General features: G+C 62.8%; 51 protein-coding genes, 1 tRNA gene and 1 riboswitch (2 of these 53 running past the window's edge). Of the genes, 11 read left to right on the top strand and 41 right to left on the bottom strand.

What is annotated here, in order from left to right; all coding sequences use genetic code 11:
- The 19 genes from ACQKI2_RS04750 to ACQKI2_RS04660 all read right to left on the bottom strand — a co-directional run.
- On the bottom strand, nt 1–83 hold the beginning of the coding sequence (locus tag ACQKI2_RS04750) for a sodium-translocating pyrophosphatase (protein ID WP_427378559.1). The gene continues 2,095 nt to the left of window position 1, outside the view; 83 of the gene's 2,178 nt are visible here — the first part of the coding sequence; the start codon lies at nt 81–83; the stop codon falls past the left edge of the window.
- A gap of 125 nt (nt 84–208) precedes the next feature.
- A complete protein-coding gene (gene thiL, locus ACQKI2_RS04745) occupies nt 209–1,162 on the bottom strand; it encodes a thiamine-phosphate kinase (RefSeq protein ID WP_427378558.1) in 954 nt (317 codons plus the stop codon).
- 9 nt (nt 1,163–1,171) lie between these two features.
- Entirely contained in the window at nt 1,172–2,128 is a 957-nt protein-coding gene (locus ACQKI2_RS04740; protein WP_427378557.1) for an acetyl-CoA carboxylase carboxyltransferase subunit alpha, read from the bottom strand.
- A gap of 44 nt (nt 2,129–2,172) precedes the next feature.
- The gene (locus tag ACQKI2_RS04735; protein WP_427378556.1) at nt 2,173–3,105 is read right to left on the bottom strand and encodes a type II secretion system F family protein; all 933 of its coding nucleotides are present in this window, start codon (nt 3,103–3,105) and stop codon (nt 2,173–2,175) included.
- Nucleotides 3,106–3,116: 11 nt separating this feature from the next.
- Complete coding sequence (locus ACQKI2_RS04730) at nt 3,117–4,100, bottom strand: type II secretion system F family protein (RefSeq protein ID WP_427378555.1); 984 nt, start codon at nt 4,098–4,100, stop codon at nt 3,117–3,119.
- A gap of 13 nt (nt 4,101–4,113) precedes the next feature.
- The gene (locus ACQKI2_RS04725; RefSeq protein WP_427378554.1) at nt 4,114–5,490 is read right to left on the bottom strand and encodes a CpaF family protein; all 1,377 of its coding nucleotides are present in this window, start codon (nt 5,488–5,490) and stop codon (nt 4,114–4,116) included.
- Nucleotides 5,487–6,704, bottom strand: coding sequence for an AAA family ATPase (locus tag ACQKI2_RS04720; protein ID WP_427378553.1), 1,218 nt, complete (start codon nt 6,702–6,704; stop codon nt 5,487–5,489). Before ACQKI2_RS04720 ends, ACQKI2_RS04725 begins: the two co-directional genes overlap by 4 nt.
- Nucleotides 6,701–6,964, bottom strand: coding sequence for a hypothetical protein (locus tag ACQKI2_RS04715; RefSeq protein WP_427378552.1), 264 nt, complete (start codon nt 6,962–6,964; stop codon nt 6,701–6,703). Before ACQKI2_RS04715 ends, ACQKI2_RS04720 begins: the two co-directional genes overlap by 4 nt.
- The gene (locus tag ACQKI2_RS04710; RefSeq protein WP_427378551.1) at nt 6,961–8,265 is read right to left on the bottom strand and encodes a type II and III secretion system protein family protein; all 1,305 of its coding nucleotides are present in this window, start codon (nt 8,263–8,265) and stop codon (nt 6,961–6,963) included. The genes ACQKI2_RS04715 and ACQKI2_RS04710 overlap by 4 nt, the downstream gene beginning before the upstream one ends.
- Nucleotides 8,265–9,149: a Flp pilus assembly protein CpaB gene (gene cpaB, locus ACQKI2_RS04705; RefSeq protein ID WP_427378550.1), complete on the bottom strand. Its 885-nt coding sequence runs from the start codon at nt 9,147–9,149 to the stop codon at nt 8,265–8,267. The genes ACQKI2_RS04710 and cpaB overlap by 1 nt, the downstream gene beginning before the upstream one ends.
- 189 nt (nt 9,150–9,338) lie before the next feature.
- On the bottom strand, nt 9,339–10,334 hold the full coding sequence (locus ACQKI2_RS04700) for a threonine ammonia-lyase (protein WP_427378549.1): 996 nt from the start codon (nt 10,332–10,334) through the stop codon (nt 9,339–9,341).
- A gap of 66 nt (nt 10,335–10,400) precedes the next feature.
- A complete protein-coding gene (locus ACQKI2_RS04695) occupies nt 10,401–11,561 on the bottom strand; it encodes a DUF4236 domain-containing protein (protein WP_427378548.1) in 1,161 nt (386 codons plus the stop codon).
- Between the two features lie 180 nt (nt 11,562–11,741).
- Nucleotides 11,742–12,614 carry a UTP--glucose-1-phosphate uridylyltransferase GalU gene (gene galU, locus ACQKI2_RS04690; protein ID WP_427378547.1) on the bottom strand — a complete coding sequence of 291 codons (873 nt, stop codon included), beginning with the start codon at nt 12,612–12,614 and terminating at the stop codon, nt 11,742–11,744.
- A gap of 96 nt (nt 12,615–12,710) precedes the next feature.
- Nucleotides 12,711–12,953 carry a hypothetical protein gene (locus tag ACQKI2_RS04685; RefSeq protein ID WP_427378546.1) on the bottom strand — a complete coding sequence of 81 codons (243 nt, stop codon included), beginning with the start codon at nt 12,951–12,953 and terminating at the stop codon, nt 12,711–12,713.
- 118 nt (nt 12,954–13,071) lie between these two features.
- Nucleotides 13,072–13,821, bottom strand: a complete 750-nt coding sequence (locus ACQKI2_RS04680; protein WP_427378545.1) for an ABC transporter ATP-binding protein — start codon at nt 13,819–13,821, stop codon at nt 13,072–13,074.
- On the bottom strand, nt 13,818–14,801 hold the full coding sequence (locus ACQKI2_RS04675; RefSeq protein ID WP_427378544.1) for a FecCD family ABC transporter permease: 984 nt from the start codon (nt 14,799–14,801) through the stop codon (nt 13,818–13,820). The genes ACQKI2_RS04680 and ACQKI2_RS04675 overlap by 4 nt, the downstream gene beginning before the upstream one ends.
- Complete coding sequence (locus ACQKI2_RS04670; RefSeq protein ID WP_427378543.1) at nt 14,798–15,595, bottom strand: ABC transporter substrate-binding protein; 798 nt, start codon at nt 15,593–15,595, stop codon at nt 14,798–14,800. Before ACQKI2_RS04670 ends, ACQKI2_RS04675 begins: the two co-directional genes overlap by 4 nt.
- Nucleotides 15,592–17,442, bottom strand: coding sequence for a TonB-dependent receptor plug domain-containing protein (locus ACQKI2_RS04665; RefSeq protein ID WP_427378542.1), 1,851 nt, complete (start codon nt 17,440–17,442; stop codon nt 15,592–15,594). The genes ACQKI2_RS04670 and ACQKI2_RS04665 overlap by 4 nt, the downstream gene beginning before the upstream one ends.
- Nucleotides 17,443–17,560: 118 nt before the next feature.
- Nucleotides 17,561–17,748: riboswitch (cobalamin riboswitch) on the bottom strand.
- A gap of 213 nt (nt 17,749–17,961) precedes the next feature.
- On the bottom strand, nt 17,962–18,729 hold the full coding sequence (locus ACQKI2_RS04660) for an SDR family NAD(P)-dependent oxidoreductase (RefSeq protein WP_427378541.1): 768 nt from the start codon (nt 18,727–18,729) through the stop codon (nt 17,962–17,964).
- 59 nt (nt 18,730–18,788) lie between these two features.
- On the opposite strand from ACQKI2_RS04660, the gene ACQKI2_RS04655 reads away from it, so the two are divergent.
- From ACQKI2_RS04655 to ACQKI2_RS04645, 3 genes are read left to right on the top strand one after another with little or no spacing between them, the layout of a single operon-like run.
- The gene (locus ACQKI2_RS04655) at nt 18,789–19,916 is read left to right on the top strand and encodes a Re/Si-specific NAD(P)(+) transhydrogenase subunit alpha (RefSeq protein WP_427378540.1); all 1,128 of its coding nucleotides are present in this window, start codon (nt 18,789–18,791) and stop codon (nt 19,914–19,916) included.
- Complete coding sequence (locus tag ACQKI2_RS04650; RefSeq protein WP_370454411.1) at nt 19,913–20,284, top strand: proton-translocating transhydrogenase family protein; 372 nt, start codon at nt 19,913–19,915, stop codon at nt 20,282–20,284. The genes ACQKI2_RS04655 and ACQKI2_RS04650 overlap by 4 nt, the downstream gene beginning before the upstream one ends.
- A 3-nt stretch (nt 20,285–20,287) precedes the next feature.
- Nucleotides 20,288–21,706 carry an NAD(P)(+) transhydrogenase (Re/Si-specific) subunit beta gene (locus ACQKI2_RS04645; protein ID WP_427378539.1) on the top strand — a complete coding sequence of 473 codons (1,419 nt, stop codon included), beginning with the start codon at nt 20,288–20,290 and terminating at the stop codon, nt 21,704–21,706.
- 278 nt (nt 21,707–21,984) lie between these two features.
- Here the strand turns inward: ACQKI2_RS04645 and ACQKI2_RS04640 are convergent, their stop codons facing one another.
- A complete protein-coding gene (locus ACQKI2_RS04640; RefSeq protein ID WP_427378538.1) occupies nt 21,985–22,824 on the bottom strand; it encodes an LD-carboxypeptidase in 840 nt (279 codons plus the stop codon).
- Between the two features lie 744 nt (nt 22,825–23,568).
- Between ACQKI2_RS04640 and ACQKI2_RS04635 the strand changes: the two genes are divergently transcribed.
- Entirely contained in the window at nt 23,569–24,978 is a 1,410-nt protein-coding gene (locus ACQKI2_RS04635) for a Mur ligase family protein (protein ID WP_427378537.1), read from the top strand.
- Nucleotides 24,979–25,058: 80 nt separating this feature from the next.
- On the opposite strand, the gene ACQKI2_RS04630 is transcribed toward ACQKI2_RS04635, so the two are convergent.
- Nucleotides 25,059–25,823, bottom strand: a complete 765-nt coding sequence (locus ACQKI2_RS04630) for a helix-turn-helix transcriptional regulator (RefSeq protein ID WP_427378536.1) — start codon at nt 25,821–25,823, stop codon at nt 25,059–25,061.
- 95 nt (nt 25,824–25,918) lie between these two features.
- Here ACQKI2_RS04630 and ACQKI2_RS04625 point away from each other — a divergent pair, with 95 nt between their 5' ends.
- From ACQKI2_RS04625 to ACQKI2_RS04615, 3 genes are all read left to right on the top strand, one after another.
- On the top strand, nt 25,919–27,094 hold the full coding sequence (locus ACQKI2_RS04625) for an acyl-CoA dehydrogenase family protein (RefSeq protein WP_427378535.1): 1,176 nt from the start codon (nt 25,919–25,921) through the stop codon (nt 27,092–27,094).
- 292 nt (nt 27,095–27,386) lie between these two features.
- Nucleotides 27,387–29,459 carry a catalase gene (locus ACQKI2_RS04620; protein ID WP_427378534.1) on the top strand — a complete coding sequence of 691 codons (2,073 nt, stop codon included), beginning with the start codon at nt 27,387–27,389 and terminating at the stop codon, nt 29,457–29,459.
- Between the two features lie 27 nt (nt 29,460–29,486).
- On the top strand, nt 29,487–30,719 hold the full coding sequence (locus tag ACQKI2_RS04615; RefSeq protein WP_427378661.1) for an NAD(P)/FAD-dependent oxidoreductase: 1,233 nt from the start codon (nt 29,487–29,489) through the stop codon (nt 30,717–30,719).
- A gap of 70 nt (nt 30,720–30,789) precedes the next feature.
- On the opposite strand, the gene ACQKI2_RS04610 is transcribed toward ACQKI2_RS04615, so the two are convergent.
- A tRNA-Lys gene (locus ACQKI2_RS04610) sits at nt 30,790–30,865 on the bottom strand.
- Between the two features lie 114 nt (nt 30,866–30,979).
- Between ACQKI2_RS04610 and ACQKI2_RS04605 the strand changes: the two genes are divergently transcribed.
- The gene (locus ACQKI2_RS04605) at nt 30,980–31,591 is read left to right on the top strand and encodes a hypothetical protein (RefSeq protein WP_427378533.1); all 612 of its coding nucleotides are present in this window, start codon (nt 30,980–30,982) and stop codon (nt 31,589–31,591) included.
- A 10-nt stretch (nt 31,592–31,601) separates the two neighbouring features.
- Here the strand turns inward: ACQKI2_RS04605 and tgt are convergent, their stop codons facing one another.
- The 4 genes from tgt to ACQKI2_RS04585 form a co-directional block, all read right to left on the bottom strand.
- A complete protein-coding gene (tgt, locus tag ACQKI2_RS04600) occupies nt 31,602–32,741 on the bottom strand; it encodes a tRNA guanosine(34) transglycosylase Tgt (RefSeq protein ID WP_427378532.1) in 1,140 nt (379 codons plus the stop codon).
- A 284-nt stretch (nt 32,742–33,025) separates the two neighbouring features.
- Nucleotides 33,026–34,168 (bottom strand): serine hydrolase domain-containing protein, encoded by a 1,143-nt coding sequence (locus ACQKI2_RS04595; RefSeq protein ID WP_427378531.1) that lies wholly within the window; start codon nt 34,166–34,168, stop codon nt 33,026–33,028.
- A gap of 104 nt (nt 34,169–34,272) precedes the next feature.
- On the bottom strand, nt 34,273–35,160 hold the full coding sequence (locus ACQKI2_RS04590; protein ID WP_427378530.1) for a division plane positioning ATPase MipZ: 888 nt from the start codon (nt 35,158–35,160) through the stop codon (nt 34,273–34,275).
- A gap of 60 nt (nt 35,161–35,220) precedes the next feature.
- On the bottom strand, nt 35,221–35,697 hold the full coding sequence (locus ACQKI2_RS04585; RefSeq protein WP_427378529.1) for a hypothetical protein: 477 nt from the start codon (nt 35,695–35,697) through the stop codon (nt 35,221–35,223).
- Nucleotides 35,698–35,764: 67 nt separating this feature from the next.
- Here ACQKI2_RS04585 and panC point away from each other — a divergent pair, with 67 nt between their 5' ends.
- Nucleotides 35,765–36,646, top strand: coding sequence for a pantoate--beta-alanine ligase (panC, locus tag ACQKI2_RS04580; RefSeq protein ID WP_427378528.1), 882 nt, complete (start codon nt 35,765–35,767; stop codon nt 36,644–36,646).
- Here the strand turns inward: panC and hisC are convergent.
- From hisC to ACQKI2_RS04510, 14 genes are all read right to left on the bottom strand, one after another.
- Nucleotides 36,630–37,733: a histidinol-phosphate transaminase gene (gene hisC / locus ACQKI2_RS04575; protein ID WP_427378527.1), complete on the bottom strand. Its 1,104-nt coding sequence runs from the start codon at nt 37,731–37,733 to the stop codon at nt 36,630–36,632. The two genes, panC and hisC, sit on opposite strands and share 17 nt — an antisense overlap.
- A gap of 45 nt (nt 37,734–37,778) precedes the next feature.
- Nucleotides 37,779–38,831 (bottom strand): LacI family DNA-binding transcriptional regulator, encoded by a 1,053-nt coding sequence (locus ACQKI2_RS04570; RefSeq protein ID WP_427378526.1) that lies wholly within the window; start codon nt 38,829–38,831, stop codon nt 37,779–37,781.
- 62 nt (nt 38,832–38,893) lie between these two features.
- The gene (locus ACQKI2_RS04565; RefSeq protein ID WP_427378525.1) at nt 38,894–39,877 is read right to left on the bottom strand and encodes a LysR family transcriptional regulator; all 984 of its coding nucleotides are present in this window, start codon (nt 39,875–39,877) and stop codon (nt 38,894–38,896) included.
- Nucleotides 39,878–40,085: 208 nt separating this feature from the next.
- Nucleotides 40,086–42,920 (bottom strand): phosphoenolpyruvate carboxylase, encoded by a 2,835-nt coding sequence (locus ACQKI2_RS04560; RefSeq protein ID WP_427378524.1) that lies wholly within the window; start codon nt 42,918–42,920, stop codon nt 40,086–40,088.
- A 16-nt stretch (nt 42,921–42,936) separates the two neighbouring features.
- Nucleotides 42,937–43,923 carry an alpha/beta hydrolase gene (locus ACQKI2_RS04555; protein WP_427378523.1) on the bottom strand — a complete coding sequence of 329 codons (987 nt, stop codon included), beginning with the start codon at nt 43,921–43,923 and terminating at the stop codon, nt 42,937–42,939.
- A gap of 2 nt (nt 43,924–43,925) precedes the next feature.
- The gene (locus ACQKI2_RS04550; protein ID WP_427378522.1) at nt 43,926–44,360 is read right to left on the bottom strand and encodes a cupin domain-containing protein; all 435 of its coding nucleotides are present in this window, start codon (nt 44,358–44,360) and stop codon (nt 43,926–43,928) included.
- A gap of 12 nt (nt 44,361–44,372) precedes the next feature.
- Nucleotides 44,373–45,653: a TRAP transporter large permease gene (locus tag ACQKI2_RS04545; RefSeq protein ID WP_427378521.1), complete on the bottom strand. Its 1,281-nt coding sequence runs from the start codon at nt 45,651–45,653 to the stop codon at nt 44,373–44,375.
- Nucleotides 45,653–46,162, bottom strand: coding sequence for a TRAP transporter small permease (locus tag ACQKI2_RS04540; RefSeq protein ID WP_427378520.1), 510 nt, complete (start codon nt 46,160–46,162; stop codon nt 45,653–45,655). Before ACQKI2_RS04540 ends, ACQKI2_RS04545 begins: the two co-directional genes overlap by 1 nt.
- Nucleotides 46,159–47,196, bottom strand: coding sequence for a TRAP transporter substrate-binding protein (locus tag ACQKI2_RS04535; RefSeq protein ID WP_427378519.1), 1,038 nt, complete (start codon nt 47,194–47,196; stop codon nt 46,159–46,161). The genes ACQKI2_RS04540 and ACQKI2_RS04535 overlap by 4 nt, the downstream gene beginning before the upstream one ends.
- Before the next feature lie 112 nt (nt 47,197–47,308).
- Nucleotides 47,309–48,307, bottom strand: a complete 999-nt coding sequence (locus ACQKI2_RS04530) for a sugar kinase (protein WP_427378518.1) — start codon at nt 48,305–48,307, stop codon at nt 47,309–47,311.
- 24 nt (nt 48,308–48,331) lie between these two features.
- Nucleotides 48,332–49,081, bottom strand: a complete 750-nt coding sequence (kduD, locus tag ACQKI2_RS04525) for a 2-dehydro-3-deoxy-D-gluconate 5-dehydrogenase KduD (protein ID WP_427378660.1) — start codon at nt 49,079–49,081, stop codon at nt 48,332–48,334.
- A gap of 61 nt (nt 49,082–49,142) precedes the next feature.
- Entirely contained in the window at nt 49,143–49,784 is a 642-nt protein-coding gene (locus ACQKI2_RS04520) for an RpiB/LacA/LacB family sugar-phosphate isomerase (protein ID WP_427378517.1), read from the bottom strand.
- Nucleotides 49,785–49,885: 101 nt separating this feature from the next.
- Complete coding sequence (locus ACQKI2_RS04515; protein WP_427378516.1) at nt 49,886–50,983, bottom strand: LacI family DNA-binding transcriptional regulator; 1,098 nt, start codon at nt 50,981–50,983, stop codon at nt 49,886–49,888.
- Between the two features lie 80 nt (nt 50,984–51,063).
- Nucleotides 51,064–52,455, bottom strand: coding sequence for a pectate lyase family protein (locus ACQKI2_RS04510; protein ID WP_427378515.1), 1,392 nt, complete (start codon nt 52,453–52,455; stop codon nt 51,064–51,066).
- A 227-nt stretch (nt 52,456–52,682) separates the two neighbouring features.
- Here ACQKI2_RS04510 and ACQKI2_RS04505 point away from each other — a divergent pair, with 227 nt between their 5' ends.
- Complete coding sequence (locus tag ACQKI2_RS04505; RefSeq protein WP_427378514.1) at nt 52,683–53,519, top strand: 2-keto-4-pentenoate hydratase; 837 nt, start codon at nt 52,683–52,685, stop codon at nt 53,517–53,519.
- Nucleotides 53,520–53,686: 167 nt separating this feature from the next.
- Nucleotides 53,687–56,455, top strand: a complete 2,769-nt coding sequence (locus tag ACQKI2_RS04500; protein ID WP_427378513.1) for a TonB-dependent receptor — start codon at nt 53,687–53,689, stop codon at nt 56,453–56,455.
- Nucleotides 56,456–56,606: 151 nt separating this feature from the next.
- Here ACQKI2_RS04500 and ACQKI2_RS04495 read toward each other — a convergent pair whose 3' ends face one another.
- Nucleotides 56,607–57,332, bottom strand: partial view of a carboxylesterase/lipase family protein gene (locus ACQKI2_RS04495; protein WP_427378512.1) — the 3' portion only. Its footprint extends 840 nt past the window's final position; the window shows 726 of its 1,566 coding nt (coding positions 841–1,566); its start codon lies beyond the right edge, outside the window — the gene reads right to left on this strand; it ends in the stop codon at nt 56,607–56,609.

The raw sequence follows: 57,332 nt of genomic DNA, 5'->3' as shown, positions 1-57,332 counted from the left end.
GCTTTCATGATCGACTGGATCTGAACCCAGCCATACAGAACCGATAATATACCCGCACCAAGCGCGAGCGCGTACCATGTCATTAGGGTTTCCTCCTTGCGTTCCCCGAGAGTGAAACTCAGCCGGGTTATACCCCGGTCCGGTTTCCTTTTTCTTCTTAGACTGTCTTGCCTGCCAGCCGCGCCCGGCGCGCGCAAGATGCATCGCGTCAGGAGCGAGCGGGAGGCTGTCCGACTCGGCCATGCTCGAAGGCGAGGGTTTCCGGTAAGTTAACAGTTTTTCCACAGACCGTAGCGGTCAGCCCCGCCCCTTCGGACAAGCGCCCGATCCGGGTCACCTTGAAACCAGAATTTTCAATGAAACCAGAGGATTGAGGGCTTGCCGTGAACAGCAGCTGATAGTCATCGCCCCAGGACGCAAGGTCCAACATTTCCACAAGGCTTGTCGCCCCGCCCGCAAAAGGCACGCGCTCAAGCTCGATTTGCGCCGCCAGCCCGCTCGCCGCCGCCAGGGCCGCCAGATCGCCCAGCAGCCCGTCAGACACGTCCATCGCCGCGCTGGCATGGCTGGCGATGAGATTTCCTGCTTCCAGCGGTGGCAGGTCGGGGGCTTGCAGCGCGCTTAGCCAGCGCGCTTCACCCAGCCCTTCCGTCTTCCAGAGATAGCCGCGCCGCGCCGCGCCGATCTCACCGGTCACCCAGACCTCATCCCCCGGCCTGCCGCCACCCCGCCGCACCGGCGCAGGTCCCAGGCACTCGCCCGTCAGGGTCAGCGACAGGAACAGGCCGCCCGGTGTCATAACGGTGTCGCCCCCGGCCAGAAGGATGCCCCATCTGTCCAGTTCCGTTCCCAAACTGTCCGAAAATGTCCGGATCTGCCGGGCATCGCGCCCCGCCTGGGGCCATCCCAGGGTCAGCAGCGCCTCCCGCGGCCGCGCGCCAGAGCCCAGAATATCCGACACATTCACCCGCACCAGCTTGCACGCCACGGTCTCGATCGGGTCATCAGCAAAAAAGTGCACCCCCTCCACCATCGCATCGACGGTGGCGATCAAGGGCCCATAACTCTTTGAAAGTTCAGCAGTATCGTCAGTCAGTCCCGCCGCGCCCGGCGCCTTTGCCAGCGGCGCGAAATAACGGCGGATCCAGTCCTTCTCGGCCATCAGCGGCCCTTACAGGCCCTCGCGGCCGATGGCGTAAAACCGCTCCCGACGCTGCGCCCTCAGCTCTGCCGGCGTCATGCCCTCCAGCTCCTGAAGCGCGGCATCAATCGCCTTTGCTGCAGCCGCCATGGCACGTTGCGGGTCACGGTGCGCCCCGCCGACCGGCTCCTTGACGATGCCATCGACGATCCGGTGCTTCAGCAGCTCCGGCGCCGTGATCCCCATGGCCTCAGCCGCATCCTTCGCCTTGGTCGCATCGCGGTAGAGGATTGAGGCGCAGCCTTCCGGCGAGATCACTGAATAGATGGCATATTCCATCATCAGAACGCGGTTTGCCGCCGCGATGCCGATGGCCCCGCCCGACATGCCCTCGCCAATGATCAGCGTCACAAATGGCACGCCCAGCGACAGGCCGCGCTGGGTTCCCCGCGCAATCGCCTCGGCCTGGCCGCGCTCTTCCCCGCCCTTGCCGGGATAAGCTCCGGCCGTATCCGGGAACGACAACACCGGCAGATTGAACTTCTCCGCCAGATCCATGAGGCGCACCGCCTTCCGGTACCCTTCAGGGTGCGCCATGCCGAAATTATGCTTCAGGCGCTTCTCTGTGGTGCGGCCCTTTTCATGGCCCATCAGCATGACGGAGCGGCCCTTGAAGCGGGCGATGCCACCGATGATGGCTTCGTCATTGCCATACACCCGGTCACCCGCCAGTTCCTCGAAATCCTCGAAGACCGTGTTGATGAAATCGGAGAGGTGCGGCCGGTCCGGATGCCGCGCCACCTGCGTGATGCGCCAGGCGTTCAGCTCCGAATAGATCTGTTTCAGCTGCCTGACCGACTTGGTCTTCAGCTTCGCCAGCTCATCGCTGATGGAAGGGCCATCCTTGCGGGCGGCCAGCGCCTCCAGCTCCGCGATTTTCGCGTCAAGCTCCGCAATCGGTTTTTCGAATTCAAGATAGGTTGCCATGGCCGCCTAACTAGCAACCCCATTCCGCTTCGCCTAGCGGCTTTTCAGCCAAGCGTCTTGGTTAGCATCACCACCGCCGGCAGGATCAGCACCCCGAGAAGAACCGGAAAAACGAATAAAATCAAAGGTAAAGTCATTTTGGCGGGCAGTGCCATCGCCTTTTCCTCCGCCATCAGAATCCGCCGCTGGCGCATATCTGCCGAGAAAACCCGCAGGGTTTGCCCCAGCGACGTGCCCATTTCCTCGGCCTGACGCAGCATTGTGGCCAGCGATCCGGCCTCTTCGATTCCCATCCGGTCGGCAAAGGCGCGCCACGCCATCTTCCGCGATTTGCCCGCCCGCAGCTCTAGAGAAAGGGTCCGCATATGCCCCGCAATGATGGGATGGCGCAGTTCAAGCTCCTCCCCCACCCGCTGCACCGAGGCATCCAGGCTGAGCCCCGCCTCCACACAGGCCACCATCAGGTCCATCATGTCCGGAAAGCCGCCCGAGCAGGCCTGCTTGCGCTGCGAAATGCGCATGTCGAGAAACTTGCCCGGCGCCGCCAGCCCCGCCAGCACCAGCGTGATCGAGGCAAGGATCGGGGCATATTTCGGAAAATCCTGCAGATAAGGCAGGGCGAAGAACAGCCCCACCTGCGGGATCACCACACACACGAAACGCGCAAAGAAATACCGCGGCACGGCCTTCGGCGCGGTGAAGCCTGCGAGGTTCAGCTTCGCGCGCGCCGCGCTGACTTCCGCGCCATCCGTAGGCGCCGCATTGTCCGCAATGCCCATCACCGCCTTGCCCAGCCGGTTCTCGCCCCGCTTGGCTTCAACGGGGGCGGCTCCCGGCCGCTGGGTCAGCCGCCGCTCAATATCACCGGCATCCTGCCGGCTGCGCACAAAGGAGATCAGCCCCGGCAACGCCAACAACAATGCCAGCAATCCCAGAACCATGGGAACCACCGGACCAGACGTGAGCAGCGCAGACATCCTCCGTCTCCCTACATCTTGAAATTGATCATGCGGTTCATCACCAGATTGCCGATGCCCATCCAAACCAGCAGCCCCGCAAAGCTGTACTGGATCATCGGCTCATGGATGACGCTGCCATAGAATTCCGGACGCAGCATATGAATTGCCGCCATCACGATGAACGGCGCAGAAGTGAGGATCATTGCCGAAACACGCCCTTCGGACGATGCCGCGCGCACCTTGAGACGCATGGTCTGCCGTTCACGGATGGTGTTTGTGTTCGATTTCAGCAGCTCTGTCAGATTGCCACCGGTCTTCTCCTGCAGGCGAACCGTCGCAGCAAACAACTCCACATCCGGATCACCCGCCCGCTCGGCCATGCGCTGCACAGCATTGGTCAGCGACATGCCGTAAGACACCTCATCAGCCGTCATGCCAAATTCGGTACCAATCGGGTCTGGCATCTCGCGTGCCACCAGGCTCACGGCGGTGGCGACCGGATGGCCCGCCTCCAGACTGCGGCAGACAATCTGCAGCGCGTCAGGCAATTGCGTCGCCAGCTTCTTCGCCCGCGCGCCGGCAATATGCCGTATCACCACAATCGGCGCGCCAATCAGGAAAGCCAGGAAAACGGGAATGGCCGCCACCAGCCCGCCAAGATAGATGAACGCCGCCACGCCGGCCACCACCGCGCCCGCCAGCGACATGCCCGCCCAGCGGGCCGGCTGGAATTTCAGGCCGGAGCGCACGATCAGCCGGTTCAGCCAATGCAGCGACATGGTGAGATTGCCGTCACGGTCCAGCCCCCGGCTCTTGCGCAGCTCCACCATCGCTTCATTGTGCGTAGCGAAACACTCCTTGAACTGAAGGCGGCGGTTCACAATCTGCTGTGTACGCACATCCGAAATGAGGCTCAGAACGGATTGCGCCGCCAGCACCAGCGCGCCCACTGCCATGATCACCGGGATCACCAGCCGCGTGTCGAGATTTGCAATATCCGGCAGGGAAAACACGGGCGGCGCCCCTTCAGAACTTGCTTGAGGGATCAAACAGGCCCGTAGGCATGAATACGCCCTTGCGCTCCATCTCATCCATGAATTTGGGACGCAGGCCCGTTGCAGTGAAATGACCGAGCACCTTGCCTTCGGGCGAGGTGCCGGTGCGCTCGAATTTGAAGATTTCCTGCAACTGCACAACAGAACCTTCCATACCGGTAATCTCGGCAATCGAGATTACCTTGCGCGAGCCATCCGAAAGCCGTGTTGCCTGAACAATGAAGTTCACCGCCGAGGCTATCTGTCCACGGATGGCCTCTTCGGAAATCTTCATGCCGCCCATCATCACCATCTGTTCCAGTCGGGTGATCGCGTCGCGCGGATTGTTGGCGTGGATTGTCGCCATGGAGCCTTCATGGCCGGTATTCATCGCCTGCAGCATGTCGAACGCCTCTTCCGAGCGCACCTCGCCGAGGATCACCCGGTCCGGCCGCATGCGCAAGGCGTTCTTCACCAGCTCCCGCTGGCGGATCTCGCCTTTGCCCTCAATGTTGGGCGGGCGCGTTTCCATCCGTGCCACATGCGGTTGCTGAAGCTGCAGCTCGGCAGCGTCCTCAATGGTAATCAGGCGCTCGTCCGGGCTGATGGCAGAAGACAGCGCATTCAGCAGCGTTGTCTTGCCAGAGCCTGTGCCGCCGGAAATGACCGTAGACGCCCGGCACTTCACAGCGCCCAGAATGAACTCCGCCACGGGCTTTGGAATTGCGCCAAACTCTACCAGCTTATCCATCGTCAGGGGAGACTTTGAAAACTTCCGGATAGAGACGAGCGGCCCATCAATCGCAATCGGCGCCACAGCGGCGTTCACCCGGCTTCCGTCCAGCAGGCGCGCATCCACCAGCGGCTGGCTCTCGTCCACGCGCCGGCCTACGGCCGCCACAATCCGCTGAACGATCCGCAGCAGGTGATCATTGTCCGCAAACCGCACCGGGGCCAGCTGCAGTTTGCCCCGCCGCTCCACATATACCTGATTGCAGCCATTGATCAGGATATCCGCAATGGAATCGTCCTTGAGCAGAGGTTCGATCGGGCCAAGCCCTGTCATTTCGTCCATCACGGCATCGGCGAAAGACGCCTCCTCCGCCGCAGACAGCGCCATCTCTTCCTTCCGGATGATCTCGCTGATGATACCGCGCACGCGGCGGCGCATCGTCTCGTCGTCCAGCTTGTCAAGCGCGGAAAGATCAAGCTCGTCGATCAGCTTCGCATGCACGCGCAGCTTTGCATCCAGAAGGTCAAACGCGGCCTGCTCCGGCTTGCCGCGCTGCGCGGGCGACGCCGGGGCAACGGCCACCGGCGCTGCATCCGGCGGCTTGGGCGCCGCGCTGGTAAATCCAAACCGGCTCATCGCTTCGCCCTCTTGGCTTTATGGTTTGCCGCCAGCGTGGCCAGCGCCTCCTCCGGCGCCAGCTTGCGCACCAGCCCCGCCACATCGGCCACCAGCGGGCTTTTCGGCTTCACGTCGGCAATCGGCTTGCCGAGGTTCACGGCGGTGCGCGCTGCGTCCCAGTCAGATGTAATGGTCACATCAATCGTGCGCTCAATGGACTTTTCGGCCTTTTCCACCGGAAACCCTGCCCGGAAGTTCTTCTTCGGGAACATGCGGTTCAGCACAAGCCGCGCCTTGCTGCCATCCTTGCGCAAGACGTCAATATCCCGGCACATATCCGCCGCCGCATGCAGGCTCGGCACTGTCAGCTCACTGACCACAATCGCCTGATCCACTGCCGCCAGAACTGGCTTCGTCCAGGGCATCATATGACGCGGCATGTCGAGCAGCACATATTCAAACGTGCCGCACGCCACATCCAGTAGCCGCAGGATCGCCGCCTCGGTTGCCAGCGCGTCAGCATCGGGATCACGCGGCGAAGCGATGATCGACACGCCATCCTCATGCTGCCAGCACCAGGCCGCCATCAGCCGGGCATCCAGCCGCTCGGGCGCCGCAGACAGCGCCTTGAGGTCCAGCTTCGGTACTGCCTCAAGGAAGGAGGCCGTCATGCCATCGGCCAGATTGAGATCAACCAGGCACACCTTTCCGGGCCCGACAATCCGCGCCAACGCAAAGGCGCTTTCAATCGCCAGCGTGGAAACGCCCGCCCCACCCACGGCGCCGCGAAATGCCCAGCAGACAGATGTCTGGGGCGGGGCCTTTTCCCCCTCGGCCGCCCGCGTCTCGCAGAGTCGCTCGAAAGCGCCCGCTATATCGCCTGCGCGCGCAGAAGAGGGCAGAATATCGGAAGCCTCGATCTTCATCAGGGCCCGCACCATATGTGCCGGCAGCTGATCAGACACCACGATCACCGCGCTGCCCGGCCGCTCCACCGCCAGCAGCAGCAATAGCTGGTCCCAGCCTGGCATGCCTTGCTCAATCAGGATCAGCCCGCCGCCGTGCCGCAACACCGTCTCCGGCGGCGTCAGCCTGGAAACGTCAAAAAGATCCGTACACATCGGCGCCAGCGAGGCCGCGACGTCCCCGCGCGCCAGAACTGCCAGCGGCGGCAAGGGCGCGCGCCCGCCCTCTGCCCCCGGCAACTGCGCCGCTATCGCTCCGTGGCTCACTCCCCGCCCCCCGTGCCGCCTGCATCGGCGAGCTTCTTCGTCTTGCCCTCATTCAGCGCCTGCACGGCCTTGGCCGCACGCACGCCGGAACTCGTCTCCACGGGGCGCGAGTTGGGCAGGTTCACATCCCGCACAGCTTGCGCTGCAATGTTCGCCCGCGTCGCCTCGCCCAGCACATACTGATCCTGCCGGTCATGCGAAGCACACCCCGAAAGCACCATCATTGCGGCAACAAGTGAAAGTCTGATAGGTCTGCTCATGATCCGTCCCCTGAAACTATGGAAAGTCCGCCTGCCGTCTTCCCCAGCAGGAAGAACTCCGCCTCCGTCGGCTCGGCCACAGCGTCCAGCGGCGAAGCCACCGCCTCGGGATGCGAGAAGGGCTGAACAAGGCGCGGCGTCACGATGATGACAAGCTCGGTCTCGTTGCGCTGATACCGCTTGGAGGAAAACAGCGCCCCCAACACCGGCACATTGCCCACCCATGGCGTCTGGCGCACATCGTTGCTGTAATTGTTCTGAAGCAGGCCCGCGATGGCAAAGGCCTGCCCGTCATGCAGCTCCACCGTCGTATCCGCCCGGCGCACGGATACGCCCGGAATATCAATGTTGGAGGCGCGGATACCATTGCCCCGGTCCAGCGCCGATACTTCCGGCCGTACCCGGAGGTTCACCAGCCCGTCGCCCAGTACGGTTGGCGTGAAATCAAGGCTCACACCGAACTTCTTGAACTCGACGGTCACTTCATTGTCGCGGCTCGCCACCGGGATCGGAAACTCGCCCCCCGCCAGAAAGCTCGCCGTATCGCCCGACAGCGCCACCAGATTCGGCTCCGCCAGTGTGCGGATAATGCCTTTCTCTTCCAATGCCCGCAGGCGGATATCGATATTCTCCCCGCCCACATTGGTGAACACCGCCAGCGTTTTCTCCAGCAGGCCGGAAACCGTTCCACCCTCGGTGCCAACCACCACATCATTGGCATTGATCGTGTTGCCAAAGCCGATTTCGCGCACGGCATTCCGGCTCGCCTCCAGGAAGCGCACCTCCAGCATCACCTGCTGGCTCTGCCCCACAGACAGCCCGTTCGCCACCCCGCCGGGCACATGCCGCTCGGCCACCTGCAGCGCCATTTCCGCCGCAGCCGCCGTCGTCACCTTGCCGTCAAGATACACCCCGTCATGCACCGCATACACATCAATGATCTCCCCCGGCAGAAGACGGCGCAGATCTCCGCGCAGCTCGTCCAGACCGAGCTTCACTTCCACCTCGATCAGTTCTGCAATCGCGCCCGCCTCATCATAGATCAGAACCGTCGTTCCGCCCGGCCGCTTGCCGCGCACGAAGAAGGAGCGGTTGGAAGTCGGCATCGCCTCGGCAATTTCCGGATCGGCAACCACGATGGTCGCAAAGGAGGCATCTGCCTCCACCACCGCCGATTTTCCCCGGCGCAGCTCCAGCCGGTCAGCCCCTGCGGCAGCCGACCGCTGCGTCCAGGCCAGCACAGGCTGCGCGCAGAGCGCCGCCAGAACCCCGGCCATCAGTATACGTTTCATGCCGCGCATCAGCCTGCCTCTCCCGCCGCCGCAGCAGGAACTGCTGGCGGCGCCACAGGCGTCGTCACCTGCGTATCCTCCGATCCGTTGATCACGCGCACGGTGGCCGTCACAGGCGCGCGCGACGTCCGCGCCGGGCGTGTCTGCGGCGTCTTCGCCGCCTTCGGCGCCTCGATCACCTCGGCGAGTTCTTCCTCCCGCCCGATCAGCGCAAGGCCCAGCGCCGCGCGCCGGCTCGCCGCGCCCAGCAGCAGCGCGTCCTGCGGCGTCACCTCCAGCGTCACGGTATTGGAAGGCCGCGCGCCCTCAAGGCCGGATTCAAACGTCTGATCCACCGCCAGAACCTTCACGCCCTTGAGCACAGGCTGCGCCAGCACATTGGCCGAGCGCCGCGCATCTTCCGGCGCCGCGCGCGCGTCCTTCTCCTCAACAAACTCGTTCACATCCACCCGGTCGCCCGGCAGCACAAATCCTGCCACGCCGGTATCATTGGAAACCACCACGGAAACGGCCCGCATCCCCGGCTGGATATTCGCCGCCAATGTCAGCACACTGCCGGTTGTGTCGATCTTCTCGGCCAGCAGCGGTTCGCCCGCCACCATCAGCCCGCGGGAATACGCTTTCTCGCCTAGTTCGGAAACGGCGCGCAGCGCGCCCGGTGGAACAGCGTTCTCGGGCCAGTCTCGCAGCTCCACCATCGCAGGGTCAATCAGCTTGCCCGGCTCGATCGCTGTCTTCGCCACGGCAATCTGCGTCATCTGAATTGCGGGCGCCGCCGTCACAGCGGCATTCGCCTCCGGCCCGCCGCCGCCCATGAATTCGCGCCCGAAGAAAATAGCGCCCGCGCCCAGCGCCAGAGACAAGCCGAGGCTTATCAGGGGTATCGCTTTCATTCTGAAGCCCTCTATCGGCGCAGCTTCTGCTGCGTGCCCGGCTACAGGTTTAAGCAATGCGTTATAAGGTCTCCTGAAAGAGACGCGGTTAATCTCATCCGGGTGCGGAAGGTGAATTTAACCATACTGGCGGCCGATTTACAGATTATTATCCGTAGGCGGACGTGGTTAACATGCGTAAACCATGCTTCAGCCGGCCGAGCTGAGGATGGCGGCATATTGCGCCACGTCCACATTCCCGCCCGAAAGGATGATGCCGATCCGCTTGCCCTTCATAGTCTCGGGCAAGCCCCGCAACGCCGCCGCCAGCGCGGCTGACCCGCCCGGTTCGGCCACGACGCGCAGATAACGGAATGCCATCCGCATCGCCTCGCGCACTTCCGCATCGGTAACCCGCAGGCCCCCGGCCAACTGCCTTTGGCCCAGCGCAAACGTCAGATAGCCCGGCTTTGGCGTAAGGATGGCGTCACAGATCGAGCGCGTGCCCGGCGCATTGGCAAGGATTTGCCCCGCTTCAAGAGACCGCGCCCAGTCGTCATGCGCCTCGGGCTCCGCCGCCCATATCTTCGTTGCCGGTGACAGCTGCCCGAAGGCCAGCGCCACGCCATTGATCAGCCCGCCCCCGCCCGCCGGCGAAATCAGATGGTCCAGCGGCTTGTCCATCGCCGCTGCCTGGCGCGCGAACTCAAGCCCCGCCGTGCCCTGCCCGGCGATGATGTCAAAATCATCATAGCTCGGAACAATCACGGCGCCGCGTTCGGCCGCCAGCCGCGCGCAGATTTCCTCGCGGTCTTCGGTGTTGCGATCATAGAGGTAAACCTCGCCGCCATCGGCGATCACGCCGTCTACCTTCACCTGCGGCGCATCGGCCGGCATCACGATCAGCGCCGGCATCCCCAGAAGGCGCGCGGCCCGTGCCACGCCCTGCGCATGGTTGCCGGAGGAAAACGCCACAACGCCCGCCGCCTTTCCTTCAGGGGGCACCTGCGCCAACCGGTTCATCGCCCCGCGGATCTTGAAACTCCCGGTCACCTGCAGGCACTCAGCCTTCACCAGCAGCTCCGCCCCAGCCAGATCATCCAGCGCCGGATGCGAAAGCACCGGCGTCTCGCGCACCACGCCGCGCTGGCGCTCAGCGGCGGCAAGAACATCTACGAAAGCGGGGAGTTTCAGCGTGTCGGTCATGGCGCTGTCCTAGCGGGGACTGCGGGCAGCGTAAAGCGGCTAAGAAATCCTTGTGTGGTCTACCTCTTATGTTGCCCACGCACCTATCGTTGGCGCCGGCAATGCGGCAGGCGTCGCCAATGCACTCATGACACGCACCCGGCTGCGCAGATTGAAAAGCGCGGTATTCAGAGGCGTCACGTCTGCCTGTCGGGATTTGGAAACAACCCTGCGGAAAGAAGAACCAAGCGTAATATCCAGCTCCTGATAAGCACACACAGGAATTCGTCTATTGTTCTTGAAACGCCGATCAGGCCCGCCGTTCTTGTTCACAAAACGCCAAGTATGCGACACAACAACCGCATCAGGAGGTACGCTCTCCTGCTCAACAAATTGAACGATTGCCTCCTTGAGGCAGAATTCGGAGTAGGAGAATGCTGCAAGATTCCCTGCTGATACGCAAACAACTAGATCAGGCAGAAAATATATCCGATCATCACCGCTGCTGAGACAAGGAATAGAAATATTGCTGGAAATCTTGTTGTCGATTCCAAAGCTAGCTGCACGCCTACGGATTAAATTTGTAGCACCAGCATTTCTCTTCCAATCCGTAGTCGAACTGCGGTTTTCATATACCCACAAACGACTGGCATTCATAAACGCCTCAACCTGGTCTACGAATTCGGAGAAGCATCTCTCTGCCTCCCCATCGAGATTATAGACAAGTATCTCTTTGCTGCGCAAAAAAGGGAGCGCCAATAGACTTGTCGCAAAGAGCACCAGAAAGAACGCACTCGCCGCCGGACTGTGAAGTAATCCCAGCAGAGCTGCTGCACCAAGGCAGGCTGGCAACCATCCGTAACCCGTTTGCGGCCTGAAGTGCCGCAACACGTCCTCAACGTTGGCTAGCCCAGATGAAACCTCCAAAGGCAGATCCAGCGCTTCTGTGAAGTAAACGCTGGAATCTAGATCGTCATCATGAGGACATGAACGATCAGTCTGGTGACTAACATTTGAAGCACCACGGTTGCCATTTTGCCTTTTTGCCCAAGCAAACTGCTGTCGATAATAGACGCCACCACGTCCCATATGGACGTAGGTGCCTCGACCATTCATGCCGAACCGAAACCCCTTGACCCCCGCTGATAACCCAAACCCACCGCTGGAGAGATTGAGTCTTACACCGCCACCAAGATTTACAGATTTACGCAGATAGAAGCCCATATGACACCAAGGATAACCACCCATGGTTTATACGATGTCTTCCAGTTTATTTTTTAAATTGAAACTTTAAAATTTAATGCAGCGCGTCAATTTACCAGCGCACCATCAAATGCCGGTAATTGACATAACAGGTCTTGCTAGCGTGTTTGTTTTCCAATGCGGACGTTAGCCGAAACCAATGCAGACGAGACGCTCTCGAACAGCCTAAAGCCCCTGCGCCGTCTTCTTCACCAGCGCCCTGGCAAACTCTGCCGTGTCCGGATTATCCAGCGCATGGGCCAGAACGGCGTCGAAATAGCCGGTCTTGTTGCCGCAATCATGCACGCTGCCTTCAAACTCGTAGGCGTAGAAATCCTGGATCTCCATCAGCTTGGCCATGGAATCGGTCAGCTGGATCTCCCCGCCTGCGCCCGCGCCCTGCTTTTCCAGAAGGCCAAAGATTTCCGGCTGGAGAATGTAGCGGCCCGTGATGGCAAGGTTGGAAGGCGCGCTCTCGCGCGGCGGCTTCTCCACCATGCCGGACATCTTGATGAGACGCCCCTCGCGCGAAACCGGCGCAATCACGCCATAGGAAGACACCCGCTCTTGCGGAACCGGGTCTACCGCGATCACATTGCCGCCCACCTTGTCATAGGCGTCGATCATCTGTTTGAGGCTGGAAGGTTTCCCCTTCACGATCACATCGGGCAGCAGCACGGCAAACGGCTCGTTGCCGATCACATCGCGCGCGCACCACACGGCATGGCCAAGCCCCAGCGGCGCCTGCTGGCGCACAAAGCTCGCCGAGCCCGCCGGGAGGCGCGAAGCCTCCACCTGTTTCAGAATGTCGGTCTTGTTCTTCGCGGTCAGTTGGCTTTCCAGTTCATAGGCATGGTCGAAATAGTCCTCGATCGCGCCCTTGCTGCGGCCGGTCACGAACACGATGTGCTCGATCCCCGCTTCCAGCGCCTCGTCCACCACATACTGGATCACCGGCCGGTCAACGACCGGGAGCAACTCCTTGGGGATGGCTTTCGTGGCCGGCAGCACCCGCGTGCCGAGCCCGGCAACGGGAAGAACAGCTTTTCTGACGCGCATGCGCGTAAAACTCCTTTAAACCCGGGAGTGACCTAGCGTCCCATCCTGCCTGTGTCCAGCAAATCGCCCGTGAAGCGAGTGTTAGGTAAAAATCGCTCAGGCCCAGCCCTGGATGACCTGCGCTGCCAGCCATGTCGAAAGCGCAACCACAAGTAACATGGTGAGAATGCGCGTCAGCCGGCTCTCGTTCTGCGGGGTAAAGGCAGCCTCGATACGGGAATGCAGAACGTGAACGGGGGAATGGTGGTCCGTGCGCGCCGGCGCCTCTGCCGTCTCGCTGGCCGGATTGGCCGCGGGCGTTTCCGGTTCCTGATCATGGGGTTTCTTGGCGGCGTTCATGGGGTCACCCTTGGGATCTGTTTGTCCCAGTTTGTCCGGATTTGTCCCAAAACTGGCCTAACATCGCCCTAACGCGGCAGTGAAAATTCCTGATAAAGCTCTGAAATGGCCGGTAATATCAGAGATTTGCGCGTTCCAGCCGCCCGCCCGCGTTTTTCCGCACGCCAAAAACACCCGCCAGCGTCTGCGCTGAAAGCGCCGCCTCCGGCGCGCCATCGGCCACCAGCCTACCGGCCTGCATCACCAGAATGCGCGGGCAAAACCGCGCCGCCAGCTCCAGATCGTGCAGCACGATCAGCAGCGTCCGCCCCGCCTTCGCCTCCGCCGTCAATGCCTGCATCAGGTCCAGCTGATGCGCCACATCCAGCGCCGCACACGGCTCGTCCAGCAACAGTACCGGCGCCGGCGATGCCAGCAGCCGCGCCAGATGCACCCGCGCCTGCTCCCCGCCAGAAAGTGCCTGAAATGACCGTCCGGAAAGATGGGCTGCGTCAGCCTTCTTCAACGCCTCGCGCACGGCTGCCTGGTCGGCCGGCCCCATGCGGTCGAACGGGGCCGGCGCCTGCGCAAACCGACCCAACGCCACCACATCCTCCACCCCCAGGTTCCAGGCCACCGGCCGGGTCTGGGGCAGCCAGGCTAGATGCGTTGCCCGCTCCCGCACGCTCAGCCTATCCGCCGGGGCGCCGCTTATGCGAACCTCACCCTGGCAAGGCACCACACCCGCCAGCGCCTTCAACACCGAACTCTTGCCCGCCCCGTTGGGCCCCACCAGCGCGGCCATCTCGCCATCGTTCAGCCAGAAGGAAACGTCCCGCGCTACATCCCGGCCGTTCAGGGCCACGCTCAGATGCTCCGCCGAAATCATGACGACGCCCTCCCCAGCCGCGCCGCGATCCAGATGAACACCGGCCCGCCCACCAGCGCCGCCGCCACGCCCAGCTTCAGCTCCTGCTGGAAGGGCAGCACACGGATCGCAATATCCGCCACCATCAGGATGATGCCCGCCAGCAGCGCCGACGGGATCAGCAGCCGTTGCGGGTCATGCCGCACGAAAGGCCGGATCACATGCGGCGCCACGATACCGACAAAGCCGATCGTGCCCGCCGTCGCCACGCTCGCGCCCGCCAGCAAGGATGTCCCGCTGATCACCAGCAGGCGGATGCGCCGGGGGTCTGCGCCCAGGCTGGTTGCCGTCTCGTCGCCAAAGCTCAGCGCCCGCAGCCCCGGCCCCGCCAGAAACACCAGCGCCGCACCGGCCACCCATCCCGGCGCGCCCAGCAAAATGTCTGCCCATGAGCGGTTGGCCACCGAGCCCATCATCCAGTTCACCAGGTCTGCCAGGCTGTAAGGGTTCGGCGCCATGTTGAGCGCCAGAGACATCAGCGCCCCGGCAAAACTGGAAAGCCCGATGCCGATCAGCAGCAGCGTCACGCTGCCGGCCCCGCGCATCGCCGCAAACACCAGCAGCAGCGTGGCCACACCTGCGCCCAGAATGGCCGCTACCGGCACAGCAAAGCTGTTCACCGCCGCAAAGCCGAAGAAGATCGCAACCACCGCGCCCAGGGCAGAGAAGGCAGACACGCCCAGCACGCCCGGCTCGGCGAGCGGGTTCTGCAACAGCCCCTGCAACCCTGCCCCCGCCAGCCCCAGCGCTGCGCCTACCGCAAACGCCGCGACCGCGCGCGGCAGGCGTAGCTCCCAGACAATCGCCTGCACACGCGCGTCGCCCTGCCAGACAAGCGCCGCCAGTGCGTCGCCCACCGGCACGGCTGCCGTGCCCACAAGTGCAGAAAGCGCAAACAGCGCGACCGCCACCAGCCCCAGTGCCAGCGTCAAGCGGCTCATCGCGCCGCCTCCAGCGCGGCGGCAATATCGGCCGCCTCATCCGCCACGAACCAGGCGCCGCAGGACACGCGGGACTCGTCCATATCGATCACCTGCGCCTTCGCCATCAGCCGCCGCATCACCGGATGGCGCGAGACAGACCAGCGGTCTGTCGCATCATCATCAAACCCGAAAAACGCCGCCAGCATCAACCCCGGCGGCTCCATCACCAGACTTTCCAGCGGCAGACTTGTCCAGCCCGTTCCGGCATTGGCGTTCTCAAGGCCCGCATGGGTCATGATCGACGCGATCATCGTATCCTTACCTGCGCTCACCCCGCCCGGTGTCACATAAAGCGCCGCCCGCCCGCTCGGCGCAGCCGGCTTCGGCGCTGCCGCCAGAATGGCCTCCGCCCGCGGCCCCTGCCCGATGGCGGCGGCTACCTCACGCAGCAGGTCGCCCGTGCCTTCAACGTCATTTGCATAGCCGATCTGGACCGTGCGGATGCCGAACCGCTGGTAAAGCGCGAGCGCCCGCGCGTCCCCGCCCCAGCTGCGCACGACAACATCCGGGGCGAGCGCGACGACATCTTCCGCCGCCGCGCGCACCTTGGGAATGCCTGCCGCCTTGTCTCTCAGATGGCTGAACTGTCGTTCGCTATCCTTTGAGAGCGCCAGGATCTGCTCCCGGTCTGCCAGCGCCAGCACGAACTGATCGGCGCAATAGTCCAGCGACACAATCGTAGGGCGCGCCGGCTCTGCCGAAGCAAAGCCGGTCAGCCCCATCAGGAGCAAGGCGGCAAGCCTCAGTCTCACTTCAGTTTCAGCCCGACGAACACTCCGGCACCGGGGCCATTGTAGCCGTAGATGTCGGTGGCGGTTTCATCGAAGATGTTCTCGCCGCGCAGGGTCACGGCGATACGCTCCGTCAACGGATATTCCGCCGTGACGGACGCCAGCGTGTAGGCACCCAGCGTAACCGGGCGGGCCGGGAACGGTCCGAAATCCGTGTCGCCCTGATCGCCCACATAGTCGAGCGCCGCGCCCAGGCGCAGACCATCCGGCCTCACCGTCCAGTCAATCGCCAGCGAGGCGGTGGCATCCGGAATGCGGATTTCATCCACGCCGTTATTGTCCTGCGAGTCGAAGAAGGTCGCCTGGCCGGAGACCGCCAGATTTGCCAGCGCCTGCCAGCGCGCCGCCAGTTCAACGCCGCTGCGCTCGCTGTCTGTGGCGCGGTTCGCCGCCGTGGAGGTAAAATCCGGATTGAAGGCGGTATAGATCTCGTTCTCCAGATCGGCATTGAAATAGGTTGCCGAATAGCTGAAGGCGCCAACCGTCTGTTCCCAGCCGATTTCCCAGCTAGTGGACTCTTCCGGCTTCAGATCAGGATTGCCCACGAAGCTGCCAGGGAAGAAACCAAACAGTTCCGTGAACGTTGGGTTTTTCACGCCCGTGCCAACAGAGCCGCGAATGCGCCCGCCCACCTGATCGAACGCATACCCCGCGCCCAGACGCCAGGTGGTCGCATCATCAAACCGGCCCTTATTGTCGTCATGACGCGCCGATGCGGAGAAGTCGAAAGCGCCGGCCGCAATGCGATATTCACCGGCAAAACCAACGGACTCAAACGCCTCAGACGCATCGGTCCCGCCACCATACTGAACGTCGCGGCGATCATAAGTTTCACGCTCATAGTCCACCAGACCGGTCAGCGTGTGGATACCGCTGGTATAGCTCGGCGACCAGGCAAGTTTCGTGCGCTTGCCCTTGGCATCATCCGTCTTTGCCCCGCCGCTGAAATTGTCCCGCTCCACCTGGTTGAAGCTGGCGCGGATCACGTGATCCAGGGGCCCATAAGCGCCCGTCAGCGCGCCGCCGACCAGCCACTGATCTGCCTCGGTGCGATTGTCCGTGTCGTTGAGAAGCCCGTCATAATCCGTATCCGAATCGAATTCAGACTCCGTCTGCCGCGCCAGGCCAACCAGAGACAGCGCCCAGTCCGCCCCCAGATCAAGCTTGCTGGTCAGCAGGCCGGAGAACGCTTCAGATCCATCCTTGCCGCCGCCCGCGCCAGAGGTGTCCACGCCATCGGTCGTAAAGCCGGTAACCGCTGCACCAAAATTTGGCCCGCCAAACCCCGCAGCGCCGCGCACAGTGCCAAAGCTGCCCGCTTCGGCAGAAGCGTTAAACCCTGCTTCCCGCGCCGCCGAAAGCGACACCACGCCGCCAATCGCATCTGATCCGTGGATCGAGGACGCCGCCCCGCGCAGCACTTCGATGCGGCCAACCGGCAGCGCCGTCAGCAGGCCGAAATCTGTCTCACCATTCACCGGATCGGAAATCTCGATGCCTTCAAACAGGACGAGCGTATGGTTAGCCTCGGCCCCGCGCATCCGCACCTGCGTCAAGCCGCCAACGCTTCCCGCGCGGGAAACGGCCACCCCCGGAACAGCGCGCAGCTGGTCTACGGGGTTGGGTGACAGGCGAACGGCCAGATCGTCCGCCGTCAGTACGGATACGGAAGATGTCACGCTGTCGAGTTCAACCGGGCGCAGGCCGGAAATTTCGATGGGATCGAGCACGCGGGCTTCTTCGGCCTGCGCGAGAGAAGCATTGAGAACAAGCGCAGACGCGCCCATGAGGGTAAGTCTGAGGAACATGGGTCCACAGGTCCTTCTTTGGCCGGAGGATGTGCGTTGCCTCCCCGCGGCGGGTTCATGACATGTCGCATGAACGGAAGGGTGCCTTCCGCGGCCCTACGCCTGTTCCCGGACGGCGAGCCAACGACGGCAACAGGCAGGTCTCCTGACTTTGCGGATCATCGCCGGGGTGAGCTGCCTTCCCGGTTTCCCAGTGGCGTATGGCTCTCACGGCTCCCCGCTCACAGTTACGGGCATAGCGCCGGATTCCCACCGGCTTCCCTTTTCACCCGGACTTTACCGGGCACCTGTCGCGTGAAGGCGCTGTAATGCGGATTTTGCGGCGCGGCAAGCAGGGGCATGGATATAGCCGTTCTCCACTCCCTCACCTTTCGTCACGCTCGATGGCCTTCAGGCCATCTGAGCGCCCATCTCCAAACCTCGCCGATAAAGCCAATGGCAAGTTCAGGTGATGGGCACTCAGATGCGCTGCGCGCATCGAGTGTGACGAAGATCCGGATTTGGCCGGAAGCCGTCCTGTTAAAGACTGTTCAACAGGTGGCCGCCATCCACAACGAGCGTCGAGCCGGTCATGAAGCTGCCCGCGTCCGACGCCAGCAGAAGCAGCGGCCCGGCCAGTTCGTTGATGTCGCCGATGCGGCGCATGGCGATCCGGCGGATCATCTGCATGCCCTGCTCGCTGTCGAGGAATTCGTCATTGATCTCGGTCTTGAAATAGCCCGGCGCGATGGCATTCACGCGCACCCCATAACGGGCCATTTCCAGCGCCATCTGGCGGGTCATGTGGTCAACCCCGGCCTTGGAGACGCAATAGGCCGTCGTCATCGCCTGCGGATGGAGGCCGGTGATCGAGGCGATGTTGATGATCGAACCCTTGGCCTTGGCCGCCACCATGGCATTGGCGCCATGCTTGGCCACGCGCCACACGCCGGTGAGATTGGTGTCGATCACCGCGTTCCAGTCTTCCTCACTCATGTCGCGGAACCAGCCTTCGCGCGACATGCCGGAATTGTTGACGATGATGTCGGCGGGCCGGCCAAGCGCTTCCTTGATCGAGTCGAAGGCGGCCACGATGCTGCCGTCATCGGTCACGTCCATCGCCACCGGAAGCGCGTTCCCGCCCTTGCGGTTGATCGCGGCGGCGACCTCTTCCAGACGGTCCATCCGGCGTGCCGCAAGGACAACGGTTGCCCCGGCATCGGACAGAACATGCGCAAAATGGCGCCCCAGACCGCTTGACGCTCCGGTAACCAAAGCCACGCGATTAGCCAGACTAAACATACTCATGCCCTAAACCCTCAAAATAACTATTGCACGGCGCAAAGTTTAACCTAATCCAGAGCGCCATGAAGATATCAGTGCTCAAAGAACGGCGACCCGGCGAGACCCGCGTGGCGGCAACTCCGGAGACAGTCAAGAAGCTAATTGGCCTGGGCCACACGGTCACGGTCGAGGGAGGAGCGGGAACCGTTGCCGGTTTCCTGGACGCAGCCTTTACCGAAGCAGGCGCCAGCATTGCTGGCTCGGCGGCTGAGGCGGCGAAGGGCGCAGACATTGTATTCAAGGTCCGCCGCCCGGAGCCTGGCGAGATCGGGGCTCTGCCCGATGGCGCCGCGCTGATCGCGCTGATGGAGCCCTTCGCCTATCCGGCCGAGGAACTCGCTGCGCTGAACGCAAAGAAAATCGCGGCGCTCTCGATGGAGTTCACGCCCCGAATCACGCGCGCCCAGTCGATGGATGCGCTATCGTCCCAGTCAAACCTGGCCGGCTACCGCGCCGTCATCGAAGGGGCGCAGATCTATGGCCGCGCCATGCCGATGATGATGACGGCAGCCGGCACGGTTGCCCCGGCCAAGGTGTTCATCATGGGCGCCGGTGTGGCCGGCCTCCAGGCCATCGCCACCGCCCGCCGCCTCGGCGCGGTCGTCACGGCAAACGATGTCCGCCCCGCTGCCAAGGAACAGGTCGCCTCGCTCGGCGCCAAGTTCATCGCGGTCGAGGATGACGAGTTCAAAGCGGCCGAAACCTCCGGCGGCTACGCCAAGGAAATGTCGCCGGAATACCAGGCGAAGCAGGCCGCGCTCACCGCCAGCCACATCGCCAAGCAGGATATCGTCGTCACCACGGCGCTGATCCCCGGCCGCCCCGCGCCGGTGCTGATCACCGAAGAAATGGTGCGCTCGATGAAGCCCGGCTCGGTCATCGTCGATATGGCCGTCTCCCAAGGGGGCAACTGCCCCCTGTCGAAAGCCGATGAGATCGTCGATGTGGGCGGCGTGAAGGTGGCTGGTTTCTCAAACCTGCCAGCGCGCCTGCCGGCAGACGCCTCGTCCCTCTACGCCAAAAACCTGCTCGCCTTCATTCCGCTGATCACAGCCGAAGGCGGCGCCCTCACCCTCGACACCGAGGATGAAGTCGTCGTCGCCATGCTGCTCACCCGGAACGGCGCAACCGTTAGCGAAAGGCTGAAGTGATGAAACGCGCTCTTGCCAGCTCCCTTGCCCTTGCCGCCTTCGCGCTCCCGGCCTTTGCCGATGCCGGCGGCATCAACTCCACCGTATTCCTGGCGGCGATCTTCGCGCTCGCCTGCTTTGTCGGCTATTACGTCGTCTGGTCGGTCACCCCCGCGCTGCACACGCCGCTGATGGCCGTGACGAACGCGATTTCGTCCGTGATCGTCGTCGGCGCGCTGGTTGCGGCGGCCGCCCACGGCCTCTCCTCGGAAGGCTGGGTCGCCAAGATCCTCGGCGCCATCGCCGTCGCCCTCGCCAGCGTCAACATCTTCGGCGGCTTCCTGGTCACCCAGCGCATGCTCGCCATGTACAAGAAGAAGGGGAGCTGACCCATGGACCAGTTCCATTCCACCTGGGCGCCCCTGCTCTATCTCGTCTCGGGCATCCTGTTCATCCTCGCCCTGCGCGGCCTTTCCAGCCCGGCCACCAGCCAGAAGGGCAACCGCAACGGCATGATCGGCATGACCATTGCCGTTGCCACCACCATCATCCTGCTCTGGGATTCGCTGGATCCGGCCACCTGGGCCCTGATGATCGGCGCGGTCGCCATCGGCGGCACCATCGGCGCGATCATCGCGCGTAAAATTCCGATGACGGACATGCCCCAGCTCGTCGCGGCCTTCCACTCGCTCGTCGGCCTCGCCGCCGTGCTCGTGGCGTCCGCTGCGCTGTACGCCCCCGGCAGCTTCGGCATCCTCGGCGTCACCGGCATCAAACCCGTCTCGCTGATCGAACTCGGCCTCGGCTCGGCCATCGGCGCGCTCACCTTCACCGGCTCGGTCATCGCCTTCGCAAAGCTCAACGGCAATATGAGCGGCGCGCCGATCCTGCTGCCCGCCCGCCACCTCTTGAACATCGCCCTCGGCGTCGGCATCATCGCCCTCACGGTGATCCTCATCCAGTCCGGCGGCACCGCCCATTGGGCCTTCTGGGGGCTGACGGTTCTGGCGCTGATCCTTGGCATCACGCTGATCATCCCGATTGGCGGGGCAGACATGCCCGTCGTCGTCTCGATGCTGAACTCCTATTCCGGCTGGGCCGCCGCCGCGCTGGGCTTCACGCTCGGCAACTTCGCCCTCATCATCACCGGCGCTCTCGTCGGCTCCTCCGGCGCGATCCTCTCTTACATCATGTGTAAGGGCATGAACCGCTCCTTCATCTCGGTCATCCTCGGCGGCTTCGGCGGCGAGGATGCGGCCGCTGCCGCTGGCGGCGCCCGCGTGGACCGTCCGTACAAGAAGGGCTCGGCAGACGACGCCGCCTTCATCATGAAGAACGCCTCCAAGGTCATCATCGTGCCGGGCTATGGCATGGCGGTCGCCCAGGCCCAGCACGCGCTGAAGGAAATGGCCGAAAAGCTGAAAGCCGAAGGCGTCGAAGTGAAATACGCCATCCACCCCGTCGCGGGCCGGATGCCGGGGCATATGAACGTCCTGCTCGCCGAGGCACAAGTTCCGTATGATGAGGTTTTCGAACTTGAAGACATCAACTCGGAATTCTCCGCCTCGGATGTGGCCTTCGTCATCGGCGCCAACGACGTGACGAACCCGGCGGCAAAGACCGACAAGACCTCGCCGATCTATGGCATGCCCATCCTCGACGTGGAAAACGCCCGCACGGTGCTGTTCATCAAGCGCTCGATGGGCTCGGGCTATGCCGGCATCGAGAACGAGCTGTTCTTCCACGACAACACGATGATGCTCCTGGCCGACGCCAAGAAGATGGTCGAGGATATCGTCAAGGCGCTGTGATCCGGTTACTGCCGGTTGTTGCTTTCGTCACCCTCGATGCGCGCAAGCGCATCTGAGGGCCCATCTCCTCAACTTTCCGTATGCGTAACATTTATGGGCCGTCATCCCGGTTTCGCCAAAGGCGAAGACCGGGACCCAGTCTTTCTTTGCGCTGGGTCCCGGACATTTGCTGCGCAAATTCCGGGATGACGACACACTGATAGCGCCGGGTTCGACGGGTCAGGAGATGGGCCCTCAGACCGGCTGCGCCGGTCGAGGGTGACGAAACGCAGAGAATTTCAAACGCTCGCCGAGTGCGCCCCAAACACCACGATCTTGTTCTCCACATCATGGCCAATATCCGCCCGGCCCAGATACGCAATGCCACCCCGCGCGCACCAGCCCCGCGCAATCTCTTCCTCGTCCTGCCCGAAATCCACATCGTTCACGGGGATCGGCCCGCACCGGCCCAGCCGGATGCCTGCCGCCGCGCGCACCGTCTCGCTGGAGGTCAGCGTGAACATCAGCCGGTCCAGCCGGTAATGATACTCGCCCACGTCCTCGATCAGCAGCGTCACGCCGGTAAGATCAGGCGCATGCACCGTCCCGATCAGACTCGCCAGCACACTGATGTTATAGGCGGCATATTTCCCCGGCGCGCGCGTGCCCGGCTCCACGCCCGCCTCGCCATCTGCCCCGCTCAGAAACCCGATCGCCCGGCGCACCGCCGCCTCGCCGCCCTCGCGCAGAATATCCGCCGGCATCGGCCCATGCGCCACCCGGCCAATCCCCTCCCGCGCCAGCCGCGCCAGCAGGAACCCGGTATCGCTATACCCCATATACGTCTTGCGCCGCGCCGCCTCTCCCAGCCGCTCAAACGCGGTATCCAAGAGCCGGCAAGCCCCATATCCCCCCCGAGCAAACCAGATCGCATCAAGGCTCGGGTTATTGGCAAACTCCACGAAAGCCTCCGCCCGCGCCGCATCCGGCCCGGCGAAATGGCCGTCGCGGAGGAAGCATTGGGGGTGAAAGATGAGGGCTGCGCCCTCGCTCGCCAGCGCGCTCACCCGTTCAGCCATCTTAGTGTCGATCGCCCGCCCCGGCGCGACAATCCCAATGCGTGTCACCTTCGCGCCCATGTCAACCTCCCGGATGTGCCCCCGCAGTTAAACCGGCACTCATGCGAAGTGGAAATGAAATTTGGTGGATGGGCTTCGAGGGATGATTCCCGGCGGAACTTAGAATAGCAACTGATTTGAGGTAGACACTTTCCCGTAAGTGGAAATACTGAAGATGCTTGATCACTTAGCTGTGGGGGACTTCAAAGTGAAACCGCTTGCATACAACACATTCATTACATCTCACGCGCCCGCAATTTGTATTGTGGGACAGTTGTCTCCCCTAGTACCAGCAAGTGCTACCGTTGACTGTTTTGGAAAGAAAGTGCCGTCGCCTTACATGGCTCTGAAAACGGTGCTTGAGAGATGTTTACAACATCCTTGGACATCCGAACCCATTGGAAAAATCGGCATGCGAGTTCTACTGAGCCACGCTGACGACTTAGCCACATTCAAAAAGCTGTTTGCACTTAGCGGTCCAGTTACGCCCACGAAGGCACCTTGCAAAAGTCTATTCACGTTTGCCTACAATGTTCGAGACTACGAAAAGTTTATAAAGCATTTGGGATACAATGCCCCTTTTAGAGCTGCCCCTAAAGCTGCTCGCCCAATGAAGCTTCGGAAGAAGTCGAGTAAGCGTAAGTGATTTTGTCAAAAATCGAATTAAGTGTGGTCGATTGAACCTAATTCTCTCAACTGCGGTTCAATAAAACCGACGCAATCGGCCTGATGCGCCTCGACAATCCGGTGCTATAGACAGTCGCTATGACCTATAAAAATCGCTACTTCTTCTGCGGCATCGGCGGCTCCGGCATGTTGCCGCTCGCGCTCATCCTGCTCGATCAGGGCCACATTATCGAGGGCTCTGACCGCTCGCTGGATCAGGGGCGCACGCCCGCAAAGTTTGACTATCTGCGCAGCAAGGGCATCCGCCTTTTCCCGCAGGATGGCAGCGGCGTGACCCGCCCCGAGCAGGTCGTCGTGGCCTCGGCGGCGGTGGAAGACACCGTGCCCGATATTGCCGCCGCCCTGCGCGTGGGGGCCAAGCGGATGAGCCGGGCGCAGATGCTCTCGGCCCTCTTCAACGCCGCGCCCACGGCCATCGGCGTGGCGGGCACGAGCGGGAAATCCACCACCACCGGCATGATCGCCTGGATCCTTCACAGCGCGGGCAAAAGCCCCACCGTGATGAACGGCGCGGTGATGAAGAATTTCCAGACGCCAGACGCCCTCTTCGCCAGCTCCCTCGTCGGCACCAGCGGCATCTTCGTCTCCGAAGTGGACGAAAGCGACGGCTCGATCGCCGGATACAACCCGCGCGTCGCGGTCGTCTCCAATATCTCGCTCGACCATAAATCCATGGACGAGCTGCGCGCCCTCTTCGGTGGTTTCGCGGCCCGCGCCGAAACGGTGGTGCTGAACCTCGACAATGACGAGACCGCGCGGCTGGCAGCGGATTTCCCGCAAGCGATCACCTACAGCCTCGAGAACCCCGCCGCCCGCCTCACGGCGCGGGACATCGCGCCCGCGCCCACCCACATCACTTTCTCCGTACACGACCAAAAAAGCGGCGGGACCGCTTCCATCCGCCTCGCCACGCCGGGGCGCCACAACGCCTCCAATGCCCTCGCCGCCATTGCCGCCACCCTGGCCTGCGGCGTCACGCTGGCAGAGGCTGCCGAAGCGCTCGCCAGCTTCGCGGGCATCTCCCGCCGCTTCGATGTCATCGGCACGGCAAGCGGTGTCACCGTGATCGATGATTTCGGCCACAACCCGGACAAGATCGCCGCCACCCTGCGCACGGTGAACCAGTTCCCCGGCCGCGTCCTCGTAATGTTCCAGCCCCACGGCTTCGGCCCCCTGCGCAACATGCGCAAGGAATTCGCCGAATGCTTTGCGGAGAATCTGGACCCCGAAGACATCCTCCTGATGCCGGAGCCGGCCTATTTTGGCGGCACGGTGGACCGCTCCGTCGGCAGTCAGGATCTCGCCGCAGACATCCGCGCCCTTGGCCGCCAGGCCGAAGCCCTGGGAGACCGCGCCGCCTGCGGCGCCCGCCTTCTGGAGCTGGCTGAACCCGGCGACCGTATCCTCGTCATGGGCGCACGGGATGACACCCTCACCCTCTTCGCGCAGGAGCTTCTGGCCAGCCTCAAGGCGCGGCCGAAGGGGTAAAAAAACTCCAACGCCGTTGGAGTTTTTGCCCCTCCCGTTGGAGGAATGGTTGGAGTTTTTTGGAGCTTTTGAGGGCGTTTTCAGCCCCCTCCGCCCTGCCCGATATAGCCGAGCGTAGTGGCCAGGCGGATGGTCTGCGAGCGGCCTGAAACGCCGAGCTTGCGGCTGGCATTGGTCATGTGGAAGCGCACCGTGGGGGCCGAAACGCCCATGATGGTGGCGATTTCAGCGTCCGTTTTCCCCGCCGCCGCCCATTTCAGGCACTGCGCTTCGCGGCGGGTAAACTCCACCAGTTCCGTCGCCGCCGCCGGCAGCGCCGCGTCGCGGTAAGCGGAAAGGAAACGCAGCGCCAACAGGTAAAGACCTGCCCCATGCGCCTTGAAAATACGGGAAATATCAGCCGATGCATCGTCCGTCGCCCAGACGATGGCGCCGATGACGCCCATCGGTGAATGGATCGGCGCAATGATCGCCCCCCGCACCCCGTAAGAGCCATAGGCCTCCGGATCGATGCGCTGGTTCACCCCCTCCAGCGCGCGCACCTGCCGCCAGCTGTGCATCTTACCCTGATGATAATAAAAGGGTTCTCCACAAACGCGCACAACGCGGATGATGCCCGCGCGCAGGGCAAAGGCCCGGTCTTTCCAGTAGGCCAGGTTCGGGTCCACCCAGCGGAACACCGTCTCGGCCAGCGGGCGGCCATCATCCCCCACCACCGGCGAGGGGTCTGACAGGTCGGCGCTGACGGCGATGTAAGGCAGGCCAATGTCCCGCCCCGCCTGGTCGATCTCCCGCGCCAGGCGCATGACCTCGCCGAATGCCGGTTCGCGGCCGTCGCTGTCCATCAAAAGGGGCCCTATCAATTCCGTCAGCTTGCCTCGCGCTGGCCCGCTTGCTCAAGCTTCAGAAAAGCCAGAGAAAAAAGCCGGGAGGCGACGCAATGAACCTAGATCTGTCACCGCAGGATATTGAATTTCAGCAAGAAGTGCGAGCCTTCCTCAAGGACAAGCTGACCCCGGAACTGGCCGCTGCCGGGCGTTTGGCCACCAGCGTTTTCATCGAGCCGGAATTCACCCTGCCCTGGCAGCGCATCCTGCATGCGCGCGGCTGGGTGGCGCCGCATTGGCCGAAGGAATATGGCGGGCCGGGCTGGAGCGAGATGCAGCGCTACATCTTCGCCAGCGAGTGCGCCCGCGCAGGCGCGCCGGGGCTGGCGCCGATGGGGCTGGGCATGGTGGGGCCCTGCATCATCGGTTACGGCACGCCGGAACAGAAAGCCCATTACCTGCCGCGGATTCTCTCGGGCGAGGACTATTGGTGCCAGGGCTATTCGGAGCCAGGCTCGGGCTCGGATCTGGCGTCGTTGCAGCTGCGGGCGGAGAGTGATGGCGACGATTACGTGCTGAATGGCACCAAGATCTGGACCACCCATGCCCACCACGCCAACAAGATGTTCTGCCTGGTGCGGACCGATCCGGACGCCAAGCAACAGAAGGGAATTACCTTCCTGCTGCTGGACATGAACACGCCGGGAATCCAGGTGGATCCGATCATCACGCTGGCGGGCGAGCATGAGCTGAACCAGGTGTTCTTCGATGATGTGCGGGTGCCCAAATCCGGGCGTCTGGGAGAGGAGAATGATGGCTGGTCGGTGGCAAAATATCTTTTGGAATTCGAGCGTTCGGGCGGCTCCTCCGCTGGGCTGGAGGCCGGGATTGCGCGGCTGCAACGCTATGTGACGGGGCTGGGCGAGGCAGACCTGATGCGGCGGACGGCGGAGCTGTCCACCCGGCTGGAGGCGATCAAGGGCACAGAGCAGCGCATTCTCTCCGCCGTTTCCAGCGGCAAGCCGCCGGGGCCGGCCGCATCAATGCTTAAGATTCAACGCACTGAGCTGATGCAGGCGGTGGATGAGGTGGCCGTGATGGCCAATGGCCTCTATGCGGGCGTTCACCAGCTGGAGGCGGTTCACCCCCTTTCCAACACCCCGCCGATCGGGCCTGCGGAGCTGGTGACGGCCATGCCGCGCTACCTGAATAACCGGGCCGGGTCGATCTATGGCGGGTCCAATGAGGTGCAGCGGGGGATCATCGCCAAGGGTGTGTTGGGACTTTAGGAGCGTGGCGTAATTTTTTGCCGGAAGGCCCTGAAGGGGGCACCGGCGCCACAAAACCCTGAAAAAACAAGGATATTTTGCGACATTTCCGGTTATCCGGCCGACAGGGCGCGGACACGGCCGGACACTTCCGGACATTTTTGGACAAATCCGGACATCTCCGGACGCCGTTCGGACGGGGCCGGCCAGCCATGGAACGGAACGAACGCTGCCACGTTACCTGCTTATCGGGCACGCCGCACGGCACGGCGGAGCGTGCCGTTTTTCAGAAAAAGCAGGAAGGGAAGCAGCCATGGCACGACGTTCGACACAACCGGGCAAGGGAAATGGCGGGGAGTTGCATCAGACACCTTCGGGAAAATCAGGCCGTCTGACCACCAATCACGGGGTGCCAGTTTCGGACAATCAAAACAGCCTGCGCGCCGGCCCCACAGGCCCTAGCCTGCTTGAAGATTTTGTTCTCAGGGAGAAGATCTTCCACTTCGACCATGAGCGTATCCCGGAGCGGATTGTGCATGCCCGTGGCAGCGCGGCTCATGGCTTTTTCGAGTGTACCGAGGCCATTCCCTCGCTCAGCCGCGCGAGCCTGTTTGCGGAAAAAGGAAAGAGAACACCCGTTTTCACGCGCTTCTCGACAGTGGCCGGGGGTGCAGGCTCGGTGGACACGCCGCGAGATGTGCGGGGATTTGCCGTCAAGTTTTACACCGATGAAGGCAACTGGGATCTGGTGGGCAACAATATCCCCGTCTTCTTCATTCAGGATGCGATCAAATTCCCCGACCTCATCCATTCGGTGAAGATGGAGGCCGACCGGGGATTTCCACAGGCCGCCAGCGCGCACGACACTTTCTGGGACTTCGTATCCCTCATGCCGGAAACCCTGCACACAGTGATCTGGGCCATGTCCGACCGGGCGATTCCCCGGTCATACCGCATGATGCAGGGCTTCGGCGTTCACACGTTCCGGCTGGTGAATGCGAAGGGAAAATCGACCTTCGTGAAATTCCACTGGAAACCAAAACTCGGTGTCCAATCTCTGGTCTGGGACGAGTCCAACAAGCTGCAAGGCGCCGACAATGACTTTCACCGGCGCGACCTGTGGGAGGCGATTGATGCGGGAGACTTCCCTGAATGGGATTTCGGCATCCAGATAATTTCGGACAGGCTGGCGGCAGAGTTGCCCTATAATATTCTGGACCCCACGAAGATCGTTCCGGAAGAAATTGCACCTGTACGGATTATTGGCCGGATGGTGCTTAACCGGAATCCCGATAATCACTTTGCCGAAAACGAGCAGGCAGCCTTCCTGCCCTCGAACGTTGTGCCGGGGATCGATTTTACCAATGATCCCCTTCTTCAGGGCCGGCTCTTCTCATACCTTGATACGCAGAAATCCCGCCTCGGGACGACAAATTTCCATCAGATCCCAATCAACGCGCCGCGGTGTCCGTTTGCAAACATGCAGCGCGACGGGATGATGCAGACACATGTTCACAAGGGCCGCGCGAATTACGAGCCCAACTCCTTGGATGACGCCGGAGAAGACCCTGGTCCGCGCGCATCTGCCGAAGGCTTCCGGACCTATGAGAACAATGCGGAATTCGGCAATGAGCCTTCCGAAAAGCTGCGGGTGCGCGATGAGACCTTTGGGGATCATTATAGCCAGCCGAGGATGTTCTGGCGGTCGCAGACGGAGAATGAACAGGCGCACATCGCCTCAGCCCTGGTGTTCGAGCTGTCCAAAGTAGAGTTGGACCATGTGCGCAAGCGCGTCCTCTCGGTGATCCGGAACATCGATGAAATGCTTGCGCAGCGGGTCGCTGACGGGCTGGGCACGAAACTTCCGGCGGCCGCGCAGCCATTCAAGCCGCCGCTCGACCTGGATCCATCAGACGCGCTCTCTATTCAAAAGAACTGGCAGAAGACGCTGAAGGGCCGAAAGGTGGGTATTCTGTTCTCGGACGGGTCTGACAAGGCCACCATCGAGACCCTGAAAACCGAAATCGAAAGCAAGGGCGGCAGCGTGTTTCTCGTGGCCCCGAAGATCGGCCCGCTGAAAGTCAAAGGGGGATCGCTCAAGGCGGATGGCCAGCTCGCGGGGTCGCCCTCCATGCTGTTTGACGCCGTGGCGATGGTTCTGATGCCGGATGAAGTTGCCAAGCTGATGAAAGAGGCGGCCGCCCGCGATTGGGTGCAAAACGCCTATGCGCATCTCAAGGCCATTGGCTATTGCCCCGGCTCCAAGGCTCTTCTGGAAGACTGCGGACTGGAGTTTGATGACGGCGTGGTGCCGAACGAAAAGTTCGTAAAGGCCGCGCCCCGGCGATACTGGGACCGCGAGCCTGGATTACGTGATCTTGCCTGAGAAGCAAACCGGCCAGAGGCGCGCATGATGAACTCGGAAAAGGATGGGGACACACGCAAGGACAATCTGCGGACGGGAAAACCCTTCTGGCTGACGCAACCCGGAAGTTCTGTGAATTTCAGGGCCGACCCCGGACGGGACCGCGCCGATGTGATCATCGTGGGCGCCGGAATAAGCGGCGCGCTGCTGGCTGAAGCCCTTACGCGAGCCGGCAAGAGCGTGCTGATCCTCGACCGGCGCGCGCCGCTGGCGGGCTCCACCCCCGCTTCGACCGCGATGATCCAGCACGAAATCGACGTTCCGCTCACGGACCTGCGCAAGCAGATGACGCCGCGGACCGCCAACGCGGCCTGGCGCCGATCAGTTCGGGCCGTTTCGGACTTGGTGGACCTTGCTGCGGACCTGAAGATCGACTGCCGGATGCAGGCGAAGCCTGCGCTCTACCTTGCGGGCGACCAGATGGATGGCAAAGCACTGGAGGCAGAGGCAGCGGCACGCCGCAGGATTGGCATTCAGGCAGAGTTTCTGAGCCCCGCCCGCCTGCTGGAAACCTATGGGTTGGAACGGGATGGGGCCATTCTGTCCAACGACTCGGCCAGCGCCAATCCGGCGCAACTTGCCGCCGGCCTGCTTCGGGCCGCCCAGAAGCGCGGCGCCGTGATTGCCGCGCCGGTGGAGGTGAGCGACTTTGCAGAGCTGCCTTCGGGCGTCGCGCTGGCGACAAATGACGGCCGCGTGTTGACGGCCGGCCACGCCGTGTTCTGCACCGGCTATGAGTTTCTCAAACAGATGCAGAGCCCCCGGCACAGAGTGACCTCCACATGGGCCATTGCGACCGGTGAAATCAGCGGCATGCCAGAATGGATGCGCAACACGATCGTATGGGAAGCGTCCGACCCGTATCTCTATTTCAGGGCTGATCCGAGCGGCCGTCTCATAGCGGGCGGAGAAGACGAAGAAACCTCCGACAAGAACACCCGGCATTCGGTTCTGCGGCGGAAGGCGCGGGAAATAGCCTCAAAGCTTGAAGCCCTCACCGGCGTATCGGTCGGCAAACCCGACTATCGCTGGGCCGCGCCCTTTAGTGTGACCGATGACGGCCTGCCCATCATTGACCGGGTGCAAGGGCATGACCGGGTTTATGCCGTCATGGGATTTGGCGGAAACGGCATCACCTTCTCGATGATCGCCGCGCAGATTATCGCCGCCGCCATAGACGGCGGGAGAGACCCGGACGCGCGCCTGTTTGCGCTGAGGTGAACAATCGGGGGCGAAATCACGGCGGCCAGCCAGCACTGAGCGGCTATCTGATTGATAATTCTGGAGAAAATGGTGTGCCCAACAGGGTTCGAACCTGTGACCTACTGATTAAAAGTCAGTTGCTCTACCAGCTGAGCTATGGGCACGACCGGCGGCCTCGAAAGACCGAAGCGGCCATTTAGGCCGGGAGTCGGGGCCGGTCAACACTTCCCTGCACGCGGAGGCTTGATGTGGCCATATTTTTCACATCTGATTGCCGGATGCGACACATTGCACTGTCTTTTCTGGCCGCCCTGATGCTCTCCGCCTGCGCGAGCGGGGGGCAGAATACCTCCGAAAACGGCTCCATGAGCCGCACCATCAGCTCCGCCGCCGGGGATGCGGCCAGCCAGACCCGCGATGGCCTTGCGGGAGCCGCCTCCGCCCCGCTGGATGACTTCAACCTGCGCCGCCGCGAAATTCCACAGCTTCTGGCGGATATGCCCTCTCCCTATGGCCCGGAAGAGGAAATGACCTGCGCGCGGATCGCCATGGACATCATCGAGCTGGACACCGTGCTGGGCCGGGACTGGGACAGCGGCGCGCCGGACGCACGGCTGAACAGCGAGATTCTGGCTGATGAGGCCGCCGATGCTGCGCTGGATACGGTGCGCAATGTATCGACCGGGTGGATCCCCTTCCGGGGCCTGCTGCGCCAGGCGACCGGGGCGCAGAGCCATGAGAAGAAATACAATCAGGCCTTCAAGATCGGCGCGCAGCGGCGGGCGTATCTGAAAGGCTATGGCCAGGCACTGGGCTGCCCGCCGCCAGCCCATCCGGATTTCGGCGCGCTGAAGCTGCTCGAGAAAGACAGCAAGATTCAGTACAAGTAGGGGGCGCCCCCTAGCCTTCCGTTTTGGGTTTTGACTTTGTGTTTTCCCAGCGGGCGCTGAGCTCTGCGCGCAAGGCTTCGAAGCGGCCCTCGGCTATGGCGGCGCGCATCTCTGCCATCAGCGCCTGGAAGAAGGCGGTGTTGTGCCAGGAGAGCAGCATGGGGCCGAGATATTCGCCGGCCTTGAAGAGGTGGTGGAGATAGGCGCGGGTGTAATCCTGGCTGGCCGGGCAGTTGACGGCTTCGTCGAGGGGCCCCATGTCTTCGGCGAATTTGGCGTTGTTGAGGTTGAGCGGGCCATCCCAGGTCCAGGCCTGGCCGTGGCGGCCGGAGCGGGTGGGCAGCACGCAGTCGAACATGTCGATGCCGCGCGCGACGCTTTCGACCAGATCGATCGGTTTGCCGACGCCCATGACATAGCGGGGCATGTGATCGGGAAGATGCGGCACGGTCATGTCGATGGTGGCGCACATCTGGGCGTGGCCTTCGCCAACGGCGAGACCGCCGAGCGCGATGCCGCCGAAGCCCTGGGTGGCGACGCCCTTGGCAGAGCGTTCGCGCAGGTCCGGAAAGTTTGAGCCCTGGATGATGCCGAAGAGGGTTTGCGCCTCGCGGTTGCCGAAGGCATCCAGGCTGCGCTCGCCCCAGCGGAGGGACAGCGCGAGGCTGCGCTCGGCTTCTTCATGCGTACACGGAAAATTCGTGCACTCATCAAGCTGCATGGAGATGTCAGCGCCCAGAAGGTCTGCCTGGATCTCGATGGAGCGGGCGGGGGTTAGGCGGTGCGTGGACCCATCGATATGGCTCTGGAAGGTGACGCCGTCTGCGTCCATCTTGCGGAGCTGGGCTAGGCTCCAGACCTGGAAACCACCGGAGTCTGTCAGCATCGGGCCGCGCCAGCCGGAGAATGTGTGCAGGCCGCCGAGCTTCTTCACGCGCTCGGCGCCGGGGCGGAGCATCAGATGGTAGGTGTTGCCAAGGATGATGTCGGCCCCGGCCCCTTTGACCTGATCCATGTAGAGCGCCTTGACCGTGCCGGCGGTGCCGACGGGCATGAAGGCGGGCGTGCGGATGTCGCCGCGCGGGGTTTTGAGGCGCCCGGTGCGCGCCTTGCCCTCGCGGGCGGCGATTTCAAAGGGGAACGTGGTCATGGGGCGGGCGTATAGGCGCGCGGGGGCGGGAAGCCAAGTGGGGAGGCTGCGCGGGGGGGGGCGGCAGGTTTGGGGGAAAGGGAGCAAGCCCGCTCTATCTTTCGACTTCGCTCAAGATGAGCTTCTGGAGGGTGCAGCCCTCACCTCCCATCGCTTTGCGATGGCCCCCTCCTCTCCCAGAGGGAGAGGGGTTAAGGGGAGCGCAACGCCAAACCCCTCTCCCGCGAAGTGGGAGGTGAGGGCTGCGGCGTTGGCGTTTGTTCCGGAAGTTCCAACCGCACACCTCACCCCGCCATGAACACCTGCCAGGCGGCCATCAGCATGCCGAAGGCGCGCAGGTCGCCGGTGGTGGTGGGGGCCATCTTGTTCATGGCGTAGGCGTAGGTGGCGTGCTGGTCCATGTCGATGACGGCGAGGGAGCCGCCATAGCCGCCCCAGAAGAGGGTGTTGGGGTTCGGAAAATTCGCGACCCCGCCGGGGAGGCCAAAGCCGAGGCCGTAGCGCACCGGGATGCCGAGGATCTTATCATTGCCTTCGATCTGAAGTTCCAGCGCCTTGCGGCAGCCGGCCTCAGACATGATCTGCTTGCCGTTTGCGTAGCCGCCATTGGCAAGGATCGTGTGGACGAGGGCGACCGAGCGGGCGTTGCCTGTGCCGCCTGCGGCCGGGATTTCGGCAGCGCGCCAGGCGCGGGTGCGGGTGTCCAGCGGATTGATGGGCGGATTGGTGGCCATGTTGGCGATGAGCGGGTCTGCCGTGCCCTGCCCCAGCGTGCCGGAGGCCGGCGGGGGCGTGAGATCGGCGACACGGTGATCCTCCGTAGCCGGAAGGCCGATATGGAAGTCCGCGTCCAGCGGCTCTGCAATCTGTTTGCGGAAGACGGTGCCGACGGTTTCGCCCGCCACGCGGCGGATGACTTCACCCACGAGATAGCCCTGCGTCATGGCGTGATAGCCGGGCGCGGTGCCGGGGGTCCAGTAGGGCGCCTGGGCGGCCAGCAGGCTGGTGGCTTTCTCCCAGTCGTAGAGATCTTCGCGGGTGAGCGGCTCTTTCCAGCCCGAGAGGCCGGCCGAGTGGCTCATCAGATGGGCAACGGTGACATCGGCTTTGCCGGCGGCGGCAAATTCCGGCCAGTATTTCGCGACCGGATCTTCAAACTTCAGGGCGCCTTTGTCGGCCAGATAAAGCGCGGTGAGCGCGGTCATCGTCTTGGTGGTGGAATAGACGTTGACGAGCGTGTCCTGCTGCCAGGGCTTTGTCTGTGCCTCATCGGCAAAGCCCGCCCAGATGTCGACCACACGCTTTCCTTCCAGCGTCATGCAGAAAGCCGCGCCATTCTCGCTGCCATTTGCAAAGTTCTGCGCGAAAGCATCCCGGACGGCAGCAAAGCGCGGCTCCACATGCCCTTGGATTTCGGTCTGGCTCATTGGTTTCCCCCAAAAGGATTTGGCCCGGCCTTTTGGCGGGTCCGATTATTCCGGTTTGGGTAGGCCAGCTGTGGATAAGTGGCAAGCGTGACGCGGGGAGACCGTCAGAAGTCGATGCTGGCGCCGGCGAGTTCGGGCAACTGAAGCACGATGACGAGATCGCGCAGTTCCTGGCGGGCGGCCTTGTGGCTCATCGTGAAGGCGACGTTGGAGCCCGCTTCTGTGAGGTCCAAGAGGGTGAGGCCAGCCGGGAAAAGCTCACGGTAGATCACCCGCTCGGAGAGGCCGGGCGCGAGACGGAAGCCGATGCGTTTGGAAAGGTTTTCCAGGGCGCCGCCGACACGCTCCTTATTCCGGGCCGCCAGCGGGGACATCCGGTTACGCATCACCACCCAGTCAATCGGGCGGCGGCTGGTCTGGGCTTTGCGCTTGCGGCAATCCCACACCATTTCGGAATAGAAGCTGGGGCGGAGGACTTCGAGCGTCTGGGGGGTCACGTCGCCCAGCAGGTCGAAATCGACAAAGCTGTCATTGAGCGGCGTGATCAGCGTGTCGGCGCTGCGATGGGCGATGCGGGAGAGGAACGTGTCGCCGCCCGGCGCATCGATGATGATGAAGTCGCAGGTCTGTTTCAGGCGGGCGAGGCCGAATTCGAAGCGTTCGCGCTCTTCTATCTCGGCGCGGTCAAGGTCGCGTTCCTGGCTGGCCTCGACGCGCACGATCTCCGGCATGACGAGCGTGGCGCCGGTGTTCTGGGCCCAGCGGACACGGTTTTCGAGATAGCGGGTGAGCGAGCGCTGACGGACATCCAGATCGATGACACCGACCTTCTTGCCCGTGCGCAGCAGGGAAATGGACAGGTGGATGGAGACGGTGGACTTGCCCGCCCCGCCCTTCTCATTGCCGATCACAATGACACGCGCGTCCCGCGCAGGAGCCTCAAGACCCATACCCGGAACGCGACTGATCTGAGCGACGCCGTCGGCGGGCATCCGGGGAACTCCACAACTCCTCCGGCGGTCAAGCGCCGGTCAAACGTACGTCAGGCGTGCTTAGGCAACGCGCTGCAGGACTTCGACGGGCCGCCCATGGCTGGCGCCGGTCCGCGGCAGAGCGAATGTATGTTCGACAAAGAGGTCGTCGTCCTCGAAAGGAACAACGTTGGTGAGCACCGGGATCGCCGCGCGCTCTTCGTCGAAGAGCATCGGATCAATGGCGAGCGGAGCATCGGCCGGAGCGCTGTAAACCGTTTCGGCAGCTTCCGGAACGCGGGCGAGACTGGACAGCACACCGCGAAGCGCCGAAAGAGCACCGGAGACGCGGGAATACTCCTGCTCCAGCATGTAGGCACCGGAGGCAAGGTTGGTCTCAGACCTCTCGAACATCCAGGCATCGTTCTCGTCATCCGGGCGCAGGCTGCCCAGGATGGGTTCGGGGTGCCTTTCCTCGATGTTTCCCTTGCGAAGGCCAAGCGAAACAGCACCGAGGAGTGCGAGCGAGCGGAGAGTGGTTACGATGCGCTGGGTCATGTCTGTAAAATTCCCGCGTATGGGTTAACAACGCATTAACTTCATCTTGAAGCAGGGCATCTGGAAAGTGAATTCCACGAAAGAAAACTCGGTAGAGATCATCCGCACACGCAGCGAGCTGCAGGCGCGGGTGAAGGCATGGAAACAGGCAGGCGAAACCGTTGGTTTCGTGCCCACCATGGGGGCCCTGCATGAGGGGCACCTGTCGCTCATTGAAAAGGCTAAGGAAAAGGCGACGCGCACCGTGGCGAGCATTTTCGTTAACCCGGCGCAGTTCGCCCCAGGCGAGGATTTCGACACCTATCCGCGCCGCGAGGCAGAAGACATTGCCAAGCTGGCGAGCGTTAACTGCACGGCGGTTTATCTGCCCAGTGTTGCAGAAATGTATCCGGAAGGATCGGTGACGAATGTGCGCGTCGAATCGCTCTCAGACCTTCTGGACGGAATTTACCGGCCGCATTTCTTCTATGGGGTGGCCACGGTGGTGGCACGCCTTTTCCTGCACGCACAGCCGGATGTGGCCGTGTTCGGAGAGAAGGATTACCAGCAGTTGCAGGTGATCCGCCGGATGGTGCGCGATCTTGGCTTCCCCATTGAGATCATCGGCGGGGAGACAAAGCGCGATGCCGATGGCCTCGCCCAGTCTTCCCGCAATCTGTACCTTTCCCCAGAAGAACGCCGCGCCGCCGGCGCGATCTTTGCCGCGATGCACCGGGCCCGCGTGCGCCTGGCGCTCGGCGCCCTGCCCGCGCAGGCGCTGAAGGAGGCCGAAGGCCATATCCTTAGCGCCGGATTCGGGAAGATCGACTATGTGACGCTGGTGGACCCGGCGACGCTGCAGGCGCTGCCGGGGGATGAGCCGATGAAGGAAGGCACTGCCGCGCGCCTGCTGGCGGCGGCCTGGCTGGGCAAGACGCGACTGATCGACAATATCAGCGTGACGCGGTGAACACCTTCATCGCATCAAGGAAGCGCTGATTGTCCTCTGCGCTGCCGACCGAGATGCGCAGCTTGGTGGGCAGACCGTAGCCGCTGATGGCGCGCACCAGGATGTCGTTATCCTTGAGGTGCTGGTTTGCGGCGGCGGCGCGCTCGGCAGAACCGAATTCGGTGACGATGAAGTTTGCATGCGAAGGCGGCGTGGGCAGGCCCATGGCACCCAGCGCATCGGTCATGATGGCGCGCCATTTCGTGTTGTGGTCGCGGGACATCTTGAGGAAATCCTCGTCGCCCACCGAGGCGATCCCGGCAGCAGCCGCCATGGCGTTGACGTTGAACGGCCCCCGGATGCGTTGGTAGATCGCGGCGATGGCGGCGGGCATGTAGGCCCAGCCAAGGCGCATGGCGGCGAGGCCATAGATCTTGGAGAAGGTGCGCATCATCACGGTGTTGTCGCGCCGGTCCACAAGGTCTCGTAGCTGCGCTTCATACTCAGGGCCGAGATATTCCGAATAGGCCCCGTCGACCACGAAGAGGACATGCGGGGGCAGCGCGTCCTGCAGCGCTTTCAGGTCGTCCACCCAGAGCATCGTGCCGGTGGGGTTGTTCGGATTGGCGAGGAACAGGATTTTCGTGCGCGGGCTGACGGCGCCGAGGATGGCGTTGACGCCCGCAGTCATGTCCGTTTCCGGCACCGTGACGGAGGTGGCCCCATGCGCGCCGGCAGAGACGCGGTACATCGAGAAGGCGTGCTCGGTGAACAGAACTTCGTCCCCCGGCCCGGCATAGCACTGGGTCAGCAGGTGGATGATCTCGTCTGATCCGGCCGCCGTGACGACGCGGGAGACATCGCTAATGCCCTTGGCGGCGGCGATGGCGGCGCGCAGCGCGCCGTAATCAGGATCGGGGTAAACATGCGAGCCGCCGACAACGGCCTTGGCCGCCTCGATGGCTTTCGGGCTTGGCCCGAACGGATTTTCATTGGAGGCGAGCATCGCCACGGGCCCCTTGGCGCCATGCAGCTTGCCGCCCGGAACATAGGGTTTGGTGGCAGCGATGTGCGGGAGGGGCTCAATCTGGCTGATGGGCTTGCTCATGGGCACGGCGCTTACACGAAAGCCGGGGCACGGGGAATGGGGGGCTCAGGCCTCGGGCGCTGCGGTGGTTTCGCGCACCACCAGCCGGTAAGGCAGGCATGCCCTTTGCGGCGCGTCGGACGCCCGTTTTTCCAGCAGCATTCCCACGGCGACCGAGGCCATTTCCCGGCTTGGCTGATAGATCGTGGTCAGCGCCGGATAGACAACCGAGGCGAGCGGCGTGTCGTCAAAGCCAACCACCGAGAGCTGTTCGGGCACACGCAGGCCGGAGCGGAAGGCCACGGCCAGCACGGCGGCCGCCATATCATCATTGCTGGCAAAGATGGCCGAAGGGCGCGGGCTTTGCCGCAGAAGCTCCGCAGCGGCGCGCAGGCCCGCTTCAAAATCAAATGTTTCGGCCCTTACGATCAGGCTTTCGTCCGGTGCGATGCCGCCGGCGGCCAATCCCGCACGATAACCCGCTTCCCGGAGATGGGATTGGGGGTGACTTCCCGGCCCGGCAATGAACGCAATACGGCGGTGTCCCAGGCCAATGAGATGGTTCATCACTTCCTGCGCGGCGGCCTCGTCATCCATGGTGACATGACCGACCTCCCCCTCCACTTCCGTATGGGAGAGGCGCACAAAGGGCGTGCCAGCCTCCATAAGGCGGGCCATCAGGGCGGTATCTTCTGTCAGCGGCGGGATGAGCACCGCGCCGGCGAGTTCCGCCCCGCCCCGCGGCAGCACGGATCCGCCAGGCCCCTCGGGCAAATGCTCGAACGCGATGCTGAAGCCTTCGGCGTTACCGCACTGCAAGGCGCCGATCTGGATTTCGCCGAGATAGTTGCGGGAGGGGTTGGAATAGAACACCCCGATCAGGCGGCTCTGCCCGGCGCGCAGGCTGCGGGCGTGCTGGTTGGTGCGATAGCCAAGCCTCGCCACCGCATCCATGACCCGCGCGCGCGTTTCCCCGCGCACGTTCGGCTCACCATTCAGAACGCGGCTCACCGTCTTGAAGGAAACACCTGCTTCGCGGGCAACATCAACGATGGTCGCGGGGCGCCGGTCACTTGTGTCTATGGTATCCCCCTCGGCCCGATGCCGTTGCCAGATCACTGCTGCCGGGGATCATAGGACGCGAGCTGACCCTCGCGCAATGGTAGCGCCTTCAGATAGGATCATCCAGGTTCGCGGCGGGACGCGGCGGCGGACGGAAAAATATGGACATTCGAGAACACGTCGCGCGGATGGACGAACTGTTCGCGGAACCACATCGCATCTTCCTGCTCGAACCGTTTGTGGATCCAGTCGACAAACAGCTGGCCCTCCGGACGCCGGCGGAAGCGTTCAGTATAGGCGACCCAGAACTGGATGGGGGCGATCTCCGGCAGATCGAGCGGCATGATCCGGTTGTCGATGGCGGCAACGAAGGACGGCAGGATGGCCACCCCGCCCCCGGCCGCGCAGGACTGGATCAGCGCCGTGCCGGAATTGGAGACAAAGGCATAGTCGATCATCCGCCGCAGCTCGGACACTTTCGGCGCCCAGCGCTCCACCTGATTCACATAGGAAGAGTGCATCAGGCAGCGATACTTGTAATATTCGAACAGGCTTTCCGGCGGTTTGCGCTCCCGGAAGTAATCGCGGGATGCAAAGCCGATATAATGCTGCACGCCCAGCTTGTGGTGGAGCAGTTCATGGTTTTTCGGCTCGGCAAAGTGCAGGGCGATGTCAGCCTCGCCATTGGTGACATCTGCCGGCTCGTCATTGACCAGCATCCGGATCTGGACCCGCGGGTTGTTGTTCTGGAACTCGTGGAGGCGCGGGGCCAGCCAATACGGCCCGATGCCATCACCCGTTGAGAGGACGATCCGCCCCTCGACCGGGGCGCGCTGGGCGCCTGCCTGATCCTTGAGCGTGTTGGCCGCCTCGGCCATCTGGTGGGCGTAGCGCAGCACCACCTTGCCCGCCTCGGTCAGTTCCACCCCCCGCGTGGAGCGGATAAAAAGCTGCGTACCGAGGGTGGTTTCCAGATCATCGATCTTGCGGCTGATGGTGGGCGGGGACTCCCCTAGCCGCGCCGCAGCACCGCTCATGCTGCAGAGTTCCGCCACGACGCGAAAAACCCGCAAAGTATCCCAATCCAGCCGTTCAGTATTCATACGCAGCTACCTATCCAATAGCAGAGCCTCAGAACAGCCCTAGCCGATAGCCTGCCTGCAATCTCCCTGCAATTGATTGAAACAGCGCCACGCATGACCTCTGGTTGATCAGAAGTTGCCTGAACTCGCCTCTTCCGAGACCTTTAGAGGGCAGCCTCCCAAAAAGATATGCTGCCCCTGGCGCCGGGCCAGGCTTCTGCGCGCCGGCTCATCCGAAGGCATCATAGGGATGGTTGAGTGACAAGCTGATGCGATGGAGCAGCTGATCGATCCGGTCCAACGGGGCAATAATACTGGCATGGATGTGATCATAGCCATACTGCGCCGATCCGGCCTCCGCCCCGCCCGCTTCGGTGACGGCCGACAGGTGTGTCAGCTGGTCCTGCGAGGGGGGAAAGATGCGCCCCAGCAGATCGACACATTCGCCGATCCGCAGGCTGGTGACGAGGCGGATGATGTCGCGCAGGCTGGTATCGTGACGCTCCGAGATACGCGGCAGGCGCCCGACAAGAGAAAACGCATGCATCATCAGCGCCTGACGGATGCCATGGACGACATGCAGATTGATACGGTCTTCATGGCGCGTGACCGTTGAGGGGGCTTCATCGAGGCGGGCGAGCAGACGATCAAACCGGTCAAGATCGATGGCGAGGAGGTTTGCGGTCCGGTTGACCGACAGGGCGGTCTCCCCGTCGCGCAGGGCATAATAGACGCCGCGATAGGCCGATGTGGTTTCCGGCGTGGAGGCGCGGGCATGGGCAATCCAGACATCGGGATTATAGACCGACGCATAGCCGCGCAGCACGGGCAGGCTGCTGAGCAGCCGGGCGCGCCATGCCAGTTGGACAAGGCTGCGCATCCGGGGGCTGGTATTGACGAGATCAACCAGCCGGTCTGTTTCCCGCTGCAGGGAGGAGCCGATACCGGAGGCTGTATTCACGGGGATACCAAGCTGCTGGAGCTCTGCATTGTGAGAGATGGCCCGCAGGGCGCGCGGCCCGGCGGCCCCCGATGGACGCCGCGTCTGGCGCGAACCGGCGGTGACGACAAAGCCGGGCGCGAAATCAGTCAGCAGACGGCCATAATCGGGATTGGCAAAGAAACGCTCATGCCAGGCACGCAGAGCGCGGTAAAAATCCCAGACCAGGTCTGTCCGTGTATAGAACGGGTCGCCTGCTGCACTTTCCGGCGGCGGTGCGAGCAGATGGGCGCACCAGTGCGCAAGTGTCGTTTCGGCAAGTTCGGGCGTAGCGAAATGGAGGTATCCATCGCCGCCCTGGAAACTCGATTCGTGAATGATCCGCACACCAAGCATGTGTGCCCTGGTGCGTGTCCAGGGGGTGAGCAGGTGATCGAAGCGCTGCTCGAAGCTGCCCGGCCACGCCCCGCGGCCCATGGACTCCCCATGAGTGTTGAAGATGAGAAGACCCGCGCCGGGCACACGCGGCGCCAGCGCACGCAGGATCAGATTGTGGATGCGCTCAATCGCCATGTTGCCGGCAATCTGGCCGATGAAGCGCCCGGAATCGGAAAAGCCAAGCTGGATCGCAAGATGCCCCCGGCGGCGGACATAGGCGGCAAATTCAGGCTCATCGAGCAGCCGCTCAATGAAACGACCGCCCGTTTCCAGCGCTTCGGGCGTCTCAAACAGAGGCGAAATGTCGAGTTTTCCGTTCACGCCGTAATGACGGGCGAGATAGAGGGCCGCCATGACGGTGGCAGGGTTCTCGCTCTCGGCAATGAGGAAACGGATCGGAGAACCCGTATCGATATGCTTGAGGATCTGCGCGCACATCATGAACTGGCGGCGCGCGGTGGATTGCTCAAGGAACAGATCTGCGAAGTTGACGTCCACCGGCCTGGGCGCAGCGGCGCGGCGCGAAAGCTCTGCCAGCGCCAACCGGCCAAGACTGCGTTCGTCCGTATCAAGATTGAGTTCCCGGCTGATGACCGTGGCAATCTGGGCAGCATTGACCCGCAGATGGATGCGGCCCGTCCCAAGCTGCTGGCTCTCCACCTGGGCACGCAGGATCAGAAGGTCCCGGGCAAGATCGCCTGCCCCGTCCGATGCCACCAGGGCGTCATCCAGCGCCGCGACGATCTCGGCCGCATCCGTGAGCCGGCCCGGGCCTTCGGCAGTCAGGCGGTTGGCCGCGGCAACAAGATGTTCCGGATTCTGAAGGTCGCCGCTGAACATGGCCGCCTGAAGCGCGGTTTCACTTGCGGCAAGATCAAGCCGTTCCAGCAAGGAGGCGAGGCCAGTGGCGGTGGGATGGGCCTCCAGGATCGCCTGCACACGGGCGTGGTAGCGCCGGATCTGATCGGCCTTTTCGTTCAGACGAAAGGTAATCGAATGGGACCAATGGATATCGGTCCGGCCATCAAGATCATATCCGACCCAGCTTGCGATGGTCGGCAGGACTGGGCGGAGCTGTTTCCAGCTATCCGGGAAATGCGCCCGCGCAACATCGTAGACCAGCGCGGCAAACCGCTGCTGCGCGTCCGCCGCGTTGAGAAGGGCCGCCTGCACCTCGTCATGCTCGCTGGCCAGGGTGATTGACCTGTTCCAGCCCCGCGCGTCGGCCCGCAGCGCCTGCTCCAGCGCCGCGCGCGCACGCTTGCCGGGTTTGACCGCCTCTCCAGCAATCGCGGCCCGAAGCTCTGGCGAGAGCGCAAAAGTCGGGTGGGCGGTGAAGACAATGCCTCCGCGCGCCTGTTCGATCTCCGCCCGAAATGCTTCAAAGCCCTGGCCCGCGAGATCGTCCAGTCTCGACCTGACCGGCGCCCAGGCTGTCTCGGGCCGGGCACCCGCATGACGTTCCCGCAGACGCTCGGCACGCTGGCTGACCAGGAGAAGATGCGTTTCATCAATCAGGCCGCCAATCTCATCCAGGCTGGTTTCACCCTGCTCGATGTTTTGAAACAGGGTCTGCGCCATCGCGAAGACCGAGTTGGTCATCGGGTCTTCGGCAATCCGCTCTGCCTGCAGGCGCAGGTATTCTCCGGCGGCCGAGAGGGTCGGCTCGATACGTGTCGTCTTCATGTCTCTGGTCCAGCCTTCAGGGATTGACCTTGGGGAATATGCCTTTGTTAGCGCCCCAGTCGCGCAGAAGCGAGGGCCAAGACCGCAGCGGCGTATCCCCGATGCCGCGCAGACCGAAGCCGTGGCCACCTGCCTCGAAGATATGCAGGGCGACCGGCACGCCCGCCCGGCGGAGAGCGGCATGGAGGATCAGTGCGTTTTCCACAGGCACGGCTTCGTCGTCTGCAGCGTGCATCAGGAAGACCGGGGGCATGTCTGGCCGCGCCATCGTCTCGAGCGACCAGTTGGCGACCGCGTCTGCCGGGGGATGCGCGCCCAGCAGGTTCTGCCGCGACCCGGCATGAGCGAAAGGCTCTGCCATCGTCGCAACGGGATAGATCAGCGCGGCCGCATCCGGCCGCGCCGAGAGGGCGTCTGCGGCGTCCAGCGGGGCGTAAACCGGCAGGTCGAACTTCATCGCCAGCGTGCCGGCGAGATGTCCGCCTGCGGAGAAGCCCATGACCATCAAGCGTGCCGGATCGATACCGTCTGTGGCGGCGCGGGCGCGGATGAGACGGATGGCGCGCTGGGCATCCTGAAGCGGCGCCTGCGGCCCGGCCTGCCAGCCCTGATGCGGGAGGCGGTAGCGCAGAACATAGACGGCGGCGCCCTCGCCGGCGAAATGGCGTGCGCCCTCAAAGCCTTCCTTGTCGATCACCACCCATTTGTAGCCGCCTCCGGGGATGATGAGGATGGCCGAGCCATCCGGGTGTTGCGGGCGGAACAGGGAGAGGCTGGGCGCGGTGACATCATGCGCCGCGCGGTCTGTGAGGCCGAAGGGATTGTCGCGGTGGACGATCTGCTCCTGCAGGCCTTCCGGCAGGCCGCCCGGGGGACCTTCCGGCCACAGAAGGATGGTTTCGTCAGCTTCAATCGTGGCAGGGCGCACGGCGGGCGCTGCAGAGACGCCGGCCGCGACAGCAAGCGCCGCAAAGGCCGCCAGCAGGGTGCGCCGGGAAAGCATGGCTAGTCTCCTGGAGGATACGCGATGATCAGAACGAGCGGCTCTGGCCCGGTCTGGCGGATGCCAACCTGCGCGCCGGTATAGAGATAAGCGGCCATGCCTGCCGTGAGGGTTTGTTCCTCGCCGTCGGAATGGACAACGCCCTCGCCGGAGAGCACGTAATAGATCTCGTCATGATTGATCGGGTGGATGCCGATAGCGCTGCCAGGGTGGAGCGCCCGTTTGCGGAACTCGAAGGCGCGGATGGGCACGGCGTCGGATATGCGCCAGGCCGTGCTCATGCCGATACGGCCATGCGGCGGGGGCTCCTCCACCCTAACATCTTCTTCCGAAATGATAACCATGGCGGGCGCCGGGCCAGGCTGCGGTGCCGCCGCGAGCGTTGCACAGGCGGCCAGAAGGGCAAGGAGAGGCAATCCTGTCAGTAGCCGGATCATGTGCCTTGCCTCCTATTTGAACATCTGTGGCAGGGAGAGCGACAGGGCCGGGATATAGGTGATGAGCACCAGCGACACGATGAGCGCCAGATAGAACGGCCAGATCGTTTTGACCGCATCTTCCACCTTGATGCCGCCCACCGCGGCGCCAACGAACAGCACCGAGCCGACCGGGGGCGTTACGAGCCCGATGCCGAGGTTCAGCATCATGATGATGCCGAAATGGACCGGATCGACCCCCACCTCCATCACCACAGGCAAGAGGATCGGCGTGGTAATGACGATCAGCGGTGACATATCCATGAACGTGCCCAGAACCAGCAACGTTATGTTGATGATGAGCAGGATGGCGAGGGGATTGCGCGTGATGGACGTGATGAGTTCTGCGAGCTGGGCGGGCGCCTCCAGCACGGCGAGCGCATAGCCGAAGGCGGTGGCCGCGCCGATGATGAGCAGCACCATGGCGGTAACCTTCACCGATTGCTGGGCAGCGTCCGCGAAGCGGGACCAGCCCAGCGAGCGATAGACAAAAGCCCCGACGAGCACCGTGTAGATGACCGCAATGGCGGAAGATTCAGTGGCGGTGAAAATGCCCGAGAGGATGCCGCCCATGATGATGACGGCGGCCATCAGGCCCGGCACCGCAATCAGGATAGCGCGCACGAAGCTGGCCCAGCCGGGAAACTGGCCGCTGGGATAGCCCCGGCGGACAGCCACGAGCCAGGTGACCGCCATCAGGATTACCGCCGTGACGATGCCCGGCACGACGCCGGCCAGGAACAGGTCTCCGATCGGCACGCCGATACCGGAAGCGGCCGAATAGATGATCATATTGTGCGAGGGCGGAATAAGCAGCCCGACAATGGCGGCTGAAACAGTGACGTTGACGGCGTAGTCTGCGCCATAGCCTTTCTGCTTCATCAGCGGCATGAGCGTTGATCCCATCGCCGAGGCGCTGGCGATGGCCGAGCCGGATACCGCGCCGAACATAGTGGAGGCGCCGACATTGACGAGACCGAGGCCCCCGCGCGTGCGCCCGAGCATGGCCTCGGCGACTTCAACGAGGCGCTGGGCTATGCCGGAGCGATACATCAGATCCCCCGCAAAGATAAAAAATGGAATGGCCATCAGGGAAAAGACGCTGATGCCGCCCGCCAGGCGCTGGAACACGACCACGAGCGGAATATCCATCACCAGGAATATCACAATCGACGCGCCCAGCAGCGAAAAGGCCACCGGCACGCCAAGGGCAAGCAGGAGGACGAGCACACCCATGAGAATGAGCAGTTCCATCAGGGGGCGTCCTTGTCCGGAATTGTTTCTGGCGCGCGAAATCCGAGGCGCTCGAGCACCTGCTCGAAAGCGAACAGGGCCATCAGCGCGCCGGAGATCGGGAGGGCGAGATAGGTGAGGCCGCGCGGGATACCGAGGGAGGGGACGACATGGCTCCAGGTGCGCAGGACTAGCTCTCCGCCCCAGACGAACATGGCCACGCCGCAGACGCCGATGAGCGAGTTGGAGACAACCTGCATCCCCCTGCGCAGGCGGGGCGAGACAGCATCTTCGAGCGCCACGATGCGGATGTGAAAGCCCAGGCGGACGCCGGCCGCCGCAGCGAGGGAGACATACCAGATCATCAGGGTGAGCGCGGCCTGCTCTGACCAGGAAGGCGTGGAGTTGAGCACATAGCGGCCGAAAACCTGCCAGCCGACGATGACCGTCATCAGCACGAGACCGAATGCGGCGGCCTTGAGGAGCATGTCAGCGGCGATGCGCGTGAAGGTTGACAGTACACGGATCATTTGCCCTCCCCCATCGCTTCGATCTGGGAGACGAGGCGCTGGGCCCGTTCCGATACGATATAGCGATCCCAGACCGGGCGCATGACCGCAGCAAAGGCGTCCTTGTCCTCGACCTCGTTGACCTCGATGCCCGACGCCATCAGGCGCGCGCGGGACTCCTCCACACGCTGATCCCACAGGGTGCGCATATAGGGCACGGACGCCTTGGCGGCCTGGCGCACAAGCGCGCGGTCGGCCTCGTCCAGCTTGTCCCAGCGGGATTTCGACATGACGAGGACTTCCGGGGCAATGACATGCTGGGTGAGGCTGTAATATCTTGCCGCCTCGAAATGGCGCCCGCTTTCGTAGGAGGGCCAGTTGTTCTCCGCGCCATCGATGACGCCCTGGACGAGCGCCTGATAGACTTCGGCGATGCTCATCGGTGTCGCGTCAGCGCCGAGCGCGCGGATCATCGAGACGTAGAGGTCTGATCCTGGCACACGGATCTTCAGGCCGCGCATGTCTGCCGGTGTGCGAATGGGGCGGCGGGTGTTGTAGAAGTTGCGGTCGCCGCTGTCATAGAAGCAGAGGCCGATGAGGCCATGGGGCTCCAGCGAGGCAAGGATTTCGTCGCCGATGGCACTGTCGAGCGCGCGGCGCATATGGGCGTTGGACTTGAACAGGAAGGGCAGCGCAGGCAACGTCGTCAGCGGCTCGATGGAATTGAGCGGGGCAAGGTTCACGCGGTTAAGATCGAGGCCGCCGAAGACGGTGATCTCGAGCGTATCCTGTTCCGAGCCAAGCTGGCCGCCGGCATAGATCTTGATGCCGAGCCGCCCGTCTGTGCCCACATTGAGAAGACGGCCCATTTCCTTGACCGCCTGGACGGTGGGATATTCTTCCGGGTGCGTATCAGTTGAGAGGAAATCCCGGCCAGACCGGACGCCGCAGGCGCTGAGACCGGCCGCAGCCGCGCCTGCCGCCAGCACAAGCCGGCGGCTGATGCCTTTTGCGGCCGCCGAAGCTGGCACATCCGCTGAAGCTGGCTTCCTCATGCCTGTTTCCATGCCCCCGTTGGGCGCCGGGCTTTTGCGGCCGGCCTGTTTTCTTTGTGGCTCCATACTGGCGTTATGGTAACCGGTGTCAACACTGTTTCGGCGCTGGTTCTCAGCGTTTTACATCAAGGTTCTCGCCCGCCATCGCGGCTTCGACTTCAGCGACCGTCACGCGGCCGAAATCGCCGGGGATAGAATGTTTCAGCGCCCCTGCCGCGACGGCAAAATCAATTGTGTACTGCCCGTCCCTGCCCTCGATCAGGCCGTGTAGCGCGCCGGCGGCAAAGGCGTCGCCGCCCCCGATCCGGTCAATGACCCCCGGCAGTTCATGCACCGGAGAGGTCCAGCGGCCCGCCCGCGTGACGAGTTCACCGGCAATCGACTGATCGTCCACGGAGGATTGCTGGCGGGTGGTGGCGGCAATCGCCTGAAGGCGCGGGAACGCCTCGAAGGCCGCCTCAAATGCCGATTGGCGGTCTTCGAAGCGCGATTTCAGGATCAGTGCGATGTCCCGCTCGTTGATGAAGGCGTAGGTGGCGCAGGAGAGAATCTCCCTGAGAATCGCCGGGCCGTCGCCATCCCATGCCTCCCAGAGCAACGCGCGATAGTTGCCGTCAAAGGAAACGGGCACCCCCGCAGCGGCGGCGGCTTTTACAGCGCGGACAGCCGCAGCGGCGCCATTCGCACCGATGGCCGGCGTGACGCCGGAGATATGTAACAGCGCCGTCCCCGGAAGAATGCCGGACCAATCAAGGCTTTCCGGCGCGGCGGCCGCAAAGGCTGACCCGGCCCGGTCATAGGTGATGCGGGAGGGGCGGCGCACGGCGCCCGGCTCAAGGAAGTAAAGCCCCATCCGGCCCGGCGCGGAAAGAACAGTATCGGTGTGAACGCCATGCCGGCGCAATTCGCCCAGGGCCGCCGCGCCAAGCGGATTGTCTGCCACGACACTGGCAAAGCGCACATCATGCCCGAAGGCCGCGAGGGAGACCCCGACATTGGCCTCGGCCCCGCCGACACACACATCCAGCGACCAGGACTGAAGCAGACGCTCCGCCCCCGGCGCTGTCAGGCGCAGGAGAAGCTCACCGAAACAGACGATGCGCGCAGCCATGGCTGTTTTCCTCCCCGGCCCGGCCTAGCGCGCGAGCCAGCCGCCATCCACGGCGACGATTGTTCCGTGCACATAATCAGATGCGCGCGAGGAAAGGAATACGGCCGCGCCGGCAAGATCCGATGGCTGGCCCCAGCGGCCGGCCGGAATACGCCCGAGAATCTCGCTGTTGCGCTTTTCATCGGCGCGCAGGGCATCGGTGTTGTTGGTGGCAAAATAGCCCGGCGCAATGCCATTCACATTGATGCCGCGGCCTGCCCATTCATTCGCAAGAAGGCGCGTGAGCCCCAGCACGCCGCTCTTGGAAGCGGTGTAGGACGGCACACGGACGCCGCCCTGATAAGACAGCATGGAGGCAATATTGATGATCTTGCCGCCCGTCCCCGCATCAATCATCGCGCGGGCGGCTTTCTGGCTTAGGAAGAAGAGGCTGCGCAGGTTGACGTTCATCACGCTGTCCCACTCCTCGACGGTAAAATCGAGGGCATCATTGCGTTTGATGATGCCGGCATTGTTGACGAGAATATCAACGCCGCCAAACGTCTCTACGGTCTCGCGGACAATCGTATCGACCGGATCGATGCTGCCAAGGTCGGCCATGATGACATGCGCCTTGCCTCCGGCCTTCTGCACCCGCTCAACCGTCTCATCCGGCGAGGAGCGGCCCACCAGGGCGAGGTTGGCACCCGCCTCGGCCAGCGCCACGGCAATGCCCTGACCGAGGCCGGTATTGGCGCCGGTGACGATGGCCGCCTTGCCTTCAAGGCTGAACATGCTGAGGTTCACGAAAGCCTCCCCTAAAGTTTCTTTGTTTGTGTGCGCCGGAAGCCTGCGATCAGGATGCCAGCACACCCTTCAGATAGCCGGACATTGCCGCGTCCTGCGAGTTGGCGAAGAAGTATTCCTGGAACTTTTCGCCCGAGATAGCGGTTTTCAGGAGGTCCTGATCAATCGTCTTCAGCACGGTGAGCATGTCGTGGCAGGAAGCCTTCTTCAGATCACTGAGGATACCGCGATTCTTGGCCATGACGGCGGCGCGCTCCTTCGGATAGCCTTCGCCGCGCTTGACCTCGAACAGCTTGCGGTAACAGTCCTGCAGGTTGAGTTCAGCGGCCCAGCCGAAGCCTTTTGCGTAGGGCATGGAGATGGCGTTGCCGTCATTGATCTGGCCGAACAGGTAAGCATCGGTCGGGTCGATGACGAGGCCGCAGAAGATGCCCGGCATGGAATTGCAGGCGAGGTTGGAGCCCATGCCCGTGCCGCAGCCGGTGACAATGAAGTCAGCGGCTTTCGAGTTGATCAGGATGCCAGCGAGGATGCCGATCATCGGATAGGTCAGATGGGCTTTGTCTTCGGGCGTATACATGCCGTAGTGGAACACTTCATTGCCCAGCGGCTCTGCGACCGTTTTCAGAGCGTCGTGAACGATGCTGCTTTTTGCTGCCTGGCTGTTTTCAATGATGAGCGCGATTTTCATGAGGCGGTTCCTTAGCGGCGTATCATTTGGTAACCGGTGTCATAACCGGTGCCCCCCTCGGCTGCAAGCCGTTATCGTCTCGAAATTCCCGAAACGCGCTGTCAGCCCGCCCGGCGCGGCGGGGCGGCGGTGGACTCGCGCACCACGATTTCCGGCGTGAAGCTGATCACCTCTTTCGGCTCGATCCCGGCTGCCTGGTTGAGCAGCAACCGCGCGGCGGCCTGCCCCATTTCGCGGATTGGCAGACGCACGGTCGTGAGCGCTGGCCAGAGGCGGCCGGCGATGGGGGTGTCATCGAAGCCAACGATCGAGACATCTTCGGGAATGCGAAGCCCCGCCTTGCGAACGGCCACATAGGCGCCGGTAGCCATTTCGTCATTGCCAGCGAACACAGCCGTGGGGCGGCGCTTTCCATAGAGCAGGCGCTCCATGGCCTGCAGGCCGGAGTCGAAGGTGTAGCCCGCCTCCACGGTGAGTTCCGGATTGAGCGTAATGCCGGCTTCCGCCAGGCCGCGCTGAAAGCCGCTGCGCCGTTCGTGGGCAGAACGGAAAGATTCCGGGCCATGGATATGCGCAATATCCGTATGCCCCAACGCGCAGAGATGGCGCGCTGCCTGCGCAGCGCCCTCGCTGTCATGGGTAAGGATCATCCGTGACGGTTCATCCAGCATGCCCGATGCGATGCGCACATAGTCCACATCATTGTCCCGGAACATCTGCGCCAGATCTTCATCCTCCGACACCGAAGGCGGCAGGATCAGGCCGAAGGGCTTGTGCTGCTGAATGAACTGCTGAAGGCGGCCGGGATAATGCGCGTCCGTCCGGCTGACCGGGCGCAGGACCAGTTGGAAATCGGTTTCCTCCAGCGCGTCGAGAATCCCGCGCTGCATGTTCACGACATATTGCGGGCTCGGATTGTCATAGACCAGACCGACCAGGAAGGACCGGCGCAGCGCCAGCGCGCGCGCCTGTGGGTCTGGTGTGTAGCCGAGTTCCGCGATGATGGCCTTGACCACCTCGCGGGTACGCGGCTTGACGAGCGGGCTGTCATTAATGACGCGCGACACGGTCTTCTTCGACACCTTCGCTATACGCGCGATATCGTTGATTGTAGCCCGCCCCTGCTGCTTGAATTCAGCGGCCTCCTGAACTGCGGCCGCAATTTCAGCATCGAGGTCAGGTCTTGATTTATCGCTCACCGGAAACCCTTGTTGGAGGATGGAATGTCCTCTTTTGCCCGGCAGGGGACATTTTGCAAGCGGCGCGCACCTCCGGCCGCTCAGGTGCCCCGGCTGCGGGCGCCCGAATCGAGGGTCTCCGGAGACTTAGGCAGCATGGTATCGAGATCCCAGAGGGCCGTATCGAAGGCCCGGTAGCTCGGCTCAACCGAAGGATAGCCGCCGACATCCGACTGGCTGTCGATGATCTCGCCCCGCCCTTCGGCTGCGTTTGCAAATACGCGCACATCATGGCTGTCGCGGTCCCAGGGACGCGCGCCCGCATTGGCCAGCACGAACCGCTCGACCGCGGCAGCGGGCATCACCGGCAATCCCGCCGGCAGGGGCATGGCCTCTGGCGCGTCCACGAACTTTGCTGCACCTGTTGTGTAGCGGCCGCGCTCCGGCAACGGATTGCCCCAGCGATCGACGGCAATGTTGTCGCGCGCATGAAGCGCCAGGTCGCCATCTCCGCCAATCATCACCAGCGGCAGTCCCTCTGCAGTAGACTGACCGGCCCGCATCACATTGCCAATCAAATCCATCTTGCCAGTTTCGAAGGGCACCTTGCCCCATTCCAGCGCCTGCAGATTGTAATGCACGGCGCGCTGGCCAGGATCGTAGATGAAGTTGTTGACGATCTGTCCGTGTACGCCTCCCTTGAACAGGGGGCTGCGCTCGTAATTGTGCGCGTACAGATTTCCATAGATCAGGATGCCGTTGACATTATCATGGATCAGAGACCCCTTCGAATGTTCAAACTTGGGATGGGTGGAATCGGCAAGCCCTTCGGCAATCAGATTGTGGCTGTAGAGGATATTGCGGGAGGTTCCTGCCCGCCATTCGTCGGGGGTGTTACCGGTGAAGCGGGGGCCGGAGGCAGAGAGGTTTTCATCCACGGCCCAGGTCAGCGAGCAATGGTCCACGATAAGATTATGCGCGCTGAGCGTCGAGATCGCGTCTTCGGCGAACCCTGAGCCGCGCGGTTCCCCATTGTCGCCCGGCCGTATACGGATATGCTGAATGATGACATCATGCGTCTTAACATCAAACCCGCCCCGGATCAGGGTGATCCCCGGCGAGGGCGCCGTCTGCCCGGCGATGGTGATGTCCGGATTCGTGATGGCGATCGTTTCCTTTTCAAGGTCGATGACGCCGCCCACCTCGAACACGATGATACGTGCCCCTTGTCTGCCGATGGCTTCCCGCAGACTGCCAGGGCCTTCGCTTGCCAGCGTGGTCACCCGCACGATCTCTCCGCCGCGCCCGCCATCGGTATAGGCCGACCAGTCGATCTCGGGGAGGAACCAGGCCTGCGCCGGCGCGGTGGCGGCCGCCGTCTGAGCGGGGGCCGCGCTTACCGGCGGCACGATACCAAATCCGGCGCAGCCGCCCAGAACGACCGCAAAAAGCATCGCGCCACGGCGTGCGGACTTGCGAGAATGAAAGGCCATGAAATCCTCCTCCAGACGGCGCTCTGAACCGGCGCCTTCCCAATATTGCCCACCAACCCGATTGAGAAACCAGTTGACAGAATGAACTTTCAAGCAAGTATGACACCGGTTTCCTTATCTGTCCAGCAAGCTGGCCGAGCAAGGATGAATAAACAAACCCGCAAGCGCGGAATGCGCTGCCGGAAATAATATGGGTCAAGGGAATGGCGCACGGAGATACAACCGAGGTGAGCAACCACGCTGCGGCAGACACCCGCGCCATTTCCTTTGTGCGCGCCCGCCTGCAGGCGCAACCGCTCACTGACTATCCAGGCAGCATGCCTGAAACATTGGCCGAGGCCTACGCAATTCAAAGCCGCGCCATCAGCCTCTGGCCGGACATTCTGGCTGGCTGGAAAGTGGGGCGCATCAATCCCCCCTGGGACAAAACCTATGGCACCGACCGGCTCGCGGGCCCGATCTTCAGCTCGCAGATTTCCCATGCCCGGGGCGCCCCGGTGGACTGCTATGTCTTTGAGGGCGGATTCGGCGCCGTGGAAAGCGAGATCATTATCACCATGGGGCACGACGCCCCGGCTGAAAAGCTCGACTGGACGCTCGAAGAAGCCTTTGAAATTGCGGGTTCCCTGCATCTGGGCGCCGAAATCGCCTCAAGCTGCTATGCCGGCATAAACGATCACGGCCCACTGGTGACGATATCCGATTTCGGCAACAATAACGGCCTCGTTCTGGGTCAGGAGATCCCGGGGTGGAAGGACGCATCACCTGCCGACTGGAAGATGCGGACACTGATCGACGGCAGGGAAGCTGGCCGGGCCGACGCCTCCTCGATCCCTGGAGGGCCGATCGAATCGCTGCGCCAATTGCTGGAAATTTCCGCCGCCAGAGGCCTTCCTCTTCGCAAGGGAATGTTTGTATCAACGGGGGCTGTTACCGGCGTTCACGCCGCAGCCCCCGGGCAGGGCGCCTCTATAGAGGCCGACGGCATGGAGACAATCTATCTTAAATTGCTCCCATGCCGGCCCATGGCCACACTGCCGGCGTCGCAGCCGGTCAAGCGTTGAGTTTCCCGCAATCTCAGGAAAGCAGGCAAAAACATGGACTAAAGACCAATTTTTAAATTGCCACCGGTGGCAAAACATATAATGATACCGGTGGCATTATTCGTGAACCTCCCTCAAAGAAGGGAGAGGCCAATCGAAACGACGATATCCTGGGGAGGAGACCAGACATGCGTTTCAAACAGAACAGTTTTAATTTCCGGCTGCTCATGGGGGCGGCGGCTGTCGGCTTTCTGGCAGGCAACGCCCCTGCCCTTGCGCAGGAACAGGACGCCGAGGAGAGCGAGAGCCGGCAGGCAACCGTTGTCGTCACGGGTTTCCGCGACAGCCTTCAGAAGTCGCTTGCGGTCAAGAAGAATGAGACGAACATCGTCGACATCATTGCCGCTGAGGACATCGCCGACTTTCCGGACCTGAACCTTGCAGAATCCCTGCAACGCATTCCGGGCGTCTCGATCGACCGTGTGGGGGGCGAGGGCCGGCAGATCACGGTTCGTGGTCTCGGGGCCGATTTCACACGGATACGGATCAATGGAATGGAAGCGCTCGCGACCAGCGGCGCGTCCGACTCCTCGGGCGGCTCTAACCGTGGCCGGGGCTTTGACTTCAACACCTTCGCGTCAGACCTGTTCAACGAGCTGCGGGTTACCAAGACGACCTCCGCCTCAATTGAAGAAGGCTCACTGGGCGCCACAGTTGATCTGCGTACGGCGCGTCCCTTTGACTATGATGCAGGCCTGACCGCCGCTGCGTCCGCCCAACTGGGCTTCAATGATCTGTCAGAAGAAACCAGCCCGCGCTATGCAGGCCTGCTTTCCTGGCAGAATGAAAGCGGCACGTTCGGCGCGCTCGTCTCGATGGCCTATTCGGATCGCACAATTCTGGAGGAAGGCTTCTCGACCGTTCGCTGGCAGGATGGCAACTTTGCCTCTGTTGGGGGCGCCGCCTGCCCGGCTGGGCCGGAATGCTCCCTGATCGACACAAACTCCGGCGTCTACTATCCCCGCATTCCGCGCTATGGACGCCTCACTCACGAACAGGAACGCCTCGGCCTTACTGGATCGGTTCAGTTCCGCCCCACGGATGCCACGACGGTATCTCTGGATGTGCTGCACTCAGACTTCGAGGGCACACGGGAGGAATCATACCTCGAAACTTTTATGCGCAGCCAGGAGAACAGGTTCCAGGTGATCGACTACTCGATCAACCCGGATAACAACACCATTGAATATGGCCTGTTCAATGTCAGCCCACTGCCGAACGGAACACATCCGATCCGGTCGGAAAACCGTTTCGACGAACTGCAGACGACGCTTACGCAGTATACGGTTGATGTGGATCATGAATTCACAGACCGCCTGCGCGGCAATCTTCTGGCAGGCCGCGTGGTATCGGAGTTCGACAACCCGGTGCAGACGACCATTTTGCTGGACGCGGTTGGGCCGGTGACGGGCTTCACCTATGACTTCCGGGGCAATGGAAACACACCCTTCATCGACTACGGATCTCTGGACGTTACCGACCCGTCGCAATTTGCATTCACGGAGTTCCGGGACCGGCCTCAATATGTCGACAACACGTTCCAGACGGTTGCCGGATCGCTCGCCTATGATCTCAACGACTCGCTGACGGTCAGCGGCGGCGCCAGCCTCAAGCAGTTCGAATTCCGGACAACGGAGTACAGACGGGAGTCCACGTTCGGATCCCTCGTCTGCACCCTTCCGGGCGTTAGCTGCCCCGCTGGGGCCACAGGCCTTCCGGTCACGGCAGACATTCTCAAATATGTCAGCGGATTCGGCAGCGGACTTGGTGCGCCCGGCGGAATCGATACCCGCTGGATTACCGCAGACGTACATGCCGCCGCCGCCCTGATCGGCGCCTATGGCATTCCGGGCGTTCTGCAGGCTGGCAACGACCGCAGGGTTGAGGAAGAAGATCTTGGCGGCTTCCTCCAACTGGATTTCAACACGCAGCTTGGCCGCATCCCGGTTCGCGGAAATGTTGGTGTACGGTATGTTGAAACCACCACGACCTCCACAGGCCAGGTCAGCGGCACCAGCGTGACCGTCGAGCGCAGCTATGAGGACACGCTGCCTTCGGCAAACGTCACATTTGAAATGCGGGACGACTTCTTCATTCGTCTAGCGGCCGCAAAGGTGATGGCGCGCCCATCCCTGGGCAACCTGACACCTGGCGGCGCACTGGACAGCTTCAATGGTCCTGCGTTCCGTTACAACTCAGGCAACCCTGCCCTCGATCCGTTCCGGGCAACCACGTATGACGCCTCTTTCGAATGGTATTTCCAGGACGAATCGCTGATTGCGCTGAGCTTGTTCTACAAGGACGTTGACAGCTTCTTCACCCGCGCCTCGACGATTGAAGTGCCCTACAGCCAGTCCGGCCTTCCGGCCAGCCTGCCGCCGGCCTCCAGCCCGCTGCGTAACCTGCTTGATGCGGGGCAGGATCCCCTCGTGGAAATCCGCGCTGTGGAAAATGGCGGCTCGGCCAGCGTCAAGGGATTTGAGCTGACCTATCAGCAGCCCTTCTCCTTCCTGCCCGCGCCCTTCGACGGGTTCGGCTTCCAGGGCAACTACACCTATGTCGACTCCGATGAGATCCGGGGTTTCTCGCCCAACGCCTACAACGCCACCCTTTACTATGAGAAAGGCCGGCTGTCGGCGCGTATCTCCGCCGCCTACCGCGATGCGTATCAAACCGTGGCGCCCACAGCGGCGGGCCGTGACGAGCAAGGGTATAGTTCGACCACAAACATCGACTTCTCGTCGTCCTACAAGCTGAACGACAATTTCGATATCACGTTTGAGGCCATCAACCTTACGGACGAATTCGAGCAGCAGGTCTTCGATGCCGGTGATCTTGTAAACGTCTACCATCATACGGGCACGGAATACCTGATCGGGTTCCGCTACCGGTACTGATTGCCAGGCCCTGGATGATGTGATGTTTCCTCCCTTTCGTCACATCATCGGGACCTGAAAAAGAAACGCCGGCAGCTCTCAGGGCTGCCGGCGTTTTCCATTTGCAAGACGTTAGGGGAGATGTGCCGCGCGCCCGCGCTCGGCGGCTGGATCAGGTGCCCCACTGGATGAAGGGCACCTTGGCAAAAAGGGCTCTTTCCTGCCCCCGGGGGTCCTCCTCAACGCGAACAGTATCGCCGAGGATCAGTGTGGCGCGATCCGGCAGGGTATGTCCCGGCCAGTGCGGCAGGCCCGCATGATTGGGGTTTCCATCGCGGGCGAGCGAGATGAATGCACCGGCCAACTGCCGGGAAATCGCTTGAGCGGACGGCGCTTTTCCCGGCATGGCGCCCTGCCGGTCCAGATTGAGGAAAGCATAGCCGATATCCACGGCATGCGGCGCGCCCCATCTCTCGTCATCCGCCGTCCAGGGCAGGTCAAACCGGTAAACCCAGGTCGGGCTGCCTTCACGCGCCCTGGCATCTGCCTCCTCCACCTGCCCGCGCCAGGAGCGCGCAGCGGTCGCCGCCGCAAAGAAAACGTCCGCCGGCGTATACTCCGGATAAAACCCCCGATACGCCTGCACCACCTCATCGGCATCGATATCGCATCGCATGTGACGGGTGAGGGCCGCAGGCAGATCGTCCCAACTCAACTCGAAATATTCCGGCTGGCTCCGTCCGATCAGGTTTCGTGTTTCGTCATGAGTGTTGCCGAGAATCATGGGAATGGCGGCCGATTGGGCCGGCGCATCCGGCCAGAAGGGATGACGGGTCAACAGACGCCCATCCAGAACGGGGCCAAAATACACCGAGAACTCGCTGTTGACCGGATCTTC

Source organism: Hyphomonas sp. NPDC076881 (assembly GCF_050269995.1).
Taxonomy (GTDB): Bacteria; Pseudomonadota; Alphaproteobacteria; order Caulobacterales; family Hyphomonadaceae; genus Hyphomonas.
The sequence above is the reverse complement of the archived record's forward strand: the minus strand, read 5'-3'. Positions and strand labels throughout refer to the sequence as shown.

Excerpts from the sequence above, each read along its gene's own strand:
- thiL (WP_427378558.1), bottom strand. The coding sequence starts at position 1,162 with ATGGCCGAGAAGGACTGGATCCGCCGTTATTTCGCGCCGCTGGCAAAG.
- ACQKI2_RS04740 (WP_427378557.1), bottom strand. The coding sequence starts at position 2,128 with ATGGCAACCTATCTTGAATTCGAAAAACCGATTGCGGAGCTTGACGCG.
- ACQKI2_RS04735 (WP_427378556.1), bottom strand. The coding sequence starts at position 3,105 with ATGTCTGCGCTGCTCACGTCTGGTCCGGTGGTTCCCATGGTTCTGGGA.
- ACQKI2_RS04725 (WP_427378554.1), bottom strand. The coding sequence starts at position 5,490 with ATGAGCCGGTTTGGATTTACCAGCGCGGCGCCCAAGCCGCCGGATGCA.
- ACQKI2_RS04715 (WP_427378552.1), bottom strand. The coding sequence starts at position 6,964 with ATGAGCAGACCTATCAGACTTTCACTTGTTGCCGCAATGATGGTGCTT.
- ACQKI2_RS04710 (WP_427378551.1), bottom strand. The coding sequence starts at position 8,265 with ATGCGCGGCATGAAACGTATACTGATGGCCGGGGTTCTGGCGGCGCTC.
- cpaB (WP_427378550.1), bottom strand. The coding sequence starts at position 9,149 with ATGAAAGCGATACCCCTGATAAGCCTCGGCTTGTCTCTGGCGCTGGGC.
- ACQKI2_RS04700 (WP_427378549.1), bottom strand. The coding sequence starts at position 10,334 with ATGACCGACACGCTGAAACTCCCCGCTTTCGTAGATGTTCTTGCCGCC.
- ACQKI2_RS04695 (WP_427378548.1), bottom strand. The coding sequence starts at position 11,561 with ATGGGTGGTTATCCTTGGTGTCATATGGGCTTCTATCTGCGTAAATCT.
- galU (WP_427378547.1), bottom strand. The coding sequence starts at position 12,614 with ATGCGCGTCAGAAAAGCTGTTCTTCCCGTTGCCGGGCTCGGCACGCGG.
- ACQKI2_RS04685 (WP_427378546.1), bottom strand. The coding sequence starts at position 12,953 with ATGAACGCCGCCAAGAAACCCCATGATCAGGAACCGGAAACGCCCGCG.
- ACQKI2_RS04680 (WP_427378545.1), bottom strand. The coding sequence starts at position 13,821 with ATGATTTCGGCGGAGCATCTGAGCGTGGCCCTGAACGGCCGGGATGTA.
- ACQKI2_RS04675 (WP_427378544.1), bottom strand. The coding sequence starts at position 14,801 with ATGAGCCGCTTGACGCTGGCACTGGGGCTGGTGGCGGTCGCGCTGTTT.
- ACQKI2_RS04665 (WP_427378542.1), bottom strand. The coding sequence starts at position 17,442 with ATGTTCCTCAGACTTACCCTCATGGGCGCGTCTGCGCTTGTTCTCAAT.
- ACQKI2_RS04660 (WP_427378541.1), bottom strand. The coding sequence starts at position 18,729 with ATGAGTATGTTTAGTCTGGCTAATCGCGTGGCTTTGGTTACCGGAGCG.
- ACQKI2_RS04655 (WP_427378540.1), top strand. The coding sequence starts at position 18,789 with ATGAAGATATCAGTGCTCAAAGAACGGCGACCCGGCGAGACCCGCGTG.
- ACQKI2_RS04645 (WP_427378539.1), top strand. The coding sequence starts at position 20,288 with ATGGACCAGTTCCATTCCACCTGGGCGCCCCTGCTCTATCTCGTCTCG.
- ACQKI2_RS04640 (WP_427378538.1), bottom strand. The coding sequence starts at position 22,824 with ATGGGCGCGAAGGTGACACGCATTGGGATTGTCGCGCCGGGGCGGGCG.
- ACQKI2_RS04635 (WP_427378537.1), top strand. The coding sequence starts at position 23,569 with ATGACCTATAAAAATCGCTACTTCTTCTGCGGCATCGGCGGCTCCGGC.
- ACQKI2_RS04630 (WP_427378536.1), bottom strand. The coding sequence starts at position 25,823 with ATGGACAGCGACGGCCGCGAACCGGCATTCGGCGAGGTCATGCGCCTG.
- ACQKI2_RS04625 (WP_427378535.1), top strand. The coding sequence starts at position 25,919 with ATGAACCTAGATCTGTCACCGCAGGATATTGAATTTCAGCAAGAAGTG.
- ACQKI2_RS04620 (WP_427378534.1), top strand. The coding sequence starts at position 27,387 with ATGGCACGACGTTCGACACAACCGGGCAAGGGAAATGGCGGGGAGTTG.
- ACQKI2_RS04615 (WP_427378661.1), top strand. The coding sequence starts at position 29,487 with ATGAACTCGGAAAAGGATGGGGACACACGCAAGGACAATCTGCGGACG.
- ACQKI2_RS04605 (WP_427378533.1), top strand. The coding sequence starts at position 30,980 with ATGCGACACATTGCACTGTCTTTTCTGGCCGCCCTGATGCTCTCCGCC.
- tgt (WP_427378532.1), bottom strand. The coding sequence starts at position 32,741 with ATGACCACGTTCCCCTTTGAAATCGCCGCCCGCGAGGGCAAGGCGCGC.
- ACQKI2_RS04595 (WP_427378531.1), bottom strand. The coding sequence starts at position 34,168 with ATGAGCCAGACCGAAATCCAAGGGCATGTGGAGCCGCGCTTTGCTGCC.
- ACQKI2_RS04590 (WP_427378530.1), bottom strand. The coding sequence starts at position 35,160 with ATGCCCGCCGACGGCGTCGCTCAGATCAGTCGCGTTCCGGGTATGGGT.
- ACQKI2_RS04585 (WP_427378529.1), bottom strand. The coding sequence starts at position 35,697 with ATGACCCAGCGCATCGTAACCACTCTCCGCTCGCTCGCACTCCTCGGT.
- hisC (WP_427378527.1), bottom strand. The coding sequence starts at position 37,733 with ATGAGCAAGCCCATCAGCCAGATTGAGCCCCTCCCGCACATCGCTGCC.
- ACQKI2_RS04565 (WP_427378525.1), bottom strand. The coding sequence starts at position 39,877 with ATGAATACTGAACGGCTGGATTGGGATACTTTGCGGGTTTTTCGCGTC.
- ACQKI2_RS04560 (WP_427378524.1), bottom strand. The coding sequence starts at position 42,920 with ATGAAGACGACACGTATCGAGCCGACCCTCTCGGCCGCCGGAGAATAC.
- ACQKI2_RS04555 (WP_427378523.1), bottom strand. The coding sequence starts at position 43,923 with ATGCTTTCCCGGCGCACCCTGCTGGCGGCCTTTGCGGCGCTTGCTGTC.
- ACQKI2_RS04550 (WP_427378522.1), bottom strand. The coding sequence starts at position 44,360 with ATGATCCGGCTACTGACAGGATTGCCTCTCCTTGCCCTTCTGGCCGCC.
- ACQKI2_RS04545 (WP_427378521.1), bottom strand. The coding sequence starts at position 45,653 with ATGGAACTGCTCATTCTCATGGGTGTGCTCGTCCTCCTGCTTGCCCTT.
- ACQKI2_RS04540 (WP_427378520.1), bottom strand. The coding sequence starts at position 46,162 with ATGATCCGTGTACTGTCAACCTTCACGCGCATCGCCGCTGACATGCTC.
- ACQKI2_RS04535 (WP_427378519.1), bottom strand. The coding sequence starts at position 47,196 with ATGAGGAAGCCAGCTTCAGCGGATGTGCCAGCTTCGGCGGCCGCAAAA.
- ACQKI2_RS04530 (WP_427378518.1), bottom strand. The coding sequence starts at position 48,307 with ATGGCTGCGCGCATCGTCTGTTTCGGTGAGCTTCTCCTGCGCCTGACA.
- kduD (WP_427378660.1), bottom strand. The coding sequence starts at position 49,081 with ATGTTCAGCCTTGAAGGCAAGGCGGCCATCGTCACCGGCGCCAATACC.
- ACQKI2_RS04520 (WP_427378517.1), bottom strand. The coding sequence starts at position 49,784 with ATGAAAATCGCGCTCATCATTGAAAACAGCCAGGCAGCAAAAAGCAGC.
- ACQKI2_RS04510 (WP_427378515.1), bottom strand. The coding sequence starts at position 52,455 with ATGGCCTTTCATTCTCGCAAGTCCGCACGCCGTGGCGCGATGCTTTTT.
- ACQKI2_RS04500 (WP_427378513.1), top strand. The coding sequence starts at position 53,687 with ATGCGTTTCAAACAGAACAGTTTTAATTTCCGGCTGCTCATGGGGGCG.